37 protein-coding genes and 2 pseudogenes are annotated in these 51,024 nt (G+C 40.8%); 21 read left to right on the top strand and 18 right to left on the bottom strand.

The window, feature by feature from the left end:
• From RMX69_RS25425 to RMX69_RS25395, 7 genes and pseudogenes are all read left to right on the top strand, one after another.
• Window positions 1–86, top strand: a pseudogene (locus RMX69_RS25425) (photosystem II protein D2); the annotation flags it as partial.
• Between the two features lie 784 nt (window positions 87–870).
• Window positions 871–1,152 (top strand): 4a-hydroxytetrahydrobiopterin dehydratase, encoded by a 282-nt coding sequence (locus RMX69_RS25420; protein ID WP_322639096.1) that lies wholly within the window; start codon window positions 871–873, stop codon window positions 1,150–1,152.
• A gap of 490 nt (window positions 1,153–1,642) precedes the next feature.
• Window positions 1,643–3,385: an iron uptake porin gene (locus RMX69_RS25415; RefSeq protein ID WP_322639095.1), complete on the top strand. Its 1,743-nt coding sequence runs from the start codon at window positions 1,643–1,645 to the stop codon at window positions 3,383–3,385.
• A 414-nt stretch (window positions 3,386–3,799) separates the two neighbouring features.
• The gene (locus RMX69_RS25410) at window positions 3,800–4,237 is read left to right on the top strand and encodes an RrF2 family transcriptional regulator (RefSeq protein ID WP_094352153.1); all 438 of its coding nucleotides are present in this window, start codon (window positions 3,800–3,802) and stop codon (window positions 4,235–4,237) included.
• A 70-nt stretch (window positions 4,238–4,307) separates the two neighbouring features.
• Window positions 4,308–5,270 (top strand): cysteine synthase A, encoded by a 963-nt coding sequence (gene cysK, locus RMX69_RS25405; RefSeq protein ID WP_289798689.1) that lies wholly within the window; start codon window positions 4,308–4,310, stop codon window positions 5,268–5,270.
• A gap of 15 nt (window positions 5,271–5,285) precedes the next feature.
• Complete coding sequence (locus RMX69_RS25400) at window positions 5,286–5,987, top strand: J domain-containing protein (protein WP_322639094.1); 702 nt, start codon at window positions 5,286–5,288, stop codon at window positions 5,985–5,987.
• Window positions 5,988–6,136: 149 nt separating this feature from the next.
• A complete protein-coding gene (locus RMX69_RS25395; RefSeq protein ID WP_322639093.1) occupies window positions 6,137–7,009 on the top strand; it encodes a 6-carboxytetrahydropterin synthase in 873 nt (290 codons plus the stop codon).
• A 191-nt stretch (window positions 7,010–7,200) separates the two neighbouring features.
• Here the strand turns inward: RMX69_RS25395 and RMX69_RS25390 are convergent, their stop codons facing one another.
• From RMX69_RS25390 to RMX69_RS25375, 4 genes are all read right to left on the bottom strand, one after another.
• On the bottom strand, window positions 7,201–8,169 hold the full coding sequence (locus tag RMX69_RS25390; RefSeq protein WP_322639092.1) for a PrsW family intramembrane metalloprotease: 969 nt from the start codon (window positions 8,167–8,169) through the stop codon (window positions 7,201–7,203).
• The gene (locus RMX69_RS25385) at window positions 8,162–9,085 is read right to left on the bottom strand and encodes a class I SAM-dependent methyltransferase (RefSeq protein WP_289798685.1); all 924 of its coding nucleotides are present in this window, start codon (window positions 9,083–9,085) and stop codon (window positions 8,162–8,164) included. Before RMX69_RS25385 ends, RMX69_RS25390 begins: the two co-directional genes overlap by 8 nt.
• 514 nt (window positions 9,086–9,599) lie before the next feature.
• Complete coding sequence (locus RMX69_RS25380; RefSeq protein WP_322639091.1) at window positions 9,600–11,276, bottom strand: DUF3352 domain-containing protein; 1,677 nt, start codon at window positions 11,274–11,276, stop codon at window positions 9,600–9,602.
• A gap of 92 nt (window positions 11,277–11,368) precedes the next feature.
• Window positions 11,369–11,503 carry a hypothetical protein gene (locus tag RMX69_RS25375; RefSeq protein ID WP_289798684.1) on the bottom strand — a complete coding sequence of 45 codons (135 nt, stop codon included), beginning with the start codon at window positions 11,501–11,503 and terminating at the stop codon, window positions 11,369–11,371.
• 982 nt (window positions 11,504–12,485) lie between these two features.
• Here RMX69_RS25375 and RMX69_RS25370 point away from each other — a divergent pair.
• The 3 genes from RMX69_RS25370 to RMX69_RS25360 all read left to right on the top strand — a co-directional run bounded on the left by RMX69_RS25370 (window position 12,486) and on the right by RMX69_RS25360 (window position 17,734).
• The gene (locus RMX69_RS25370) at window positions 12,486–15,128 is read left to right on the top strand and encodes a M1 family metallopeptidase (RefSeq protein WP_322639090.1); all 2,643 of its coding nucleotides are present in this window, start codon (window positions 12,486–12,488) and stop codon (window positions 15,126–15,128) included.
• Window positions 15,129–15,605: 477 nt separating this feature from the next.
• Entirely contained in the window at window positions 15,606–17,330 is a 1,725-nt protein-coding gene (locus RMX69_RS25365; protein ID WP_322639089.1) for an AarF/ABC1/UbiB kinase family protein, read from the top strand.
• A 29-nt stretch (window positions 17,331–17,359) separates the two neighbouring features.
• On the top strand, window positions 17,360–17,734 hold the full coding sequence (locus tag RMX69_RS25360) for a hypothetical protein (protein ID WP_289798681.1): 375 nt from the start codon (window positions 17,360–17,362) through the stop codon (window positions 17,732–17,734).
• Between the two features lie 58 nt (window positions 17,735–17,792).
• Here the strand turns inward: RMX69_RS25360 and RMX69_RS25355 are convergent, their stop codons facing one another.
• The 8 genes from RMX69_RS25355 to RMX69_RS25320 all read right to left on the bottom strand — a co-directional run bounded on the left by RMX69_RS25355 (window position 17,793) and on the right by RMX69_RS25320 (window position 27,925).
• Window positions 17,793–18,821, bottom strand: a complete 1,029-nt coding sequence (locus RMX69_RS25355; protein WP_322639088.1) for an Npun_R2821/Npun_R2822 family protein — start codon at window positions 18,819–18,821, stop codon at window positions 17,793–17,795.
• A 16-nt stretch (window positions 18,822–18,837) separates the two neighbouring features.
• Entirely contained in the window at window positions 18,838–19,728 is an 891-nt protein-coding gene (locus RMX69_RS25350) for an Npun_R2821/Npun_R2822 family protein (protein WP_322639087.1), read from the bottom strand.
• A 3-nt stretch (window positions 19,729–19,731) separates the two neighbouring features.
• Window positions 19,732–20,712 (bottom strand): Npun_R2821/Npun_R2822 family protein, encoded by a 981-nt coding sequence (locus tag RMX69_RS25345; RefSeq protein WP_289798678.1) that lies wholly within the window; start codon window positions 20,710–20,712, stop codon window positions 19,732–19,734.
• Window positions 20,713–20,715: 3 nt separating this feature from the next.
• Window positions 20,716–21,675, bottom strand: coding sequence for a glycosyltransferase family 10 domain-containing protein (locus RMX69_RS25340; protein ID WP_289798677.1), 960 nt, complete (start codon window positions 21,673–21,675; stop codon window positions 20,716–20,718).
• A 31-nt stretch (window positions 21,676–21,706) separates the two neighbouring features.
• A complete protein-coding gene (locus tag RMX69_RS25335; protein WP_322639086.1) occupies window positions 21,707–22,924 on the bottom strand; it encodes a glycosyltransferase in 1,218 nt (405 codons plus the stop codon).
• A gap of 68 nt (window positions 22,925–22,992) precedes the next feature.
• The gene (locus RMX69_RS25330) at window positions 22,993–25,233 is read right to left on the bottom strand and encodes an ATP-binding cassette domain-containing protein (RefSeq protein WP_322639085.1); all 2,241 of its coding nucleotides are present in this window, start codon (window positions 25,231–25,233) and stop codon (window positions 22,993–22,995) included.
• 41 nt (window positions 25,234–25,274) lie between these two features.
• Complete coding sequence (locus RMX69_RS25325; RefSeq protein ID WP_289798674.1) at window positions 25,275–26,438, bottom strand: glycosyltransferase family 4 protein; 1,164 nt, start codon at window positions 26,436–26,438, stop codon at window positions 25,275–25,277.
• A 122-nt stretch (window positions 26,439–26,560) separates the two neighbouring features.
• The gene (locus RMX69_RS25320) at window positions 26,561–27,925 is read right to left on the bottom strand and encodes a glycosyltransferase (RefSeq protein ID WP_322639084.1); all 1,365 of its coding nucleotides are present in this window, start codon (window positions 27,923–27,925) and stop codon (window positions 26,561–26,563) included.
• A gap of 416 nt (window positions 27,926–28,341) precedes the next feature.
• Here RMX69_RS25320 and gloB point away from each other — a divergent pair, with 416 nt between their 5' ends.
• From gloB to RMX69_RS25305, 3 genes are all read left to right on the top strand, one after another.
• Window positions 28,342–29,115, top strand: coding sequence for a hydroxyacylglutathione hydrolase (gene gloB, locus RMX69_RS25315; RefSeq protein WP_322639083.1), 774 nt, complete (start codon window positions 28,342–28,344; stop codon window positions 29,113–29,115).
• A 420-nt stretch (window positions 29,116–29,535) separates the two neighbouring features.
• Window positions 29,536–29,994, top strand: coding sequence for a 50S ribosomal protein L9 (rplI, locus tag RMX69_RS25310; protein WP_094352304.1), 459 nt, complete (start codon window positions 29,536–29,538; stop codon window positions 29,992–29,994).
• Between the two features lie 115 nt (window positions 29,995–30,109).
• Window positions 30,110–33,994: a replicative DNA helicase gene (locus tag RMX69_RS25305; protein WP_322639082.1), complete on the top strand. Its 3,885-nt coding sequence runs from the start codon at window positions 30,110–30,112 to the stop codon at window positions 33,992–33,994.
• A 54-nt stretch (window positions 33,995–34,048) separates the two neighbouring features.
• Here the strand turns inward: RMX69_RS25305 and RMX69_RS25300 are convergent, their stop codons facing one another.
• The 3 genes from RMX69_RS25300 to RMX69_RS25290 form a co-directional block, all read right to left on the bottom strand.
• Window positions 34,049–34,570, bottom strand: coding sequence for an FKBP-type peptidyl-prolyl cis-trans isomerase (locus RMX69_RS25300; RefSeq protein ID WP_289798670.1), 522 nt, complete (start codon window positions 34,568–34,570; stop codon window positions 34,049–34,051).
• 78 nt (window positions 34,571–34,648) lie between these two features.
• Window positions 34,649–34,972, bottom strand: coding sequence for a phasin family protein (locus RMX69_RS25295; RefSeq protein ID WP_094352173.1), 324 nt, complete (start codon window positions 34,970–34,972; stop codon window positions 34,649–34,651).
• 340 nt (window positions 34,973–35,312) lie between these two features.
• Window positions 35,313–35,723 carry a 2TM domain-containing protein gene (locus tag RMX69_RS25290; protein WP_322639081.1) on the bottom strand — a complete coding sequence of 137 codons (411 nt, stop codon included), beginning with the start codon at window positions 35,721–35,723 and terminating at the stop codon, window positions 35,313–35,315.
• 515 nt (window positions 35,724–36,238) lie between these two features.
• On the opposite strand from RMX69_RS25290, the gene RMX69_RS25285 reads away from it, so the two are divergent.
• Window positions 36,239–37,123, top strand: a complete 885-nt coding sequence (locus RMX69_RS25285) for a ParA family protein (protein ID WP_322639080.1) — start codon at window positions 36,239–36,241, stop codon at window positions 37,121–37,123.
• 430 nt (window positions 37,124–37,553) lie between these two features.
• On the top strand, window positions 37,554–40,937 hold the full coding sequence (locus RMX69_RS25280; protein ID WP_322639079.1) for an EAL domain-containing protein: 3,384 nt from the start codon (window positions 37,554–37,556) through the stop codon (window positions 40,935–40,937).
• Between the two features lie 74 nt (window positions 40,938–41,011).
• On the opposite strand, the gene RMX69_RS25275 is transcribed toward RMX69_RS25280, so the two are convergent.
• Window positions 41,012–42,163 carry a histidine decarboxylase gene (locus tag RMX69_RS25275; protein WP_322639078.1) on the bottom strand — a complete coding sequence of 384 codons (1,152 nt, stop codon included), beginning with the start codon at window positions 42,161–42,163 and terminating at the stop codon, window positions 41,012–41,014.
• Window positions 42,164–42,609: 446 nt separating this feature from the next.
• Window positions 42,610–42,816: a hypothetical protein gene (locus tag RMX69_RS25270; RefSeq protein ID WP_322639077.1), complete on the bottom strand. Its 207-nt coding sequence runs from the start codon at window positions 42,814–42,816 to the stop codon at window positions 42,610–42,612.
• A gap of 548 nt (window positions 42,817–43,364) precedes the next feature.
• On the opposite strand from RMX69_RS25270, the gene fldA reads away from it, so the two are divergent.
• The 4 genes from fldA to cydB all read left to right on the top strand — a co-directional run bounded on the left by fldA (window position 43,365) and on the right by cydB (window position 47,476).
• Window positions 43,365–43,877 (top strand): flavodoxin FldA, encoded by a 513-nt coding sequence (gene fldA / locus RMX69_RS25265; RefSeq protein ID WP_322639076.1) that lies wholly within the window; start codon window positions 43,365–43,367, stop codon window positions 43,875–43,877.
• Window positions 43,878–43,944: 67 nt separating this feature from the next.
• Window positions 43,945–44,697, top strand: coding sequence for an alpha/beta fold hydrolase (locus RMX69_RS25260; RefSeq protein ID WP_289798665.1), 753 nt, complete (start codon window positions 43,945–43,947; stop codon window positions 44,695–44,697).
• 230 nt (window positions 44,698–44,927) lie between these two features.
• On the top strand, window positions 44,928–46,370 hold the full coding sequence (locus RMX69_RS25255; protein WP_322639075.1) for a cytochrome ubiquinol oxidase subunit I: 1,443 nt from the start codon (window positions 44,928–44,930) through the stop codon (window positions 46,368–46,370).
• Between the two features lie 92 nt (window positions 46,371–46,462).
• The gene (gene cydB / locus RMX69_RS25250) at window positions 46,463–47,476 is read left to right on the top strand and encodes a cytochrome d ubiquinol oxidase subunit II (RefSeq protein WP_322639074.1); all 1,014 of its coding nucleotides are present in this window, start codon (window positions 46,463–46,465) and stop codon (window positions 47,474–47,476) included.
• A gap of 43 nt (window positions 47,477–47,519) precedes the next feature.
• Here the strand turns inward: cydB and RMX69_RS25245 are convergent, their stop codons facing one another.
• Complete coding sequence (locus tag RMX69_RS25245) at window positions 47,520–48,854, bottom strand: ABC transporter ATP-binding protein (RefSeq protein ID WP_322639073.1); 1,335 nt, start codon at window positions 48,852–48,854, stop codon at window positions 47,520–47,522.
• Between the two features lie 248 nt (window positions 48,855–49,102).
• Between RMX69_RS25245 and RMX69_RS25240 the strand changes: the two are divergent.
• Together RMX69_RS25240 and RMX69_RS25235 are read left to right on the top strand one after the other, a co-directional pair.
• Window positions 49,103–49,686, top strand: a pseudogene (locus RMX69_RS25240) (FAD-dependent monooxygenase).
• A 418-nt stretch (window positions 49,687–50,104) separates the two neighbouring features.
• On the top strand, window positions 50,105–50,680 hold the full coding sequence (locus RMX69_RS25235; protein ID WP_289798662.1) for a single-stranded DNA-binding protein: 576 nt from the start codon (window positions 50,105–50,107) through the stop codon (window positions 50,678–50,680).
• The last annotated feature ends 344 nt before the right edge of the window (window positions 50,681–51,024 follow it).

Below are 51,024 nucleotides of genomic sequence, written 5' to 3'. Positions count from 1 at the left end.
TCCGCGCTTGGATGGCTCCTCAAGATCAACCCCACGAACAATTTGTATTCCCTGAAGAAGTTCTACCTCGCGGTAACGCTCTCTAAGAATTCAAATTTGACCATGACCTGAATTAGGGTTGTGGTTGGCGAAAATTGACAGACCTAGATAAAATAATCTCCTTTTAATCAGCCAATAAAGTGTCAATTTTCACTATTCTCCAGTAATCTCCCATCAAAGAGGTGGGAGATTTTTCTTCTATATATGGTTAATATCTCTAAATTTATATGTTATGTTAGGTGAAGGTTATGAACCCAGAGTAAATTCTCTGCCCTTTTGAAACTAAGACCGCTTAGGCAATAAGGAGGTGATGCCCATGATAGAAAGTAGTAAATGCATGGGTCATCAGGTTGCAGTTAGCCGGCTGCGCGCCGGGGCTGTTCTCTAAAAGTTAGCCTTAGTTATCTTTGAGATACTAAGTTAGCTCAAGTAGCTAGGCAAGCTCGGAGTTCCTTCCGGCAGTCTGGTTGCAACCTGAAGACCCGCTAGACCGCTCTGATTTAGATCGTCTGATCTAAATCAGGGCGGATAGTTTTTTAGGGGTGATTTTTGTTTTTTCAATGGTTGCTTTTAAAAAATAGATAGCGATGGCTGCCGTGAACAAAGGCAACCGATTTAAGTTTTCTTAAAAAGCATAAATATCTTGCCTTTAACCTTGGAGTATATGACCAAATGTGAGAAATAGCGTCTATCTACCAAGCCCTATTTAAATCTAGACACACGAATTGTGGCTTAATTTATCCTCCCATACTTTGTGTGTGGAGAATAAAAGCAGTTTGCTTTGTCAGATGCAAAATGTTGTAACAAATATATAAGTAGGAATTTCTTGATATGCCACAACTACTCACCGAAGCGGAAATTCAAGAACAGGCAAAGATTCTGTCAGATTGGACTGTTAAAGACTCCAAGTTGCAGATTACCCGCACATTCAAAGATTTTATTGCAGCAATTGAGTTTGTCAATAAGCTGGTTGAGCCGGCTGAATCAGCGGGACATCATCCAAATATAGAAATTTCCTACAATAAAGTGAAGATTACACTTACAACACATGATGCAGGCGGATTGACGCAGTCAGACTTTGATGTAGCACGGGTGATTTCCCAGATCAACTAACTGATTTCTTCTAACATCTTGCACCAGACTACAGAAAGTCACTGCGATATACGGTTTATATAGCCGAGCTAGTGTGTTCTAACTGGCATGAAATTTATACCATAGGTCAGTGGAAGAAGTGATTTTTGATGGCAAACTGCTAAATGTCTTAGGCTTTCAGCAATTTAGCCTGCATAGAGAGTGAATGACCCAAACCCTACTCCCTGCTTAGATATTTAGATAAGTCTGTGTGACAGTTATTAAGGCGATCGCTGCAATCTTGCCATCTAGATCAGATGTTTTATAATGTTATGATATAAAGATATGTTTTTGCATAAGTTAATCACATCAGTTTTTAACCCAAAGTTAATCGTTTATTAGCTTTGCAAAAACTAGAATTGTAGTAGTGACAACTATGCCTCATCCATAGGTTTCAATGAGATGTCGCATTTTCGAGAATTAGGTGTAACGAAACCAATTATCTAAACAAGGTGTGAGGAGTAAAGTGAAAATGTCTAATCTATTATGGAAATCCTTAGTGGTTAGCCCAGCAGTTTTGGGAGCAACATTGTTAGTTTCGGCAACAGCAATGGCGGCCCCAAACCCAACCACACAAGTATCAGCAGCCAAACAACTAGGTGTAACCGAAGTTGCCCAACAGCCAGAAATATTGGCTCAAACAACCATAGATCAAGTTAATCGCTACAGCAGTGAAGGCAACCAAGGTAATTCTCAGTCTCAAGTAACATCGGTTTCTCAATTTTCCGATGTACAACCTACTGACTGGGCATTCCAAGCATTGCAGTCCTTGGTTGAACGCTATGGTTGTATTGCAGGTTATCCAAATGCGACTTATCGCGGTAATCGTGCTTTGACCCGTTATGAATTTGCCGCTGGTTTAAATGCCTGTTTGGATCGGGTTAACGAATTGATTGCCACAGCAACCGCTGACTTGGTAACAAAACAAGATTTAGCCACCTTACAACGGTTGCAAGAAGAATTTTCCGCAGAATTGGCAACCCTACGTGGTCGTGTAGATTCCTTAGAAGCGCGGACTGCTGAATTGGAAGCGAATCAGTTCTCCACCACCACAAAACTAGTCGGTGAAGCCATTTTTGGTGTTACTGATGTGTTTGGAGGTAACACTGGTGACAACAACAATACTGTCTTCCAAAACAGAGTACGTTTAGACTTGCAAACCAGCTTCACTGGTAAAGACGTTTTACATACTCGTCTCGCAGCTGGTAATGCAACAGCCTTTACACAATTTGACAACGCTAATAATCCACTCAATACTGCTGAAGGCACACAAACATTTCAAGCTGGTATCGGCGATGGTAACAACAGTGTCAAGATAGACCGCTTGACTTATGAAGCTCCCGTAGGCCCAGCCCAAGTTTACCTCGCAGCTAGTGGTGGACGACACAGCCATTATGCTGCTGTCAACAATCCTTACTTTTTTGATAATACTGACGGTGGTAACGGTGCTTTATCTACCTTTGCTTCTGAAAGTCCCATCTATAGGATTGGTGGCGGTGCTGGTATAGCGCTCAATCTGCCCCTTGGTAAAGGTGGTGGTATTTTAGGAAATAGCTCAATCACTGCGGGTTACTTGGCATCACAAGCTAACGATCCTGCTCTTAGTTCAGGTCTGACCAACGGCGACTATGCCGCTTTAGGACAGTTGAACTTTAGTGTAGGCGATCGCGTAGCTTTAGCTGCTACCTACGTCCACGGATATAGTGCCAGTGGTGCTTTATTCGACTCTGGTACAGACGGAACAACTGGAGGTTTTGATGTAGGTACTGGACAAGCTAACTTTTTAGGTAATGCAGCCGGTCTAGCAGGAGGTGTAGCAACCCCAGCTAGCAGCAACTCCTACGGTGTGTCGGCTGCGTTTAGACCTAGCGACAAACTATCCATTAGTGGATTCGTCTCTTACCATGACGTTACAGGTGTCGGTGCAGGTGATGATTATCAAGCTTGGAGCTACGGTTTAGGGGTAGCCTTACCTGATTTCGGTAAAAAAGGTAACGTTTTAGGTGTTTTTGCTGGTGCAGAACCTTATTCCTTTAACCGCCCAGGTTTTGGTGGCAACAATGATATACCCTACCACTTTGAAGGCTTCTACAAGTATCGTGTGTCGGATAACATCTCTGTAACTCCTGGTGTAATCTGGTTGACCTCTCCTGGTCAAAACAGCGATAATGATGATGCTATTATCGGTACGCTCAGAACTACTTTCACCTTCTAGAGTGTTGATTATCTGCTGACAAATTTGAACTCTATTTCTCCCCGCCATTAGGTGGGGTTTTTTGTTTTCGATAATAATAATGGATAAACCCCAGTAGTTAACCGGAGTATAATAGAAAAGTTAGGAGTTAGAAGTTATGAGTTATGGCGGGTTTGAGATGAATAGACCAGAGTAATACCCACTCTACAAGTGACTTACGCCGCAAGCAGCTTTTTATGAGCGAGCTTTTTTAGTAGAAGTTGGCGGTATAAAGCTACATATTGCGTAGTATCTTAATTCTACCAATTTGAGATTTTGAATTTTGGATTTGAGATTGAAGGAAAAAGCGTTCGACTGAGCGCTCACGCCGAAATCTCAAATCCAAATTGAATGACTCCTAACTCCTAATTTCTACCCCTAACTTAATTGCTGCTTGTGGAACTATCCTGTAAATCAGAATACGCAATTCTCGCCTTATTAGAGATGGCTGCTCATTACGAAAGCGGCGAACCGCTGCAAATTCGACAAATTGCAGCACAACAAAACATACCCGATCGCTATCTGGAACAGCTACTAGCAACCTTGAGGCGTGGCGGTATAGTTAAAAGTCAGCGTGGATCAAAAGGTGGCTATCTATTAACGCGAGAACCTCGAAAAATCATCCTTTTTGAAATTTTAGAATGTTTAGAAGGGTTAGAAGCGCGGGCTGGTGAAGAAAACGTTAATTCCAAAAGCATAGACAGTTCAGTTATAGAAGAAATTTGGCAAGAAGCAAGTCGCGCGGCAAATTCAGTCTTGCAAAAATATACGCTCCAGGATCTTTGTGAAAAACGAGATTCGCGGCGCCAATTAGATATCATGTACTACATTTAGTCAAGAGTCATTTGTCATTTGCTGATGACTAATGACCAATAACAAATAATTAATAATTAAGGACCAATTTATGCGAATAGCTCGTAACATTACAGAACTTGTTGGTCGTACACCCCTAGTACAGTTGAACCGCATTCCTCAAACAGAAGGATGTGTTGCGGATATTGTGGTGAAACTGGAAAGTATGAACCCATCGGCATCAGTTAAAGACCGGATTGGGGTAAGTATGATTAACGCCGCAGAGGAGGAGGGGCTAATTACTCCTGGGAAGACAGTATTGGTAGAACCCACTTCTGGAAACACCGGTATTGCCCTAGCAATGGCAGCAGCCGCTAAGGGTTATCAATTAATTTTGACAATGCCAGAAACGATGAGTGGAGAGCGTCGGGCAATGTTGCGAGCTTATGGAGCAGAACTGGAACTAACACCAGGAATGGAAGGCATGAGTGGGGCAATTCAACGAGCGCAGCAAATAGTTAATACTACACCAAATACCTATATGTTGCAGCAGTTCCGCAATCCAGCTAATGCAAAAGTGCATCGGGAAACTACAGCGCTTGAAATCTGGGAAGATACCGATGGACAAGTTGATATCATTGTGGCGGGAGTGGGTACAGGTGGTACGATCACTGGTGTAGCAGAAGTGATTAAAGCACGCAAGCCTAATTCCAAGGCGATCGCAGTTGAACCAGCCAATAGCCCAGTTTTATCTGGGGGACGACCAGGACCCCACAAAATCCAGGGAATTGGTGCTGGGTTTATTCCCCAAGTATTAAAGATAAAATTGATTGATGAAGTGATTACTGTCACCGATGAAGATGCGATCGCTTATAGTCGGCGTTTGGCAAAAGAAGAAGGGCTATTATCTGGCATTTCCAGTGGAGCAGCTTTATGTGCAGCAATTCGCGTCGCCCAACGTCAAGAAAATAAGGGACGTTTAATTGTGATGATTCAGCCTAGCTTTGGTGAGAGGTATTTGAGTACACCGTTGTTCCAAGACCTGGACGCAAGGTTAGCCACTAGCGTCAGTTAACGATACATTGAATTAATGGTCAATTCTAAGCACGTTTCTAACCATTACGAAACTCTCAAAGTTAGTCCAAGTGCAAGCCTTGCGGAGATTAAGCAAGCTTATCGCCGCTTGGTTAAATTGTTTCATCCTGACAGTAATCAGGAAACAGCCGATCGCGAGCAAATTATCCGCATCAATGCAGCTTATGAAGTTTTAGGCGACAACCAAAATCGCCGCAATTATGACCAAGAACTGCAACATGACTCCCAAAAATTAAATAGCGATCGCCAACAACGTACAGCATCAGCCCAAAACCATTACCAGACAAGACGAAAAACTGGACGGGATGTTGACGAGCAAGTTGAAGAATGGCTGCGCCAAGTTTACCAACCAGTAAATCGCTTGCTTTGTACAATTCTTTATTCGTTAGAAGAACAAATGGAGCAATTAGCTGCCGATCCCTTTGATGATGAGTTGTTAGATGAATTTCAGGAATACTTAAAAACCTGTCGAGATGACCTCAAGCAGGCACAAACTACTTTTCGCTCCCTGCCAAATCCCCCTAGTCTCGCAAGAACGGCGGCTCACCTTTACTACAGCCTCGATCAAGTAGCAGATGGACTCGATGAATTAGGTTATTTTCCTTTGAACTACGATGAGCGTTATTTACACACAGGTCATGAACTATTCCGTATAGCTTCGAGATTGCACTGTGAAGCACAAGCGTCTGTTACATAGTTATTGGGCATTGGGCATTGGGCATGGGTCAATATCGCTTGATATCAAAGGATAAATGACCAAGGACAAACGACTAATGACGAAGAATTTAGTTTATGCTGGAAGCAGAAAAAGATTAAGAAAGTTTAAATTCTGCTCATAGTGTACTCATGCCATGTATTGTTAATCGCCGCGCCCAGTTTGCAGCAAGTCATCGTTATTGGTTACCAGAACTGAGTGAAGCCGAGAATATTGAGAAATTTGGTGCTGGTTCTAGATTTCCAGGACACGGGCATAACTATGTCTTATTCATCTCCCTAGCCGGGGAATTGGATGAATATGGTATGGTGCTGAACTTGTCTGATGTGAAACACGTAATTAAACGGGAAGTTACCAGTCAATTGGACTTCTCTTATCTCAATGATGTATGGGCAGAATTTCAACAAACTCTGCCTACCACTGAGAATATTGCACGGATTATCTGGCAACGGCTAGCACCTCATTTGCCTCTAGTCCGTGTGCAGTTATTTGAACATCCTGAACTTTGGGCAGATTATATGGGAAACGCAATGGAAGCTTACCTCACCATCAGTACTCACTTTAGCGCCGCCCATCGGCTAGCTCATCCTAAACTCAGTAACGAAGAAAACACTGAGATTTATGGTAAGTGCGCTCGTCCCAACGGTCACGGACACAACTACCATTTAGAAGTCACTGTCAAAGGAAAAATTGACCCGCGTACTGGCATGATTATTGATTTAGGTGCCCTGAATCAAGTGGTAGAAGATTATGTGTTAGATCCATTCGATCACACATTTTTAAACAAAGATATTCCCTACTTTGCCGAAGTTGTACCCACTGCTGAAAATATCGCACTTTACATTAGTAATTTACTGCGATCGCCCATTCAGGAATTGGGAGCTAAACTTTACAAAGTAAAATTGATTGAAAGTCCTAATAACTCCTGCGAAATCTACTGTACGGAGTCTGAATCAGATTCTGTCAGCGCATCCGTGAATCAGCCAGTATTAGCACAAGTTTAGCTAATTGCAAATTAGGCATAGGACATAGGGAATTTATCTCATCCCCATGCCCATGCCCAGCTAGAAAAGTTTACTTACTAAGCAATTAAAACTAGGTAGCAAAGGACTTGTCAGTCCATCTTGACTAAATAAGGTAGCTGCTAATTTTAATACAGCCTTAGAAACCCCCTAGCCTTTTCCTAAATCATATTTTAAAAATACCGACGGCGGGCGGAATGTCGTAAATAGCGATAAATGCCCCAAGCTAAAACTCCAAAAAAGAGATTTAGTAAAAAACGACTAAATATAAACCACAAAATATCAGTGTCAAAAAGCTTTGACGGACTCAAAGGACTAATTTTCCTGACTAAGAGAAACAGCCCGAAAATAGCATTTCCACCCAGCACGAGGGCAAACAACACTAAACTCCTCTGCCAGTAACAGCGCTGGGGTGTACGTTCTGAAATCAGGGTAATTAGAGGTTTACCTTGCACTTTTCGTAGTAATTGTTCTAGTCGCCAAAACATCCATAACAAAAACGGAAATAAACCGTAACTTAGAAAACGTATGGGTAATGAATAACCCCAAGTACTAGATAGGACATTCACTAAGGCATGACAGATTACAGAATTTAGCCAAGCCCTAAAAATAAACTTTTTGTCTCGATTTAAGCGATTTTTAGAAGAAATATAGGTTCCTAATGCATATCCCCAAGGCGCAGAGAACATCGCATGGACTGGCGTGCCGATAGTACGTTCAAAAACTGATGCTGTACCGTGGAAAAAGTAAATCCAGTTCTCTTCGGCAGTAAATCCAAGGGAAACGGCTATGGCGAAGAGAAAAACCGTAGAGTGAAGTAATCGATACTTGCGTTGCAGATAGTAAGTTGGGATAACAACCGCAGCCAACTTGCAGCCTTCTTCAATTGGGCCTATTTCTACAAGCTGCCGCAAGGCTGTACCAGGAAGCCAACGTTTCATCTGCTGCCAGTCTACAAACCAGTTGGCTACAGTTTCAAAATCCCATTCGAGTCTAAAGGCTAAAACACCAGATATTGCCCCAATGATAAAGAACATCAGTAACTTTAACAGAGGTGGGGCAAATGGTACTCGACAGTAGTAGTAGCATAGCAGCAGCAATGGTGGTATGGCTGCCCACAACACTAGAGATAAATCAACCACTCACCTGAGCAATTACTGTACGGTGACGGTGGGTATTGTTGGTGATAGTGGGAGCTTGGAAACCCGCCTCAACAATCGCTTGCTCAATGTCCAAAGCAAAATATTCATCTAAATATGGTTCGGTACTTTTGAGCAAAGTCAAAATATAGGCTGGCATTTTCTTGTAAACTTCAGATTTGGGATTCATATCCATGATTGCCAAGTAGCCACCCGGACGCAACACGCGCCGCATTTCAGCTAAAATCTGTCGGGTTGCTGATTGGGGTAATTCGTGGCACATGAGGAAAATGGAAACTAAATCAAAGGAGGCATCAGGTAGCCCGGTAGATTCAGCTTGGGCATGAAGCCAGTTAATTTTAGTTTGACGTTGCCCAGCGCGGTAATTGGCAACTGCTAAGAAGTAGGGAGATAAGTCTAAGCCTGTAATTTTGGTATGGGGATAAATTTCTTGTAGGGCAAAACTACTCAAGCCCACACTACATCCTACATCCAAGATGTCTTGCGGCTCATTAGGAATTTGACTTTTCAGGATATTGTGGTAACTTTGGCGCAACATCGGATCGCCCTGCGCTTCTTCAGAACCCTGCCAAATCTTAGCGTGGACAGCGTAAGCAGCAGGTTCTACTTCAAAAGCAGCTTGCCAACTGAGATTTCCGGTTTCGTAAGCATGGAATGAGGTGACGTAGTAATTGGGGTAGGAAAGCTGAGGATTTTGTACTTGAGCAAGATCGTCCTTCCAATCACGCGCTTGTAATGTTTCGACTTCTTGCGTCCAAGGCACACCAATTCTCTCAGCACGTTTAATCATCATTTGTCTAGCTTGATGCTTGGCTAGGTTAGCTAAAGGCTGGATTGCCAGTATGCCATTCACCAAGCGAGAAGCTAAACCAGGATTAGTGTTTACAGCAGCAGTCATAAATTAGTTTGCATTTAACAGCCTTTTCTACTTATGACATAGTTGCTGGAGGCCAGTCTAGATGCAAATTGAAAAACATTCTGGGGAATGGGGAGTGAAGAAGGGAATAGGTTACAGGTTATAGGGTAGAGAGTAAAGGTTATTCTCTATCATCTGTAACCTAAAACAGTTTCCCCATCTCGCATCCAAAAGGTTATTTCCTATCATATCATGTCCGCTTGATTGCTTATTAAACCCGAAGAACCCCACCCCGCCCCTCCCCGCAGGCGGGGAGGGGTTGGGGGTCTTTCTGGGGCAGGTTTTTTTGATTAGACAAATTTTTGGGATTTTAAAACCAAAACCATTGTCTGAGAACTTAAAACTACGTTCAATAATTGAGAACATTCTCAACTATTTATCGAAAGCCTAAAAGCCTGCCCTTGAAAGGGGTTGGGGGTGGGGTTATTTTATTATGGGTAATTTGGCGGACATGATATCACCTGTAACCTGTCACCTAATCTCCATGCTTCATACCCTATTTTGCACTAGGCTTAAGAGCTAATAACATCTCTAATTCACTGGTGGATTTATCTGGGCTAATAGCGGTAAAACCAAGACCACGAATGGAATTCAGGATGGTGATAGTATCGGCGTTAGATGATACAAAACTATTGATTAGGGGCACAGTTTTAGTTTTATCCATATCCAGGTAGAAATAGCCGCCATTGGGCTTTTGCAAAGAACCAGTCACGGCTTTGAAAGCGTCGCTAGTGTCAAGAGATGGATTTTTGCGATCGCTAACTGCGTCTGCAATTGGGCCACCAAGAGCTACAAATACAGTATCTTGATCTAGCCAACCATGTGCTAATAAAGCTCCTTGTCGGGGAATTTGCCATTCAGTTACGTTTTTACCACCGATATTTCTATTGGCAACGTTGATTTGTTGGGTTTTGGCAAGGGTATCCAATTTTGTCAAGGTGGCTTCGGCAGTTTTGCGATCGCTAGTATCAAATACTAAAGCACCTCCAAAACCAACACTCGCTAATACTCCTTGATTTGATGGAATCGCACCAAAGGCAAATTCCCCATTCATCCAGCCAAAAATATCCTTATCTAGGTCTATATTGGCGAATTTCAGTTGTCCTCGCGCTTGTTCCAGAGCTTGCTTCATTTCTGGATAATCTTTTGACTGCTCTACTAGCACTTCCCAACCACGGCTGATGCCATTTCCGCTAATCAGAGCAAAGGTCTCGGCAGGAAATTGCCCGACTATATTCCCAGGACTTGATTGATACTGAAATTTATTTAATTGCGGATCTAAATTAGCGATCGCTTTTACCCTCACTCCCGCATCATCAACTCCAACACCCGCTACCACAGATTTTATCTGCTTCAATTGCGTCAGGGTTTGTGGAGGTAACTGCTTTGCCTGCGGATTTCCAGCAGTTAATTGCTGTATCATTTCGGCATAGTCTGGTACATAAATTTGGGCGAGGCTGTTTTTAACATCCACTCCTTTAAGAATGCTGCTAGCACCTTCTTTACTGGCAAAAGAAGACTGCCCCTTAAACGTATCAATTGCTTTTTCTACAGCTTGCTTTTCAGGGGCTAATACCAACTGACTATCATTTAAAACTACGCTATAGGTCGGCTTGCCATTTTGTGTAGTTTCAACAATTTTTTGACCTTGATAGTCAGATTCCTGTAATTTCACCCCTTTTTGTGACTTCAATTTGTTAGCAAAATTCAAGGCGCTGAGTTTGTCCTTGATTCCCACTACTATCAGGATATTTGATTCCTGCTGTAAATTTGTTGGTACATTAGGTGTCCCAGAGGGTACGTTTAACTGTGCCGGTTTTACAGAATTTGGTGGCAATACAGCAATCATGACACCACCAGCCCAAGGCTTTATATCTTTTTCATAAGAAATGTTACTGTCACTGAACATTTGCTTATTGAAATCTTCCAGACCTTTTGCTACTAACTTTTGTGCTTCTGGAGTGCCAAACTGCTGTAATTTTGCCCAGGCTTCAGAGTCATTAGTAATATAAGTTGCCATCAGTGCTGTTGAAGGCACTACTTTCGCACTACCTAGAGCGTCTGATGTACCTACTGGTGAGCCTTTAAAGTACGTATAAGCCGCTATACTTCCTACGACAACGACGGCAGCACCAACAGCAGGAATGAGAAATTTTGATTTACTTTCAGGCATTGTGTTATCCTCTTTTGCTCAGATTGTCACCGAGATTTATACAAGTGTCACTGTAGAGTTTTCGGATTTATAATATTTCCGCTAATCCATCGCTAGACTAACCCATGACAAAAGGATTCAGCCGCACACTCGTTGGCAAGCTGCACGTCTACCCCCTCTTTGCTGAAAATTGTTGCTTTTGACATCCATAAGCTTTTGACATCCATAATTAATTGGATATTAATCATAAAAATTCTCAGTTAAATCTCATGTCTCAATTAGCAAACATGCAACTTAAAAGTGATTTTTCACCACAAATGGTGTTTCTGTAAATTAAATACATAGCAATCCTATCTGATTTGTAAAAATTGCAAGGGTAAGATTCTCGACTTCTCTAATAAGTTGAGAATCTCATTGTTTACGAATGATTTCAGATTGCTATAACACTTGGATCTCGCAGTCCATCTATACAGCAAACAAGCTAGCGATGTCTACGATGGTCACTGAGCCTGTCCTGAGCGTAGCCGTTGGCGCAGCCTCTCGTAGAGAAGGGCGCAGCCGTTCGCGCAGCGTCTCGTAAAGAAGTGCGGGCTACGCCTACGCCGATTTGTTAAAGAAGTGAAGAGGATTTGACAAGCGCAACGTCAATCTACAAGCATTACCTCTGAGGGACTTTTACATGCACTCGCCAGTATGGGAGTTTTTACGGAGACAGAAATCTGTTATTGTACTCTCACACAACTGGTATCCTGCATTTAGTTTCAACTCCAGTTGGTATTTACTGATAAAATTAGTAATCCCACAAATTAGCGGTCTAAAATTACTCTCAAAAATACTTCAACCAGATGAGGAGCGAATCTGCAAATGATATGCTGTTCATTTTAAACAAAATAGCGTGTTCAGCAGCAAGCTATCCTAAAGTTATAAAAATAATTAGGAGTATTTGTACTTAATGAGAATCTATAGAGGTGCAAGAGACTCTTGACTCAATACCAAAAAAGTGCAGAAGAACATCAGCAAAAGTAAATGCGGCAGGGATATGGAAAAAATCCCAAGATCAGTAGTCGATCTTTGGAAGTTCGGGTGAGATTAATTTCAATCTCCCAATCCCAAAGGTGAGAAGTCACCTTCATAATGCCCTGTTGAGGGAAATACATCAGATACCGCTATTTTACTTAACTACATCCAACCAAGCCAGACTTTTCAGGATTACAAGGTCAGTAAGCATCAATGTCGCAGTCTTATTTTGATACAGATAATAACGGACACAAACCTTTTGAGTTACCGGGAGCAAGACCACACTACAACCCCGATCGCCCCGGACAGGTAGAGCATATTTTTCTCGATCTCAGCTTGGATATCCCCAAGCAAAGCTATCAGGGCAGTTGTAGCATTCGCCTCTTGCCAATCCGTAATGGTATTGATCGTTTGACTTTGGATGCTGTCAACCTAAATATCGAGTCTGTGCAGGTGGACGAAGTGCCACAAAATTTTAACTATGACGGCGAACAGCTTTCCATCGAACTTTCTCAGCCAACCCAGATTGGTAAACGCTTGCTGATTGCGATCGCCTACTCGGTAGCAAAACCACAACGCGGTATTTATTTTATTCAACCAGATAAGCACTACCCAAACAAGCCTACTCAAGTTTGGACTCAAGGCGAAGACGAAGACTCTCGCTTTTGGTTCCCCTGCTTTGACTATCCAGGACAACTATCTACTTCGGAAATTCGTGTCCGCGTTCCCAACCCTCTCGTAGCAATTTCCAATGGTGAATTAATTGACACCACAGAAGATGGTGATTACAAAGTCTATCATTGGTTACAGCAACAAGTTCATCCTACCTACTTGATGACTTTAGCAGTAGGTGATTTTGCTGAAATTCGAGATGAGTGGAACGGGAAAGCTGTCACCTACTATGTCGAAAAGGGACGGGAGGAGGATGCTAAACGCAGCATGGGCAAAACTCCCAGGATGATCGAATTTTTGAGCCAAAAGTATGGCTATCCATATCCTTTTCCGAAATATGCCCAAGTTTGCGTTGATGACTTCATCTTTGGCGGCATGGAAAACACTTCCACAACACTGTTAACAGACAGATGTTTGCTGGATGAACGCGCCGCCTTAGATAACCGTAACACTGAAAGTTTGGTCGTCCACGAACTCGCGCACCAGTGGTTTGGTGATTTGGTAGTGATTAAGCATTGGTCTCATGCTTGGATTAAAGAAGGGATGGCTTCTTACTCTGAGGTCATGTGGACAGAACAGGAATATAGTCTAGAAGAAGCAGCTTACTATCGTTTATTGGAAGCTCGTCGTTACTTAAGTGAAGATAGCAGCCGTTATCGTCGTCCAATGGTAACGCACGTTTACCGAGAAGCTATTGAACTTTACGATCGCCACATCTACGAAAAAGGATCTTGTGTCTATCACATGATTCGGACTCAATTGGGAGATGAGTTATTTTGGCAGGCAATTCAAACATTTGTCCAAGATAATGCCCACAAAACCGTAGAAACAGTAGACTTACTCAGGGCGATTGAAAAGGCAACCGGACGTAATCTTTTGTTCCTGTTTGACCAATACGTTTATCGTGGTGGTCATCCCGATTTTAAAGTAGCTTACTCTTGGGATGGAGATGCTAATTTAGCAAAAATTACAGTCACTCAAATCCAAGCTGATGAAGGTATAAATGGCAGTAAGGATTTGTTTGATTTAAAAATACCTATTGGTTTTGGCTATACGCAACAAGAAAAAGTGAAAAGTGAGGAGTTAGGAGTTAAAAATAATTCTAAACTCATAACTCCTAACTCACAACTCAAAATTTTTACTGTCCGGGTGAATGAACGCGAACAAAGCTTCTACTTTCCCCTAGAAAATAAGCCCCAATTTATTAGCTTTGATGTTGGAAATAATTACCTAAAAACAGTAGCTTTGGAATATCCAATCGCGGAGTTAAAAGCACAGTTAGAATTCGATACCGACCCGATTTCGCGTAGTTATGCAGCAGCAGCTTTGGCGAAAAAAGGTGGGTTAGAAGCGATCGTTGCACTGTCTGCATCGCTAAAAAATGACCCATTGTGGGGTGTGCGTGTGGAAGCGGCGAAACAACTAGCCAAAATTAATTTAGATCAAGCCTTTGATGGCTTAGTTGCTGGCTTAAAAGATAAAAATGCTTACGTGCGACGATCTGTAGTGGAAGCACTTACTCAAATCAAAACTGCTGAAAGCTATAAAGTTGTGAAAGGGCTGTTGCAAAAAGGCGATCCCAGCTACTACGTGGAAGCAGCAGCTTCTCGTGTGATTGGAGCGATCGCATCGGCCAACTTGGAAGAAAAACCCAAGGAAGACAAAGTATTAAAGCTGCTGAAATCTGTTTTAGAAGAAAAGGCGGGTTGGAATGAAGTAGTGCGGAGTGGTGCGATCGCCGGTTTAGCTGAATTCAAAACTTCGGAAGCAGCTTTAAATCTGCTGTTAGAATACACCAAACTCGGTGTGCCACAACCTCTACGTTTAGCCACAATTCGCGCTTTAGGAAAGATTTCTGTCGGTCAAAGTCCGGCTAATTTGGAACGGATTTTAGACAAATTAACGGAACTAGCCAAAGAAAGCTTCTTTTTAACACAAGTAGCCGTAGCCGCAGCATTAGGACAAATGGAAACACCTAAAGCAGTGGGAATTTTGCGATCGCTAGCTGAACAAACAGCTGATGGGCGTGTACGTCGCTCTGCTGAAGAAGAAATTTCCAAGGTGCAAAAGAACATTGGTTCAGAAAAAACCCTGCGTCAACTGCGTGAAGATTTCGACCAACTCAAACAACAAAATCAGGAATTGAGAAGCCGTTTAGAAAACTTGGAGGCCAAATCTAAATAGCAATACATGACAATTAAAAGTAGGTAATTGGTAATTGTGGCAAAGCTATTACCAATTACCACGGTTTTAGTTGATGCTGTAATTTTATTTTCCACTTAAATTACAGGTATAAATAAACATAGTACGAAGATCCCCGGCTTCTATTAGAAGCCGGGGATCTTTATGTTGTAAGCGGTTACTGAGTTTCAATTTGCATATATAGGTACATATTTATATTTATATAAATTAAAGTTAAGAAAAGATAAAATCATCAAAAAGATGGATAAGTAGTTGTAGTTTTATAAAGTATAATTAAGAAAAAGATAAACAAATGTAGGCAGTAACAGATGCTAAAATCGCCTCGAACACTATCCCCAAAGGATAGAGTTCTAGTTGTTTTAGATAAAAGACTACCGCTATCCTGAACTTGCAACTAACTTGTGGGTTAGGAGAAAAACAATCATTGTAAATTTTTCAGTTGAAGAGGCAAAAAAAGGCGTGGGTCAGTATCAACCTGCTCAACTAAAACTCTATAATCCAGATGCGATCGCTCGCTACTATAGTTACCGTCCTTGGCTAGCTTGGGGGCGAGTGCTGAGAATTATCTCCTCCTTTGCAGGATTTATATTCGGTCTGAAGTGGGACGAGTGGCAAGATAAAGTTGAGCAGAACAAGGGTAAACGAGCTATCCAGTTGCGAGAACTGCTCACCCGCCTCGGCCCGACTTTTATTAAAGTTGGTCAAGCCCTCTCTACTAGGCCTGACCTGATACGCAAAGATTTCTTAGAAGAACTAATCAAGTTACAAGACCAGTTACCACCTTTCGATAATGCGATCGCTTACCAGATTATCGAAAGTGAACTAGGCCGTCCAATTCACGAAAGTTTTAGCGAACTGTCACCTCACCCAGTCGCTGCTGCTAGCTTGGGTCAAGTTTACCGCGGTCGTTTGGTTAGCGGTGAAGAAGTCGCCGTGAAGGTGCAACGCCCTAACTTACACCCGGTGATTACACGCGACCTATATCTGATGCGTTGGGCAGCAGGCTGGCTAGCTCCTTGGTTGCCTTTAAATCTCGGTCACGACCTAACTTTAATTGTGGACGAGTTTGGCACAAAGTTATTTGAAGAAATTGACTATATTAATGAAGGCCGCAACGCCGAGAAATTTGCTAGCAACTTCCACAATGACCCACAAGTAAAAGTTCCAAGTATTTACTGGCGTTATACCAATACCCACGTTTTAACCCTGGAATGGATTGACGGCTTCAAGCTAACGGATACTCAACGCATCCGCGAAGCAGGTTTAGACCCAGAAGCGATTATCCAAATTGGTGTAACATCAGGATTGCAACAGCTTTTAGAATATGGTTTCTTCCATGCTGACCCTCATCCTGGCAATTTGTTTGCTGTAGCCGATGGTCGTATGGCTTATATTGACTTCGGCATGATGGATCAGTTGGAAGAAAGCACCAAAGAAACGCTGGTAGATGCGCTAGTGCATTTGGTAAATAAAGACTATACCGACTTAGCCGAAGACTTTGTAAAATTAGGGTTTCTGACTCCAGATACGAATATTTGCCCGATAGTGCCAGCATTAGAAGCAGTGCTAGGAAACGCTATTGGCAAAAATGTCAAGGATTTTAACTTCAAAACTATTACCGATGAATTTTCGGAACTGATGTACGAATATCCTTTCCGAGTTCCGGCAAAGTTTGCTTTGATTATTCGTTCTCTAGTTACCCAAGAAGGTATTGCCCTTAGCCTTAACCCCGATTTCAAAATTGTTGAAGTGGGTTATCCCTACATAGCACGGCGGTTGCTGACAGGAGAATCGCCGGAATTAAGACGACGATTATTGAATGTGTTGTTCAAAGATGGTAAATTTCAGTGGCAGCGCTTAGAGAATTTGATTGCGATCGCTCGTACCGATAACAACTTTGATGTATTGCCCACAGCCCAGATGGGCTTCCAATACTTAATGTCGGAAGAAGGCAAGTTTCTTCGCCGACAGTTGGTGCTTGCTCTTACCGAAGATGACCGCTTGCACACCGAAGATGTCCAACGCCTGTGGAACCTGGTTAAAGATGACTTAAAACCGGATCGTTTATTAAATGTAGCGATCGAGATTTTAACAGAGTTATCCAGAGAAGGGGCAGCCGCTATCCTGCCAAAAACGACATTAATTGGGTCTTTTGCTGAGAACCAGTCAACAAATAAAAAGTAAAAAATCTTGAATATAAATTAGGAGTTTTCATGTATTATTTTCCTGAGCAACCGCCTTACTTTCTCTTACTTGTTGGCTTTTTGATAGCATTAACATCTGGTTTGGCATTATCTGGCACTTTGAAAGTAATTGTGCAGAACTGGCCAAACGAACGAGCAGAAAATACTCAGCCACGTTCCTCACTGAAACAATTACTTGTACCATTTATCGGCATAACAGGCGGTACTTGTCTATTTATGTCTTCAGGTTTAGAGATATTTGGCTTTCCCTCATCCTTGGCTTTAGGAGTCGGTCTACCAATTAGTCTGTTTACTTGCTTATTAGTTTGGTTGCAGCTGGGAAGTATGATGACCTTTATAGAACGTGAAGGTATGCAATCTTTAGATTTAGATTCTTTTTCTTAGAAAAGAGTAGGAAATTAATATTTTAAAATTAAAGAGAGTTTCAGACTCTCTTTAATTTTTAATGAGCAATTCTATGCTTGAAGTTGCGATACTTTAGCTTAATATTGTTTATTCTTTGCTGAATAAAGCTACTAGTGGACTTTTGCAGAAGTGTTAGCTTGCTTGGGCGCTTAAAGCTTTGAGGACGTTTTTCAGGTGATTTTAAATAGCGATAATATAAGAAAACATCGCGGTAAGCAATATCAACATCTTCACCCCCACAAAGCCTCGTAAAAGCTGAAGAAGATACACTCATATAGTGTAAGTATGTCAATTTCTGCCCTTGGTCGTAAAGAATATTATCTACAACATCAAATTTAGAAGTCCAATGGCAACCAGTCGCTTTACCGTGATAGGCGTAATTGTAGTAATAAATTCCACTACGTAAAACTAAATAGTTGAGAACTGTTTGATCGGAATCTGCCCATGCCAGTGCATCAGCTTCACCTGCTTCTAAGTTTGCTAGTAGATTTGCTAACTTAGCATCGTCAAAAACACCTTTTTTAGAAGCAAACCAACCAGAACAAAAAATTTGATTCCTAATATCTTCTATAGGAAAAATCTCTGCTAGCTTATCTTCTGTCCAGTTGAAAATATAATTCAAATCGGATCTATATTGAAAGTCATTTGTAATCCAATCATATTCATCCAACTTTTGATAAACATCATCGAGTGATTGCATCAACAAGGTATCTCCATCAAAAAAGATAAACTTGTCAAATGGGCCATCTAGACAGCAGAGCTTTCGATGTCTTTCTATGCGATAATTATCTGGCAAACCATATTCTCGCCATAGCTTTAACGCCCTTGGGTGAGCTTTCCAGATCCGAGAGCCAAAGTCCTCCCAATAGGCTATAGAATCAGAATTTTCAAACAAAGTAACATTATCTCTAGATGCAATTTCTGCCTTTACTTTCTCTAGCTGGTCATTATATGGAATTACACAAACAGGAATTTCTCTACCAGCATTAGCTTCTATGCTGTTGAGCAAAGCAACTAGTTGGTCATAGACAACATCATTCGCTAAGGTGTAAATACCATCAATCATTGTAATACTCCTAACATTAAGTACGCGCAGAAACAAAGGGAAATAAACGGCGAGTCAGTTTGGGGATGAAGGCAAATTTACCCTCATGAAGATAGCGATAGTGTTCCCACACTTGCCAATAGGGACTACCAGTTTTCATCCGCGTACCAGCCCAGTGGAGATATTTGAGTCGTTGTCCTCGGTCATAGAGGGCGTAATCTTGCTGTTGAAAATTTCGTGAACCTGCCCAACTACCAGGCCCTCCTCCAGGAATTTTAACGAGATTTCCACGTTTAGAAATTAGTTTGAGAACAAGATAATTTAAAATAGGTTGGTCTGTAACTCCTTCCGAAAAATCGAAATATTCGCGATGTGCTGCACACTCGCGTAAAGCTTCATCCATTTGTTGTTCGGTAATAGCTCCTTTCCTCGAAGCCCAAAAACCACTGTTGAAAACATCTTGAAGTTGGGCATCGGAAAAAATTTGCTGTTCTTTCACAAATGGGGAAAAAATATTTCGCAGCTTTTCATTAGCATGATGGTAATCACAGCAGAAGAAATCGACTTCTGCAAGTTTGTCCAAATTGTCGGCAATTTTTTCAAAAACGACAATATCCGTATCAATATAAATAAATTCATCTAAAGGCCCAAACCACGCCACCAGTTTTCGCATTTTGTTGGGTAAGGCGAGGAAATCTCGGTCAAAAATTTCTCCGATGCGTTTGGTAAAGGTATCAATAAGTTCTAAATCTGGGAAAACTTGGACGTTGTGTAAGGTAGCAAGCTGTTCTGCTACCTTGTGATAATTGTCATTAAAAGGTATGAGATAAATAGTAACTTCTGGGTCATAGTAACGAATGCTATTGAGTAGAGCAATAGCATTATCGATAACGCGGTCATTGGCAACTATATAAATGCCCCTACTCATAAATTATCCTTGGTTAATTAACTTAAGTTTTTGCAAAGCTCTGGTAAGCAAATTTGGTGCTGGAGCGTCATTATAATTTTTAGGAGGATTGGTAAATACTGGACGCTTTTCTGGTTCGTGTAAGTAACGATAATAGAGAAATAAATCTCGATAGGGAAACTGAATATTTTCTCCCGCACAGACTGCTTGATTGATATTAGGAGGAATCCCAATGTAATGGAGATAAGTTAGTTGATTACCGCGATCGTAAAGAATATGTTCTCGTTCCTCGAAGTGTTTAGAACTAGCAGAACATCCTGTTTTTTGATTATCTGGCAGTTGGCAAGCAAAGTTATAAATAGAAAGATTAGACCTCATTACCATATAGTTGATTAATGGTTGTTCGCCAGCACCGCCATACAAAATTTCTGACTCGCCATTTTGTAAATGTGATATTAACCAATCTCTTTTTTCTGAGTCAAATAGCCCTTTTTTTGCGCCATAAAAGCCTGAGCAAAATATTTCGGAATCAATGCGTTTTTGCTCAAAAACTTTTAGTAATTTGGGAGAATTAACATTATATATTTTACTAACGTCTGTAAATTGAAAATCGTAGACCACAAAATCATAACTATCTAGCTTTTCAAACACTCCTGCAAGTGACTTCATTACCAAAGTGTCTGCATCTAAATAGATAAACTTCTCGAATGGCCCATCAAAAGCGCAAAAACGACGGTGAGCGCCATAAAGACGAGATTTACTCCGATTCAATCGTTCTGGTGCTGCTGCCAACATAAATTGATCCCAGCGGTCGATTGATTCTTGGTCATCGTAAAGAAATACATTTGGGCGTTTAGCTATTTCGTCAGCAATCCGTTGTGTGCGGTCGTCAAAAGGATAGATACAAACAGGAGTTTCTGGACCTAAGATAATATCAATACTGTTGAGCAAAGCCACCAGTTGATCGAAAACATAATCATTGCCAAGGGTACAAATACCATTCATAATTTATGAGTGTTGATCGACAAAGTTTGATAACCAGTTCAGCAAGTTTAATTTGTGTAAAATGATTTGACGTGCTTCTGCGATCGCATCTTTGGCAGCATACCAAGCATCAGGTGTAGCTGTCACTTCTTGGATGTAGGCAATGCCTTTTTCATCTAAACTGGGCAACCGCAAAAAACTACCCGGTGGCAATAATTTATCAGCAGCCGGGCCACCATAGTAAATTGGTAAACACCAAGCAAGTAAACTATCCCAAAGTTTCTCACTCACATACCAATTATTATCAGCATAGTTTTCAATTGCCAAATTGTAATAGTATGGTGCCATGCCATACCATTTGTTACCTAGTTCTCCTGAACTGTTCGCCCATTCTGGTAAGTTACGCCCATACAAATCAAATTTCATGCCACTAGATTGCAAAGATTGTAAAAAATCTAAACGCTGGCGATGGTTGGCCGTGCGGCTAATTCCCGAAGTAATCCAACTACAAGGGGCAACTTTTGGGGGCGGTGGCATTTCATTTAAATCTTGAAATGAATTTGAGTGATACCAAATAGCAGGCATATAGTCAGGAATGGGAGCAAAATCATCAGGCCCAGAAACGTAGCCGCAATACTTCTGGGCTTCTTGATAATTATGATTAGTTATTTTTACAACCTCATCTAAAGGCGGTTCTCTGAGCAAATAAATAATTCGCTCTTTGTTGACACCACGCAGTAGAGATTCAACATTTACTACTGGTTTTTGCTGCTGTTTGCGAAAACTATCTAACCAAGATTTTTGCGGCGATGCTTGGGGAAAATCAAATTGATATAGCAACATAAAATCTGGCTTTTGTGCCATTTTCAACATTTGCATATTCTTCCAAACACCAAAGTAGTGCGGAGTTTGTTGCCATAACCAATCTTTATTTTTAGCAAGACCTGAATAGCTGCTAATCATGCCAACAGTTTTAATAGTCATAAATCGTATTTATTCGGTTATTTTTGTACCGTTATCCTAAAATTGGTGGACGTTGATCTTCTTCTACGTAGCTTAATATTTTGGTAATTCTATTCTCCCAAGAAAATTGCTGGGCAAAATCTATACTAGCTGCATAACCCTCTATTTGTCTGGGATACTTTTCTAAAGTATGTTGAATAGATTGGGCAAGTTTATGCGGGTTATCTGGTGTACACCAACTGGCAATCAAAGGTGATGTTTTGAATTCCATTAAAGGTGGAATCTCAGTTACAACTATAGGAGTGCCAGCAGCCATATACTGAAAAAACTTAACTGGATTCGTGAAATCTGCTGATTTTCCAGCGCAGTGAGGATGAACCAAAATATCAGCTGCTTGAAACAAGCTGACTAATCGTTCTCGTGGAAGTATCCAGCCTAAAAATTTAACGTTTTCGACATTTTTATCTCTGGCTATTTGTTGATATGCTTGTACTTGTGCTTCTGTTCCTCCTGTGATTACAAACTGAATTTCTGGCAATTCTTTAGCAGAATCAATTAAGAGATCGACTCCTTTGAAAGGATACAAAGCGCCTGAATAGACAACTAAATGCTTCCGTCCATTTATAAGTAATTCTTGCCGCCACCTTTCGGCTTCTTGGGGCTGTCTGATTGAAAATGATTGATTGAATCCGTTATGTAGCCAAACTACTTTTTCCGGTGGCATTCCATTTTCTATTAGGCTTTGCCGGATGGGTTCTGACTGAGTTATGGCTATTTTAAAATAGGGACTGTGGATGATATCTTGTTCAAATTTTCGGTCTTGAAAGTAGTGACGCTCATAGATTGTAGGAACTTTATTTTTGACTGCGGCTTTCACAAAGTTCCAATCTCGTGTATGGACAACTTTAGTATGAGGTAGAATATGAATTGGTAAATAATATTTCGTTACTACTGTACTAGAATTGGTAAATTTACCACCTATTTGATCGATAGGCCAAGGCATTGGCAATGCTGCGACTTTGAGCTTTTCTTGCACATCGTAAAATTCAATAAATTCTCTGCCGGGTTTTTTGGGTTGATAAGGATAAAATAACGATAATAGATTAACAGAAGAATTTTTTTTATCTTGATAAATTAAAACTGAGGAGTAGCCTAAGTTAGCTGCGGCGTTAGCACAAAGAACATCATGAATTTCGTGTGCTGTATCCGGCTTTAATGATAGCTCTCCGGTGTAAAAAATATATTGATTTTTCTTGGAAGAATTTATCATTTTTTTTGGGGATGATAGGTTTTTCAAGATTGTGGTATAAGTATTTTTGTTCCTGACATTAACTAAAATTAAATTTTATTTTCAAAAACTTTTAATATATCTAATAGGTAAATAGCAGATTGATAAGATTCTGCAATTAATAGATTTTGTTTTTGGGGTTCGGATTCTAATTTATCGGCTAGCAAGTGCAAAGAGCTAATCAGAGGATAGAGACGCGTGCGAAACTCATCTGAGATATGACTAAAGTTTTGATACTGGTTATGTTCATCTTGATTTTGGTCTATATCTGACGATAACTGCCAGTTAATTTTCAAGTTAACTACATCGCTGAAGAGATCGATGGCGTTGAGAACTCTTAAAGCTGAGTTGTATGATTGGTCAATTAATTCTTGGCGTTCTTGGGAATTGTCTACTAGATCGTCAACTAATAGTCCCAGGAAACCAATCATTGAATTAAGCCTTGTACGCAGTTCGTGAGAAATGCGGTTAAAGCTGGGATTAGTTTTGGTGGAAACTTCAGTCTGATCGGCAAATTGCATTGAGTAGAGGCGTGAGTAGTAACCACCTTTTTGTAAAAGTGCTTCATGGGTTCCCACTTCTACCACCTGTCCTTGATCTAATACGGCAATTTGATCGGCTTTTTGGACTGTGGAAAGGCGGTGAGCAATTACCAGGGTTGTACGATCGCGACTCAGATCGTCGAGTGCAGCTTGTACTAAGCGTTCGGAAACGGTATCTAAAGCGCTGGTGGCTTCATCTAAAATCAAAATTTCGGGATTTTGCAGCAGGGCGCGAGCGATCGCTAATCTTTGCCTTTGTCCACCAGACAACATGACGCCGCGATCGCCAATTTGGCTGTCTAATCCTTGAGGTAATTTATCAATAAATTCATAAGCATTTGCTCGTTTGGCTGCTGAGATAATTTCATCTTCTGTAGCTTCAGGTCTTCCATAAGCAATGTTATTTCGCACCGAGTCATTAAAGAGAAATGTATCTTGACTGACAATTCCCATGTGTGTTCTGAGAGATTTGATATCAAAATCACGCAGGTCTGTGCCATCGATAGAGATACTGCCAGATATCGGATCGTAAAATCTCGGTAAGAGGTCAGCCAAGGTGGATTTACCAGCACCAGAACCGCCTACCAAAGCGAGAGTTGTAGCACGGGGTAAAAATAAATTTACATCTTTGAGTACTAACTTTTCATGACTAGGGTAGGCAAAGGTAAGTGAATTAAAACGTATTCCTTCTTTTAATTCTTTGTATAGAATATTACCGTTTTTCATAAACGGCTTGCGATCGCGACTTAAAAACTCACTCACTATTTCTACGCTAGTAGAACTATTGGCAAAGCTACTACGAAGACTATTTAACTGAGATACCAAAGGCAGCAGTCGCAGTAATACTAATAAATATGTCAGTAGTACCGTTGAAAGGAAAGAAACCTGGTTGGCAAAGAAAGCTTTACTCAAGAATACAATTAGAAGTAAGGCTACTACTCCCATTACCTCACTTATCGGCCCGATCGCTTGGGAGTTTACCTGAGATTGAAAATCTGCTTTTTCGCGATCGCGGATTAATTTGGTAATCTTTTGATATTCTCTGTCTTCATTGGCAGTTGACTTTACCAGACGAATTCCATTCAATGTTTCTAAAACACTGATGGAATAAGATGTAGACATTTCTGATAGTTGTTGACCAAATTTTTTCGCTCTACTAATTGTGTATTGATTGATTAATGTTATAAAACCCAACAGAATTGTTGCTGCGATTGTTAGCTGCCAAGAAATTGCTAATAATAAACCAACGAAAACTAAAATTGTAATTATTAAAATAATTAAATTGATAATACTCCCGATAGCGCTAGACGTGCGGGCAGTTTCCGAACCAAGGCGATTAATAATATCGCCTACTTTCGTTTTTGAATAATAGTCTATATCAATATCTAGCAATAACTCTAAGCTAGCTTCCCGAATATCCGCATTTAATTTCCGAGTGAAAACACTCGATGTTAAAATACTAAAATAACTAGATAAATTTTTTAATAAAATTATAAATATAATTGTTCCAGCCATTCCCAAATTCCGATAATTTTCGGGAAGATTATCAAATGGGAACATCACAGCTTTCAGAATCGGAGGAAAACCAGTTAAATCTACTGGTTGTCCAACAATTCTCAAAATTACTGGCACAATCAAAGTCACACCGACACCATTAAATAAAGCACCAGAAAATCCCAACAGCATTGTTAGGAAAATTAAACCTGGATAGGGTTTGGCGAATCTTAGTATTAGTTTTCTGGTAGACATTGGGTATTTTTATGCCAATTTAACTTAATTATTAATATTATTCACAACTGAGCAATTACTGACTTGAGCGTAGAAGCCATAGCCTCTATGCTATAGTGTTCGACACATCTTTCTCTTGCCTTGATACCTTTCTGGCTTGCTGACTCTAAATTCTGAAAAATCAATTGAATTTGTTCAGCAATTTGCTCAGGACAACCAGGCTCGACTAAATAACCAGTATCACCTAAAAGTTGGGGAATATCTCCAACACGCGTTGATAATACAGGTTTAGCCATTGCCATCCCATCTGTCAACTTCAAGGGAAATTGAGCGCGAGTTTCTGGAGTATCTCGCTGGGGAACAACTACAATGTGAGCAGCTGCTACCAAGTCAGGCATAACGTCGGCTGGATACTTAGGTAATTTGATAATCCAACGTCCCCACTTTTGTTGAAGTTGTTTATCATAATCATCATAAGGACTACCACCTACAATTACTAGTCTCAAGTCTGGTTGATTAAGTTTATCGAGCGCGATGAGAACATCTTCTAAACCTTTATAAGGTCTTGGCGCACCGGGAAACATTAAAATCCGATATTCAGATAAACCATAACGATCCCTACTGGATTCAGCATCATATTGAGCGGGATCGAATAAAGAAACATCTTTACCATTCGGAACAAATGTACCACCAAAACGCTGCTGCAAAAATTTAGTATGCACTGTCACAGCATCAGCGTGACTTACCAAACCTTCCATCCATTTCACATATAAAGTATGATGAGGATTTTTGAGTGCGCCCTGTGGTTTCAATAAGTCCCTAGCTAATTCTTTGGGTGTAGGATGATAATGCCAGTTATCACCGCCATGCCAGCTGAGTTCCCAATCATCTATGTCTAAAATTAATGGCTTTCTAGTGAATATTTTCCTTAATAGTCCAACTCCAAAACTTGCTATTTGGGGTTTGACAGCATAAATTATATCGCCATTGATTTTTGGTAAAAACTTTTGAATTTCTCCAAAAAACTCTGGAAAATCTTTGCCTGGTAAGTTATAAACGTTGAATTCGGATGGTAAATTTAAATAGAAGTTCTTTCCAAATAAAAAACCCATAATTTCAACTTCATATCCTAACTGATTGAGAGCTTTTGCTATCAAGTATGCACGCAGAATCGCTGCACTTGATAAATCTGAAACCAACAAGGATATTTTAGAAAATTTTCTCACTATTTTTATACTTATTTTTATTTAGTTTTCCCAGGATTTGTCAGCTGTTGATAAATCTGCAAATAGTAATTTAATTTGTTTTGTCGGAGTTGGAGCAACTAAATAAATTAGTTGTCAATCCATCAAGATACAAAATTTTTCTGAGGAATTTTTAAGATTTCATGGTAAAGTGCCAACATCTCTGAGGCAACAGTATCCATTGTACGTACTGGTTGGATACCTTGACGTAATTTAGCTAGTAAATCGGCGTCTTTGGCTAAAGTTGCGATCGCTTGTGCCCATGCTTGGACATCTTTGGCTGGAACTAACCAACCATCGATGCCGTGGCGGACTAACTCAGCAATTCCTCCTAAATTTGAACCTAGTACGGGAATGCCCATAGCTTGTGCTTCTAAAGCAACTATGGGGCCAGTTTCTAACCACTGCGACGGTATTGCTAGTATATCGAAACCTGCTAATGCCTCTGGTACTGCTTCGCGTGAAAGTGGTTCAGCAATCCGAATCCGGCGATCGCGAGATGCGATCGCCATAACTTTTTCACGATTGGCAGCACCGTATTTTCCCGGATGAGTAGCATGAAGAATTAACTCTACAGGTACATCATTCGGTAGACTATGTACGGCTTCTACTAAAACTTGTACCCCTTTAGTTTCTTGCCAGCGGCCCAAAAAGCCAATTTTTAATGTAGAGTTTTGTAGTTTGTTTGGTGTTACTTCACGTTTAAAAGTGTTAGCAACACCTTGGCGAGAGACAGTAAGTTTTTCGGGAGGAACCTTGTTTGCAACAAAAGCATTGTATTGCCAATTACTCGTTACAACAATGCGATCGGCTAGTTTTGCTAGTTGCATCAAATTGCGTCTATGTTGAGACACTAGGGTAGGAATACCAAGAGTTTTACCAAGTAGACGCAGCTTGAAATTTTTAGAGGTAAGTAATTTTGTTTCTGCTGCGATGCCAACATCTAAGGGAACTTGACCTAAAGCCTTGAGCATCCAAGGCGATACTTGCTTTGCTACTCCCAAACATTGACTACAATTAACAGAGTCAATCAACCCATTGCAAGGTTCTTCACCCCAGCGCATCATCGTACCACGCAGACATATAGGCTCAGGTATGTGGACGGTGACTACAGTAGCCATCCCTAACTGGCGGGCGAGAGCAAGATGATGTAAACCGCAGTCAAATCGCCATGAGTGTTGATGGTAGACATCGGCTCGATTGTTTTCTAGCCAATTAGCAAAAGTTTCAAAGCCGCCGTGGGGTAGCTGCTTGTGTACCTGTATCTTGCTGGGGTTGGGAAAAACAGGATAACGATAAACTGAGATGCCATTGTATTCGTAGGTATCTTCTTCTGTACCCTGTTTAGGAGCAGCAACAATACTTTCTAGTCCATGTACTTGTAAGCCATGCAGTAGTGAATCTAAGTATACTTCAGCACCGGCTGATGTATCTGGAAAATACCAGCTAGTTGTATGGATTAGCTTCATTTATGAACCTGCAAAGAAAAAATTGGAAAGCTCATCTTTTTTTACCATGATTGATTGCTATATTTATCGTTATTAACATCTATCTTTTATAAAGAATACAAAGTGAATCTATAAGATTCCGTATTAATAATTAGTATGTACAAAAAAAAATCGATAGCTTATTTTGTGTTTTTGAGTAAAAAAGATAATTTAGGACAAAAAGAACAGAATAAATCTAACTTAGCTTTTACACTTCCTTCCAGAGAAATTTTACTGATATGCCCAGATTATAATTTATAGTTACTTAGTGTATTTTAAGTATTATTACGGTTGTATACTATCATAGTATTCATGGGCTTTCTCAACCTTTTCTCACTGAGATATTTAAGATTGCTGATAGATTCCAAAGTATTTACTGGAAACGGAGATATTAAGTAATGCAAGTAATCAGGCTTGAGGCACTCTCAGATAACTACATATTTTTGCTGGTGGATCGCCAGCAAGAAATTGCTGCTGTTGTCGATCCAGCAGAGGCTGAACCAGTACTAAAGCAACTTGCACAGTTAAAAGTTGAGTTGGTGGCAATTTTCAACACACACCACCACAATGACCATGTAGGTGGCAATCAGCAATTAATAGAACACTTCCCGCAACTAACAGTCTACGGTGGCGTCGAAGATCGCGGGCGAATTCCCGGACAGCAGGTGTTTTTGCAACAAGGCGATCGCGTCCAGTTTGCAGATCGCACAGCTGAAGTTATTTTTGTTCCCGGACATACCCGCGCTCACATCGCTTACTACTTTCCCCCCGAAAAATCTGGTGAGACAGGCGATTTATTTTGCGGTGATACCTTATTTTCTGGCGGTTGCGGTCGCTTATTTGAAGGAACACCAACCCAAATGGTAGATTCTTTAAGCAAATTACGCTCTTTACCAGATGATACGCGGATTTGGTGTGCCCACGAATACACTTTAGGAAATCTGCAATTTGCCCTAACTGTGGATGGCGACAATGCCGACTTACAAAGACGTTTCAACGAAGTGAAAACTTACCGTAGTCGAGGAGAAGCTACCATACCCTCGCTGCTGGGAATGGAAAAGCGAACTAATCCCTTTTTACGTTGGGATCAGCCATCATTACAATCAACCGTTAAAGGTAGTGATGGAGTGCAAACCTTTGCGCGAATACGAGAAATGAAAAATAACTTTTAGATATTGGGCATTGGGCATTGGGAATGGGGAAAGGAAAAGGGGTAAGGGGAAAAGGGGTAAGATTAAATTTATTCCTTTTCCCTTTTCCCTTTTCCCTTTAACCTTTTCCTCTGCCTCCCCTGCCTCCCCTGCCTCCAACTTTCTAGCGCGAATAGTTGCGATCGCACCCTTCCTTTCGCTAGGATCTGTAAGCTTTAGGGTATGGGCAAAGCTACTTGGGAAAATATACTCATTTCAGGAGTTCTAAGTTCTGAAAAAACACTAGTTATTCAGGACTCTTTACTCAGCACTGGCTACAACGCCCTGCTACTGCAACAGCACTGGCTCAAGGCCCCGCTACTGCTAACAGCACTGTTTTAGTGAGCAATGCTGCCCAAAACCACCCAAATTAATCAGATTTTACAGGAAAAACGAAAAACGATGGCGAAACGCGTGCAGTTAGTTTTAAATCAAGATATCAGCAAGCTGGGAAAATCTGGCGACTTAGTGGAAGTAGCTCCTGGCTACGCTCGTAACTATCTGATTCCCCAGAAATTGGCAACCAATGCCACTCCTGGTATTCTCAAGCAAGTAGAGCGTCGTCGCGAGCAAGAGCGTCAACGGCAATTAGAACTTAGACAACAAGCTCTTGAGCAAAAAGAATCTTTAGAAAAAGTTGGCAGCTTGACAATTGCCAAGCCAGTTGGTGAAAACGAAGCAATTTTCGGTACTATCACCACCCAAGATGTTGTAGATGCAATTAAGGCAGCCACCGGTCAGGAAATCGATCGGCGTGGAATTACCATCCCCGATATTAACCACCTTGGTACTTATCAAGCCGAAATTAAGCTGCATTCGGAAGTAGCGGCGCAAGTCGATATTCAAGTCGTTGCTAGCTAGGAGACAGCAGTGGGAGCATAGGAAGCAGGGAAAGTAAGGGTAAATACAAACTCCAAACTCCTGTACAGACGCGATTAATCGCGTCTCTAGCAAAATCTCAAAACTAAAATCGTTTATGGCTGAAGAATTGAGTTTTCAAGGCGATGGTAGCAATCGCCTCCCACCACAAAATATTGAGGCGGAAGAAGCGATTTTGGGTGGTATTTTGCTAGATCCAGAAGCGATTAGTCGAGTTAGCGATCGCCTTCTTCCTGAAGCTTTTTACATTAGCGCTCACAAAGATATTTATCAAGCAGCTGTGAGGCTCCATGCCCAAGGTAAACCCACAGATTTGCTCTCAGTCACAAGTTGGTTGACTGACCATGATTTGCTTGCCCGCATTGGTGGCAGAAATAAATTAGCAACTCTGGTAGACCGCACAGTGTCAGCGGTGAACATCGACGGGTTAGCCGGGTTGGTGATGGAAAAATACCTGCGGCGACAGTTAATTAAAGCTGGCAATGAAATTGTACATCTTGGTTACGAGACAGAAACCGAGTTACCACAGGTTTTAGATCAAGCAGAACAGAAAGTATTCGGCGTTACTCAAGAGCGTCCCCAATCGGGTTTAGTTCACATTTCTGATACTCTAATTAATAATTTTCAGGATATTGAAGATCGAAATCAAGGCATCGCCTTACCTGGAATTCCCTGCGGATTTTACGATTTAGATGCCATGACTAGCGGCTTTCAGCGTTCTGATTTGATTATTATCGCGGGCCGCCCATCAATGGGGAAATGTTTGCATGAAAATGTGGAAATACTTTTGAGTGACGGGAGTATCTCAACTATTAAAGAAATATATCATCGTCGGCAAGCTGAGTTAATAACTTTAGGAAATGATTGGAAGTTTCATTTAACTCAAGCTTCAGCCTTTGTTAATGACGGCATTAAACCAGTTTTTAGTGTTACTACTCGCTTAGGACGATATATTGAAAGTACTATCACCCATCCTTATTTAACCATCAATGGATGGCGACAACTTTCAGAATTAAGAGTAGGGGATAAAATTGCTGTAGCTCGTAAACTTAATGTATTTGGTACAGAAACTATCCGCGAGTGTGAAGTTAAATTATTGGCATATTTCATAGGTGATGGATGCTTAACAGATTCAACACCAGAATTTACTAATATTAACTCTCGCATCCAAAATGATTTCACAGACGCTGTTATCAGCTTTTCACCCAAGTTGAAAGTTAGGATAGAAATTAGGAGTGAACGCACCCCAATACTCTATGCAGCTATGTCTCAAGGGCAAAAGAATCCTTTAACAACATGGTTGGAAAACATAGGACTATGGGGCAAAAAAGCTGATGCCAAAATCATTCCGCAAGCTATTTTTAAATTGGAGCGATCGCAAGTTTCCTTATTCCTCAATCGTTTATTTGCAACCGATGGATGGGCTACAGTACTTACAAGCGGTCAATCGCAGTTAGGCTACTGTACTGTCAGCGAAAAATTAGCTAGACAAATACAACATTTGTTATTGCGATTTGGAATTATTGCCAGTCTGAAAAAACGCTCTGTGAAATATAAAGACACTCGCAGACAAGCTTGGCAATTAGATATTACTGATGCCCAGAGCATCAAAAATTTTATCTCAGAAATTGGTATTTTTGGCAAAGAAGAGGCATTAACTAAAGTCGCAGATGCAATAGCTAAAAAGAGATATCAAACAAATCGTGACCTCATTCCAATAGAAATTTGGGAACAGATAACAACAGCTAAAGGTAATGAACCTTGGACTTTTTTAGCTCAACGTGCCGGAATTCAAGGGTATTCAAATATCCATGTTGGGAAACGTGCTTTAACACGAGAAAGGCTTTGGATATTAGCAAGTACTTTAGAAAATTCGCCACTTCAACAGTTAGCAGCGAGTGATGTGTACTGGGATGAAATAGTTTCGATTGAATCGATGGGATGCAAACAAGTTTATGACTTAACAATCCCAGAAACACACAATTTTGTCGCCAATGATATCTGTGTTCACAATACCGCGTTCTGTCTGAATCTAGCTCATAATATCGCTGCTTCTTATAAATTACCAGTTGCTTTTTTTAGCTTGGAAATGTCCAAAGAGCAACTGACGCAACGTCTATTAGCTAGTGAAGCGCAAATTGAAAGTAGTTATTTGCGAACTGGTCGCCTGAGTCAAACGCAGTGGGAACCTTTAAGCCGCGCTATTGGTATCCTCTCCGAGATGCCAATTTATATTGATGACACGCCGAATATTACAGTTACACAAATGCGTAGTCAATCAAGAAGACTGCAAGCTGAAATTGGCACTGAATTAGGATTAATTGTAATAGATTACTTGCAATTGATGGAAGGAGCAGGTGATAATCGCGTACAAGAATTATCAAAAATTACGCGTCAACTCAAAGGTTTAGCGCGGGAATTATCTGTTCCAGTTATTGCCTTATCTCAGTTGAGTCGAGGAGTGGAAGCACGCACAAACAAGCGTCCAATGTTATCTGATTTGAGAGAATCCGGTTGTTTGGCAGGTGATACTTTGGTAACATTAGCTCCAGACGGACTGCAAGTACCAATTAAGGAATTAGCAGGTAAATCTGGTTTTGCAGTTTGGGCGTTGAACGAAGCTACAATGCAGCTAGAAAAAGCAATTGTTAGCAATGCTTTTTCTACTGGTGTAAAGCCTCTGTTTACTTTAACAACTCGATTGGGTCGAAAAATCCGTGCCACAGGTAATCACAAATTTTTAACAATTAATGGCTGGAAAAGACTTGATGAATTAACTCCTAAACAACATCTATGTTTACCAAGACATCTTCCTAGTTCTGGTAAACAAACCATGACTTATGCGGAAGTTGCATTATTAGGACATTTAATTGGCGACGGTTGTACATTACCACGTCATGCCATACAGTACACTACCAGAGAGATAGATTTAGCTCAGAATGTTGCTTTCTTGGCAACAGAAGTTTTTGGAGATTCAATTGTTCCTAGAATTTCACCTGAACGTGGGTGGTATCAAGTTTACTTATCCGCAGCACAGAATCTAACTCATCATGTAAGAAATCCAATAGCCAAATGGCTAGACTCTCTCGGTGTTTTTGGTTTAAGGTCTTATGAAAAATTTGTACCTCAAGAATTGTTCTCACAACCTCAAGAGTTAATAAGTTGCTTTTTAAGACACCTTTGGAGTACAGATGGCTGTATAAAATTGGTTGCAGGAAAAAACTTAAGACCTATTGCATATTATGCAACGAGTAGCCAGAGACTAGCTTTTGATATACAGACACTTTTATTAAGACTTGGCATTAACGCAACACTAAGGACAGTTCCTCAAGTTGGGAAAGGCAGAAATCAACATCATGTAATAATCACTGGTAAGCCCGATCTCCAGTTGTTTATTATTCATGTTGGAGCAGTTGGAGAATATAAGCTACGTTCACTCCAAGATATTTTCCAACACCTTGAAAACAGTATTCACAACCCTAATAGAGATATAATTCCGAAGGATGTTTGGAAAATAGAGGTTGTACCTGCAATGCAGGCTATTGGCTTCACCACACGGATATTGCAAGCCTCTATTGGAATTTCGTATTGTGGCTCTACTCTTTACAAAGTAAATTTAAGTCGGGAAAGAGCTTTAAAAGTCGGCAAAGTTGTTCAATCATCTAAACTCGTTACTCTTGCCAAAAGTGATGTTTATTGGGACGAAATAATTTCAATTGAATATAGCGGCGAGGAAGAAGTCTTTGATCTTACGGTTCCTGGTTTGCATAACTTTGTTGCGAATAACATCATAGTTCACAATTCGATCGAACAGGACGCGGATTTAGTAATAATGTTATACCGCGACGAGTACTACTCTCCCGATACTCCCGATCGCGGTATTGCAGAAGTTATTATAGCTAAACACCGCAACGGGCCTACGGGTACAGCGAAACTTTTGTTCAATCCACAGTTTACAAAGTTTCAAAATTTAAAAATTTAGCCATTGAATTGGGGACTGGGAACTGGGAGAAACCAATGCCCAATGCCCCAATCCCTATTTAACTCCCAGCAATTCCACTTCAAAGATTAGAGTTGCATTGGGTGGAATCACGCCACCAGCACCACGAGCGCCATAGCCTAAATCAGATGGGATGATTAACTTACGAAGACCGCCTACTTTCATGGTGCTAAGTCCTTCATCCCAACCTTTGATTACCTGTCCAGCACCGATTTTAAAGCTGAAGGGTTGACCGCGATCGCGTGAACTATCAAACTGAGTACCATTTTCTAAAGTGCCGACATAGTGAACTTCAACCGTTTGTCCAGGTTTAGGAGTTGCCCCAGTCCCCTCTTTTAACTCCACATACTTTAATCCAGAGGGAGTGGTTACGGCATTAGCATCAGACATAGTATTACTCGCAATTAAGATATTGTTTTCAGTTACAGTTGTGGATACTGGCGGCGTTTGGGTTAACTCGGCAGCAATGGCAGTATTCTGTTTACTTCCTACTTGCCCCACAACCAAAAGCACAACACACACCAGCATGAACGCCACGCTGAGGAAAATTGGTTTCAAAATCAGTTCTCCTTACTTAGGTATCCTGGCAAAAAGATTACCAACAGGACACATTTAGTTTAAATCACAAAGGACATTCTAACGCCAAAGCTTATTTTCTAAATCGCGCAATTGCCGCTCTAAACGGTCTATTCTACCCCTCAGCTCGTCCACTTCTGACTGGCGAGCCACCCCCAAATCCTGCATCATATTTCGCATTTGCCGTTGCATTTGCACATCGAAGTTTCCCTGTTCCGACTTTAACTGCTGGGCAATATCATCTATTACCGCCTTGGCTTGCTCAGGATTGAGCTTACCGTCTTTGACTAAATCATCGCTGACTTGCCGCAGTTTTTCTGCGACTATAGACGTTGTACCAAGACCCACCATCATTAGCTGTTGCAACCAGTTGTTATTGTCCATATTCCCTTCCTTTTATCTTATTAACCAGCCGACCCTTGCTCCTGAGTTTAGGCAATCAAGCTTTTTAAAGCGTAGTTATTCTAGCCTACAGCTTTATTTTGGCAAATTGGCAAGCACAAGGATAAGGATCAAAGGGCGTGATTACACAACTCCTTAAGTTTAAGGTTGCCCAAATTTACCTATTTTGCGATGTCAGAGGCAATTCCCTATAAATTACAAATCTCACACTCACCCCTGGCAGTGAATGTGAGTAGTTCATGAGAAGATTTTATCTAGAAGGAGGCACAAATTTAGACAACAGCGATCGCTGAATATCTAAGATTGATCGTTCAAGGAGAAGTTAAATTTGTGTACGCCATTCCTGAAAAGCGATTTCGTAATCCTCTGATTTACTCTGATAAACACTCCACCAATGAAAAAATAATCCTAACCCCCATCCTAATACTGGGAAAATAGCCCAAAAATAACTAGGACTAGTGATTAAATTTAAGAGAATGAGGAATAAATTCACTGCTAGGAAAGAAACAAAGTGTGTCCAAAAGGCTCTGCGTCGGAAAGTATTAAATCTGTGTCGTAAACGTTCCTCTTCTTGTTGAGCCAACCACTTTTGTTCAGTTGCTTCCAAAATATTAGAAGAAATACCTAACTCAGATGCCATTTCTAAAAGCTGTTCTCGTGAAAATTCACCTTTGTCTTTACGAGTGAGTGCTTTTTGCAGTATTTGTTCTACATCTTCTGAATCGTAAGTCATTTTAATTACCTTATAAGTTTGTGTGTAAATGCGCCTTTGATTTCACGAAATTATCGATCGGCTTCGTTCAATTCAATTAGCAAATGCATCCACATTTTGCACCCAATACTTAGTGATATTCACAACACTATTATTTTCTCACAATTGATTTAAGGCTACTGTATTTGTCAATACCTCTATAATTGCTTTAATGAGAGCGATCGCTCTTACGACATTAAGCCAAACATTATCATTATGGAGCAAAGGATTCTCCTAGAACAATTCCAGCTAAAAACCCAACTACATATTGCTGCCTCATCGAGTCAACATCGCTGAAATCAATATTTTGAATTTCCAAAAATATTAAATTTAATGGAAGATTTAAGATATTAGCAGGGGTGTACGCTACCTAGTAGTCTGTCAAGTTTGATTTGATCGGTTCGTAGTTTGTGCTTTAGCGTTAACTAGAAAACAATCCGCACCCCTCAATTATTTCTTGACAGACAGTGGGAATGCGTCAATAGAGGACTCAATCAATGGGATATGTAATTGCTACTGCCAATATGAAAGGTGGTGTTGGTAAAACCACCCTCACGGTCAACTTAGCTACCTGTTTAGCTAAAAATCATGGCAAGCGGGTGCTGGTTCTTGATTTAGACAGCCAAATTAGCGCCACACTCAGTTTGATGTCGCCTTTAGATTTTGCCAAGCTTCGTAAACAAAGTAAGACATTTAGGTATCTGATAGACGAAGTTATCAATCCAGATCCCCAAGCAAAATTCACAATTCAGGATATTGTTCAATCCCAGGTTTGTAATCTTCCTGGACTAGATTTATTACCCGGAGACATCGATTTATATGATGAATTTGTTGTTTCAGAAATGCTGCATCAGCAAGCAACTGCTTTAGGCGAACAGGACTTTGAAACGATTTGGAATCGCTTTGAAAGGGTCTTAATCAATAACATCTTAAAACCAGTACGTCAAGAATATGATTTTATCCTTCTCGATTGCGCCCCTGGCTATAATCTATTGACTCGTAGTGCTTTAGCCGCCAGCGATTTCTACATACTTCCTGCTAAACCCGAACCATTATCTGTAGTGGGTATTCAACTGCTAGAAAGACGAATTGCCCAATTAAAAGATAGTCACGGACATGAAACCAAGATAGATATAAAAATGTTGGGAATTGTATTTAGTATGTCCAGTGCTAACCTGCTCACTGGTAGATACTATAAACAAGTAATGCACCGCGTTGTCGAAGATTTTGGTGTCGATAAAATTTGTAAGGTACAAATACCGGTTGATGTCAATGTTGCTAAAGCTGTTGATAGTTTTATGCCAGCTGTTTTAAATGCTCCTCAATCAGCAGGTTCAAAAGCTTTCTTGCAATTAACTCAGGAGTTGTTGCAAAAGCTATAGCTCTAGTTAATCATTGATGAACAACATGATTTCTGATTTATGAAATTAGAGATATGAATGTAAAGACGTAGCAGTGCTACGTCTTCACAAGGGTTTCAGGCAATAAATAATTAATTTCTAGATGTCTATTAAATTAGGTTGGAAATCTGAACCTTTCGATTTTTACAAAGGTCTGAAGAAAGAGAATTTCTATTTACTCCTCGATAAACAAGCTACGTGGAACAAATCTCAAATTTCAAAGTTAAAATTCTTTCTTGAAGAAAAATACTTTAGGTATGGAGTAAATCTAAAATCTAAAATCTAAAATCTAAAATTACCAATTCAGTGACAAATGAGTTATCCTTTTCTAAAGTTCAGCAGTTATACGGAAGCTATAATCGGTGAGATTCAGCTATTGAGTGAAAAGGTCAGTAAATCTCACTAAGAAACAATGGTTAGTAACGATTCTGCACGGGCGGACAACAATCAGCACTTGCTAATGCGCCTACCACGGACTCTAAGTTATCTCGAAACCTGGGGCTTCGGGTTAACTGGTCATGTTGGATGGATTGGTACTGCCCCCATCATTCATGCAGCGTTAGGGCCGAAAGCTATCTTAGTTTGGTTTTTTGGCACGATTATTTCTTTCTTGCTTAACTTGCAGGTACAAAGTCTAGGTAAACATTGGTCAGATGTTGCCGGAGGAACACCAAACTATACCACAAGGCTATTAAAGAACTTCCCTGGCTTAGGCCGTTACGTAGCATTAGGATACTTTTTTAGCTGGGCAGCAGCACCAGCACTGTATGCAATTATTCTAACCAACCTAATTAAAGTCAATTTTGAAACATTAGGTATTTCTTGTCCAGAAACTTTCTTAAAAGTCTTATTTACAGCGATTCCATTTATTTTAGCCTTCAGTGGCACCCGTGCTTTGGCGCTTCTACATTTATTTTTTGTATTCCCAGCGATTTTATTACTGTTATTGTTTTGTGTTCAAGGTGTATTATGGTTAGCCTTTTCATCTCCTAGTTTTCAATTTTCCCCAACTAGCACACATAGCCTAAGCTTTGAAGAATGGACAAAGTGGTTTTTTCTAGCTAGCTATTCAATTTATGCTTGTGAAACCACTTCTTCTTTTATTGCTGATAGTCGCCATCCATATAAAACTTTAAAGTTTTTAACCGTAGCTGCTTGGTTAATTCCTCCGGTGTTTCTAGGTGGTTCTTGGGTATTAATGTGTTCGGCTCCCAATCCTAGAATAGGTGACGATGCGTTCTTAAATCTAGTAGCAGCTTCTAAGCCTTTTTGGGGTGAATTTGCCCCCTTTCTAGTAACACTTCTGATTACTATATCTTGCCTTCTAAGTTCTGCTACAGCAGTTTCTAACTCTCCTCGGATATTATACCAGCTTGCCTTAGACAGACAGCTTGCTCCGATATTTACATTAGTTTCCCGTCAAGGTGTCCTTGGTCCTGCTATTTTAGTTACCTTTCTCCTCAGTTTGCTTTGTCTAAATTTGGGAAATGTACCTCAACTTGTCACAGTAGCAGGCACCTGTTATCTCATGTCTATTATGGGTCTACATCTGGGATTATGGATGTGTCGTGGCAAAGCATACGTGTTATGGCCTTGGTGGTCACTTAGTTTTTTCTTGGTAGAGGCGGTAGTTTTAATAGTGGGAGGTTTAGCTTGGAACTGGAGAGATTTCTTAGCGGGATTATTATTACCCATTATTTTGATGAGCGGAGATTTAGTGCTACGTCGCTTAAGATTTGCGCCATTACATCCAAATTGGTGGACACAGCGTTACGATACTAAGTCTATTAGAAATAATCCAGATTTTGTAGTATTACAAGTGATTGTTTTAGTATCATTGATTTGTATTACTGCCACAATCAGTTGGGTTATTCGTGATTTTTTAGATAGACTTTCTAATAATCCTCAAAATTCTTTCCTTGCAATTTTATTAGTGACGCTTTCTTTTACGGGAGTTGCGATCGCTTGCTGGACAACTTTACCACAAATCATTGCTATTGATGAAGCGCGCAAACAAGCAAGAAACCTATTTATCACTACTCTAGATACGGTTCCAGATACTGTTTTAGTATTAGATGAAGACGGAAAAATTTCTCAGACAAATGCAGCTGCTGAAGAATTATTTCAAACAAGTATTCAGGAGTTACTTGGGCAAAACTTGAATCAACTTCTAATATGCTATCGCGGCAAACCGGAGCAATGGTCTACTAGAAGCGAGCAAAGCTTGAAAATTAACCAAGGTTTGCGAATTGTTGAATCGACGATTTCTCAGCCATTTAATTCTCTGCTACGGGAGTATATTGTTATTGTTCGTGACATCACTAAGCGGAAGCTAGCAGAGGAAGAATTAGTCCAGTATCGTTATCAGCTTGAGCAGTTGGTGCTAGAACGCACCATTGAACTTATTAGAGTTAATCAACAACTTCAACAAGACATTCTTAAACGTCAAGAAGCACAAGAACAATTACTGCACAATAGCCTTCATGATGGGCTAACTGGATTACCTAATCAACGATTATTTATGGAGCGGGTGCAACAGGCAATAGAACAAGCTCAACAGCAAAATAATTATTTATTTGCTGTACTCTTCTTAGACCTAGACCGCTTTAAAGTAGTTAATGACAGCCTTGGACATCTACTAGGAAACCAACTTTTGATTGCAATTTCTCATCGGCTAAAGTCAGTTCTGCGAGGTGGAGACATAGTTGCCCGTTTTGGCGGAGATGAGTTCACAATCTTAATTGAGGAAATTGAGGATGTCAACACCGCAATACAGGTTGCCGAGCGAATTAAAAAGGTGTTAGCTTTGCCATTTCAATTAAATGAGCATCGGGTGTTTACTAATGTTAGTATTGGCATTGCTTTAAGTAGAGCAGATTATGAGCAAGCAGCGCAGATTTTACGCGATGCTGATGTGGCAATGTATTGTGCAAAATCACTTGGTAAGGCACGTTATGAGGTTTTTGATCCAAAGATGCACGAGGGTGCAGCTTTGCTCTTAGAGTTAGAAACTGCTCTGCGAAATGCGCTGCTCAAGCAAGAAGAATTTCGCCTTGATTATCAACCAATTGTTTCACTAACAACAGGCAAAATTATTGGATTTGAGGCACTGATACGTTGGTATCATCCAGAACGAGGACTTATTTCCCCTCAAGATTTTATTCCTTTGGCTGAGGAAACTGGAATGATTATTAGTATTGGTCAATGGGTGCTTTATGAAGCCTGTTACCAAATGCACAAATGGCATCAACAATTTCCTACCTCACAACCTCTGACGATTAGCGTAAATTTTTCTGGTAAACAAATTACGCAACCTGATGTGTTTAAACAGGTTAAACATATTTTGCAGCAAACTGGGCTGGAGCCATGCTGTTTGAAATTGGAGATTACTGAAAGCTTGTTGATGGATAATTTTGAATTAGCTACCACTGTGCTTTCCCAGTTAACAGCGCTGAATGTTGAAATGCACATGGATGATTTTGGAACTGGCTATTCATCCTTGAGTTATCTACATCGCCTACCAATCAAAACCATTAAAATTGACCGCTCTTTTGTCACCAGTATAGGTAGTCGAGGAGAAAACTTAGAAATTATTCGAGCGATTGTGACATTAGCCCATAATTTAAATATGTCTGTAACAGCAGAAGGCATAGAAACTGTAGACCAATTAGCACAATTGAAGGCTTTACAATGTGATTATGGGCAAGGGTATTTTTTCTTACCACCTATGGAACAGGCAGAAGTAGAAATACTACTTGCTGCTAATTTGTGCGGAAAAAACTTTTTAAAAAGATAAAATTTTGGGAGCAAATTCTGTTTAGAGAAACACTTTGTCAAACTGGGCAATAAATTTCACTTGACAATCTCTTCTTAGTGTCGGGATGATTGTAGTTGGAAATTGTCTACCTTATCGAGCAACCCTTCTTCTAACAAAAGCTCGTTAACAAAAGTATCTATTTTGTGCCGATCGATATTTTGCATGACTACAATGTGTACCCAATTTTCATAAATTGCTAACTGCCACTTTTTAATTAACCTTTGAGAAGGTTTTTGAAACACTACGGTATTAGAAAATTTATTGAGCATACATGGATATTCTCTGATTTTAAGTTGTTGGAAAAGATATTGCGCATTATCTATACAAGTCTTTGCTTCTTTGGCTAATCCATCATAACCTCTGGTTTTTATTGCATACCAGAGAATCAGAGGGGTATGACCGTTTCTAGAACCGAGGATTGTTGTATCTGATGAACCAATATATTCAATTGCTGTTTCAACTTTTTCTACCCATTTTTTCTTAGTTAAAACTACACCGCAAGGCAAGGGAGAACCAATGAATTTAGCAGAAATAGCTATACTATCTATGGGTTTTTGAAAGTTAACTTGTGGAGCGCCATCTAGAAAGGGTAATATTAATCCTGAAAGGGCGGCATCACAATGAATGTAGTAATCTTTAATCTGATTGCGTTCTAAGATTTCGAGAACTTTGTCTAAGTTATCAATTGCGCCTTTGACAGTAGTCCCAATATTCAAATTGACGATCGCAGGATAATTGCGATTTTCGCTAATGAGTTGTTCAAAATGTTCATAATTCATCTCTCCATTAATTTGTGAGTTAACAACATTATGTTGAATGCGGAATAGTTTTGCTGCTTTTGGTATAGAGTAATGAGAGTCTTGTGATGAGTAAAGAATGCCATCGGGATAGATTTCTCTTGCTAAGAATATTCCATATAAATTACCTTCAGTTCCGCCAGCAGTAACATAACCCCAAAACTCATTTTCTGGAATTTTATAGAGTTGGGCAAAAAAAGATAATACTTCTTGCTCAAACTTACGAGAATGGAGACCAAAATCTGGTTCAATATATGGATCTCCAGCATTATTTAACAGAAGATTGAAAAATTTAGAGATCGCACTGTAATCACAACTTAAATTATATGGATAGCCTGCATGAAGCTGCGATCGCTGTTCTATTTGCAGCAGAAAATCAGCCAATTCCTTAGCGACTTTATTTGACATATCTTTGTATCTCTTAAATTTTGATTGAGTTAATGGATGTTTTAAACTACATTCTACGTATTAATCCATACCTTTAGACTTTCTTAATAATCTATTGGTTTGGCTCTTTAACTGAAGATAATACAGTGAAAATACTGATAAAGATTCAGTAATAATACCCAAATTTTTTCTGCGGAAGTATATTACACTTAGAACTTCTGCATAATACGAGATAACCATAATGCGTATTACGTAAAATATCTTTTCAGTCGTTGACTGCAACCTGATTTAATCACATATTTAACTTTGTGCCAGTTGCGTAATTTCTGGGAATGACTAGGCTATACAAGCGAAGTCCGCATAAGCGGACTTCATCAAGCTAAAAAGACATTTCCAGAAATTAAATATGCGTTATACAGAACCCTAATAGGGACTTAGTGCTGCTCGTCTCTATATTCTTTTTCACTTTAAGGTTGATACAAATAAGCAGCAGGGGAGTAGGCTTGCCGTGACTTGTGCCGATCATCTCTACTTACTTCGACTACGCTCAGTACAAGTCGCTCGATGGAACCGGAGCCGAGGTAGCCTACCCGAACGGGGTCAGAGGGGGAAAGAGTTAGAGATAAATCATTGGTATCAAGCATTTCGTGAAATGGTATTACAGCTGTTTTCAAGTAAATGAGGTACAGCAGGACTTGCCCATCAAGTTTCTACTTCCTTGCTCCTGCCTCAAAACCCGTAGCTTTGTACTTCATATAAAACAAAACTAAAACAAAACTGCTGTAAGCGATTAATCTACAAAGAACGTTAACGCAAAAATTAACGGGACCTTCCAAGATCAAGTCTCGGTTTATTCCGGGGGCTTTACGCATTACGACTCGTAAGTGCGAGGTTTCTGACCAATTAAGGTACGAGAATTCTTGCTGCCTCGTCTAGTTTTCGGTTTTTTTGCTGAAATACTTAACAAAACTTTACTGATATAAATGAAAAAAACTCTCAATAAGCCTGGTACTATATCTTCAGAGTTATTGAGATTAATACTCATTAAGGAAGTCATGTATTTCAGCTATTTGCAAACTGTCTAAAAAGATAACGCTTTTGACTTGCGTGGCTGTTCAAACACTTGAGTCGATGTCTTGATGGGCAGAGAACGCTGGATTAACCAACCTCTCAGGGCGACTTTTCAGCAGAACACACAACTATTTATTTATCAGGTGTCAATATGTCAAAAAAAATTGGTTTGTTTTACGGTACTCAAACTGGCAACACTGAATCTGATGCTGAAAAAATTCGGGATGAGTTTGGTGATGATATTGTGACATTGCATCCCATTTACGAAGCGGATAGCAGCACTTTTGATGAGTATGACTTGCTAATTATTGGCTCTCCTACTTGGGATATTGGTCAACTTCAGAGCGATTGGGAAGGCTTTTTCTCCGATCTAGATGAAATAGATTTTAGTGGTAAGCTGGTTGCCTATTTTGGTGATGGAGACCAATATGGCTATAGCGATAACTTCCAGGATGCAATTGGAATTCTGGAAGAAAAAATTTCCCAACGGGGTGGTAAAACCGTTGGTTACTGGCCAACTGAGGGGTATGAATTCGATCAATCTAGAGCTTTGAGAAATGGCAAGTTTGTCGGATTGGCACTTGATGAAGGTAGTCAATCTGATTTAACAGATGAGCGAATTAAAACTTGGGTTGCTCAGTTGAAGACAGAGTTTGGTTTGTAGAGATTTGGGGCGCACAGCTAGCTGTGCGCCTTTGTTGAAGTTGATAATTTAGAAGTTATAGGTATTTATGTCTGATTCATTTGATATTTTATGGTTAAGTGCCAGTCCTGTTTTGCAGCGTTTTGATAAACCATTACTTGAATATTTATCTAGGTATATAAATGTCGCCCAGTGGGAATACCAGCAAACCAAAGATGAAGCCAGTTCCATAGATCAAGCTGTGGAGTTGCTATATGAGTTTTTAGAATGGCGCGATCGCCCTGTGCATTTAGCAGGACATGCTATGGGTGGTGCGATCGCCTTAACCTTTGCGCGGCGATTTCCGCAAAAAGTGCGATCGCTAACTCTGCTGGCTGTAGCAGCTCAACCTGCAAACAATTGGCAAGCTCACTATTACTTTCAACGACAACTTTTTAGCATTAGCCGTGAGTTAGTTTTGGCAAGCAGCGTTCGCAGTCTATTTGGAAATCAACCAGCTCATACCACTAAAAAGTTAGTAGCTGCCTTAGATAAAGATTTAGAACAATCTCCATCATCACACTCTTTATTTAAGTTGGTTTATTTACCCAAGGGTGGAGTTTCTATGCCAATGATGGTATGTGGTAGCAAGAGCGATCCGGTAGTCAACCCAACTGCATTACATGACTGGTTGAATTGGTTCAAGCCAGAAGATAAGCTCTGGGAATGCCCACAAGGGTATCATTTTTTTCACTACTTCTATCCTCAACAGGTTGGCGAACAGATTTTGAGTTTTTGGGAACGCCACCATCCGCATCTACTGGAAGCATCTGCACTATCTTTTAGCACTTCTACAAGTTAATAACTTTCAGAGTGCAATGTCTGAGGACAAACCTTACGGCTACGCACTTGTGAAATTTAGTGCAGCGATCGCTAATTAAAGTCTCACAAAATGCTTGTGTAGGCAGACTGAGTTACAACGGAGAAAATTTTCGTACTCCTCTTGTGTTCCCAGTGGTATCTTTAATGCATTCGGCTATAACCCAAAGATGCTGTGCAAGTAAAGATTTAAACGAATTCAGAGGTTAGTTCATGGATTTTCTCTCGGATACCGTTGCCTTATCGCGGATGCAGTTTGCACTGACGGCGATCTTTCACATGCTATGGCCTGTTCTCACCACTGGGATGGGGATTTATCTAGTCATAGTCGAAGGAATGTGGCTCAAAACACGCAATCCCGATTACTATCACCATGCTCGTTTCTGGGCAAAGCTATATGTGTTGAACTTCGGTATTGGTGTAGCATCCGGTTTGCCGATGGAGTTTCAATTTGGCACGAACTGGGCACCGTTTTCCGAAGCGGTAGGCGACTTTTTTGGCAGCATTTTAGGCTTTGAGGCTTCGATGGCATTCATGCTAGAAGCTGGATTTCTGGGGATTATGCTGTTTGGCTGGGAACGAGTCAACCCAGTGATTCACTATTTCGCCACGATTATGGTTGCCTTTGGCGCAAACCTATCTACCTTCTGGATTTTAGCGGCCAACTCTTGGTTACAGACTCCTGCTGGCGGAGAAATGGTGAATGGGAAGTTTGTTGTGGATGATTACTTTCAGGCAATTTTAAATCCCTTCATGCTCAACAGTGTCTCGCACATGTTTTTGGCGACGCTGGAAACTTCGCTGTTTGTGATTGGGGGAATTAGCGCTTGGTATATTCTCAACAAACGTCATCAGGCTTTCTTTGCGCGATCGCTTAAAATTGTCTTAGCAACTGCGATCGCAGTCACCCCATTACAAATCTATGTCGGACACCTCAGCGCCGAACAAGTAGCTGATTATCAACCTACCAAACTCGCGGCGATGGAGGCCAAGTGGGAAACCTCTCCAGCCGGACAGCCCGCGCCTTGGAGTGTGGTGGCATTACCCAATAATCAGACTGAGCAAAATGATTGGGAAATCTCAATTCCCAACGGCTTAGGCTATATTTTGGAATTTAAAAAGAACCTCTCTAAACCCGTTCTTGGACTGAAACATTGGAAGCCTGAAGATCGCCCCCGGATGGTGGGTTTGATTTATTATTCTTTCCGTATTATGAGCGGCATTGGCTTCTTCTTGGCTGGATTGATGGGACTCAGTGTGATTCAGTGGTTGCGGGGAAAACTCTCACCAGAAGCGATCGCCTCGCAGAAATGGCTACTGCGAATCTGGATTTTGGCGGCTCCATTGGGCTACATCGCCGTCGAATCAGGCTGGATTGTGCGTTGTGTTGGGCGGCAACCTTGGGTGCTTTATGGGCAAATTCGCACCGCAGACGGAGTTTCTCACCTACCTGCTAGTGAGGTGTTAACATCCTTGATCATTTTTACTGGAATTTATACAACCCTGTTTATTTGTGCTTTATTCTTTGGTAGTCGCATCATTCGTCAAGGCCCGAATCTGGAACTTCCGCTTCCAGGCGTTGACACCGAACCTGTCGCAGAAACTACTCCGGCTGAATTTGTTCCAGATCAACGTCCTGTAGAAGCAGAGCAATGAAATCAATTCGCAATTCGTAATTCGTAATTCGTAATTCGCAATTCGTAATTCGTAATGAAGAGTGCTGAGTATGGTAAATCATAGGTAACTGTATGGAGAATCTGGAACACTTTTTAGCGCAGGTTTGGTTTGTCATTTTAGCTCTGTTTTTATTTCTCTACGTCATGTTAGACGGGTTTGATCTAGGCGTAGGCATCCTATCACTAACAAGTTCCAATGACGACCGACGCGACATCTTAATGACGAGTTTGGGTAATGTTTGGGATGCCAATGAAACCTGGTTGGTGTTGATGGGGGGTGCGTTGTTTGGGGCATTTCCTCTGGCTTATGGCACTATTTTAAATGCGCTCTACATTCCTATTTTTGGGATGATCTTTGGCTTGATTTTTCGGGCTGTGGCCTTTGAATTTCGAGAGCATTCTACAAACAAAGTGTTTTGGAATGTAGCGTTTGGAGTCGGTAGTTTCATGGCGGCGCTATTTCAAGGATTCGCCTTGGGCACGATTTTGGAAGGCATCAAGGTGGATGCAGCGGGTCACTTTATCGGCGGTATGTGGGATTGGTTCGATTGGCGATCGCTCCTGGTTGCCTTGACATTAATCCAGGGTTATGTATTGATTGGCTCCACCTATCTCATCTTAAAAACTGAGGGAGAACTACAAGCGTCCCATTACCGCACAGCCAAACTCGCTGCCTGGACAACGCTTTTAGGTGCAATCTTGATCACGATCGCTACCCCTGTTGTGTATGAAAATGCCAGAGCAAAGTTATTTCATCAGCCAGAAGTGTATCTATTTTCAATCATTCCAGTGTTAGGTGTGCTGCTGATTTGGTTATTGATTCAAAGCCTGAACCGCAAAGCAGAAACTACTCCCCTCGTTTGGACAGTGCTGCTTTTTCTACTTACCTTTGTTGGGTTAGGATTAGTTGTTTTTCCCTATATTATTCCCCCAGGTATCACAATTTATCAGGCAGCCGCAGCACCTAGCGCGTTAGTGTTTATGATTATCTTCATTGGATTTCTGATTCCCATTATGTTGTTCTACAACATCTACAATTACATTGTGTTTCGAGGGAAAGTTGCAGACACACATTATGGGGAATAGGTGACACAATTTTGGATTTTAGATTTTAGATTTTAGATTGATTCTAGGGAAATATCGCTAACTCAGTTTCCGGGTCAAAAAAGTGAATTTTCTCTGGAGTTAGAGATAACCAAAGTTGCTCGCCAGGTTGTACAAATCGGTCTGGTGGTATTCGCACTTGTAGGGAATTGGCTGTAGTAGCAGGTTGAGATCCTGGTTCGGCAATCTTAACAGCGAGAAAAGAATCGTTGCCGAGATTCTCTACCAAATCCACTTGCACTGGTAGATTTTTGGTAGCAGGCATACTCAAGTTTAAGTGTTCTGGACGAATACCTAAAATTAGAGTTTTCCGATCATATTTTTGTAAAGCTTTTCCCCAAATTTCTGGCAGAGTGAAACGCAACTGGGAATGAGTAATCAACTGCGGGGCATGAAATTCTACAGGAATAAAATTCATCGGTGGTGAACCAATGAATTCTGCTACAAAAAGATTAGCAGGACGGTTGTAAAGTTCTAAGGGAGAAGCAACTTGCTGAATTTTACCCTCAGACATAATTGCAATGCGATCGCCCATTGTCATCGCTTCTGTTTGATCGTGGGTAACGTAAATTGTCGTTGTCCCCAATTGGCGCTGCAATTTCACAATTTGGGCGCGGGTTTCCGCCCGCAGTTTGGCATCTAAGTTAGAAAGCGGTTCATCCATTAAGAATACTTGGGGGTCACGTGCGATCGCTCGTCCCAATGCAACCCGTTGTCTTTGTCCCCCAGATAGCTGTTTGGGTAAGCGATTCAGCAAGGTTTCGATTTGCAACAGTTGGGCAACACTACGCACCTGCTGATCCACCGCCCGTTCTTTGTCAGAAGTGTAGCGCAATCCTTTAGGTAACTTTCTTGTCGCCCCCCCAAAAAGATTTTCCGCCCACGTCCGAAGATAGGGAGTATTTTCTCCTCTGCTCCTCTGGTTACTGAGCGCAGTCGAAGTATGCTCCTCTGCTCCCCTGCTTCCCCTACGCCGCAGCCCAAAAGCGATGTTGTCATACACCGTCATGTGAGGATAGAGGGCGTAATTTTGAAACACCATTGCGATGTCGCGTTCCTTGGGTGGTAAGTCATTGATTAAGCGATCGCCTATCCAGATATTACCGCCAGTCATCACTTCTAAGCCGGCGATTAGTCGCAGTAGAGTGCTTTTACCACAACCAGAAGGGCCTACCAGCACCATAAACTCACCATCTGCGATCGTCAGGTTAATCCGCCGCAAGACATTGACACTTCCCGCACGTTCCTGCGCTGCATCATTCTCCCCAGATGTGAGGGGAGATTGCGTTTGTGAGGTAACACTTTCCCCTTTACGCGGGGAAAAACTTTTATAAACGTTTTCTAAAACAACTTGAGACACAACTAATTATTGTCATTGGGGATTGGGCATTGGGCATGGGGGAGCCACTGCGGTCTTGGGGTTTCCCCAAGTGGAGCAAGTGGCGTCATTGGGCATTGGATTTGGACTAATGACTAATGACTAATGACCAATGACAGTTTAGCGCCCATCATAATACACCTTCAGGGTAAATACGAAAAGTTAAAAAAACAGCTTGCACTATCAAAAGCAAACTATCCTGAATTTTAGGGCTATCAGGAGGTGTTGTTATGACTACCGATGTACCTAAAAATCTTTCTCAAGACCCAAGCGTTAATCCTGTCCATGACATTGTAGACCGACAAACCACAGATTGTTGCATTGTGGGTGGAGGCCCGGCAGGAGCAGTATTGGCGCTGTTGTTAGCGCGTCAAGGGATTTCGGTGATGCTGCTGGAAGCACACAAAGACTTCGATCGCGATTTTCGCGGCGATACGATTCATCCGTCGGTGATGGAAATTATGGAGGAATTGGGACTTAGCGATCGCTTGCTAAAACTCCCCCATACCAAAATGCGCCAAATTAGTATTCAAACTCCTCAAGATACTGTCACATTCGCAGATTTTAGTCATCTGAAAACCCATTATCCCTACAAGTACAACTTAGCGACTTAGCAAAAGTACAACGTCAACGCGAGTTGCCTACACGCATCATTCAGGCGTTTCAAACTTTGATCCAAAAGCGGGTATTGGCCCCGGTTATCACCTCAAATCGCACCTTTGTACCACCTGCGTTTTTGCGCTTACCCGTCTTGCGCGGCCTTCCAGCCAGGTTGATCGCCTTGGGTGTTTTTCCAGTTCACGTCAAGGCTTAATTTTTGGCAAGAATTTTTTCTATTTAATCAATGAGTGGTACAATTATACTACTCTATGCAGAATTGAATGCTCAATTTAGTCAAGCGAGGGTGGCGAACGGTATATTCAATGCTGTTCAAAGCAATCGCTTGGCTTTTATGCTAGAAATAACTAAAAAGAATTCAGCACCCAGGTGGTCGCCGAGCGTAGCCGAGGTGAGTCAAAAGTCAGAATTGATAAGCAGTTTAGTATGATTGGTATATTCATTCATCAAGTGTTCTTCTGACTCCTGAATTCTGACTCCTGAATTCTGTTAGAAAATTTGTTCAAACATTATTAAAAAATGCAAACAATTAAACCTATCTAGATATTAATTGGCACTACATAGAAAAACCCCTCTTTTTCAATCAGTACTTTTTGCAGTCAGGAGTAATTTTAATGAACAGCTGCGTCTTAATGGCGGAAATTATTAACGAGCCGCAACTCCGTTATACAGCGGATAATTTGGGAGTCACGGAAATGCTAGTGCAGTTTCCCAATTCCCAGAAACCAGAAGATCCGCCAGCCACGCTGAAAGTTGTCGGCTGGGGGAATTTAGCGACAGAAATTCAGCAAAACTACCACCAAGGCGATCGCGTCATCTTGGTAGGACGTTTAACTATGAATACTGTTGAGCGTCAAGAAGGTTTTAAAGAAAAACGCGCTGAATTGACGGTGCAACAAATTCAATCTGTTGGAGGTAGTTTTAATACCGATCCATCGCCCTCAGCAACCGTAACTCCATCATTCACTGAAACTGCTCCACGACAACCATCTCCAGCATCTCGTCCTGCCCAAAAAGACGTTCCCAGTTATGAGTCAACACTTCCAGCGCCTACCCCAGCTACAAATCCTGTTGGCGTTGCTCCCCAAGCGAAAACTTACGAACCCGTACCCCAACCCACAAATTATGAGCGAACCACTTATCCAGCAGTGAAAGAGCAAGAACCAGATCCAGATGATATCCCCTTCTAAAGTTGGTAGTTGAGCGTGTATTCAATTTAATAACTAACATTACAGTTAGACAATTTCTGCAAATAGCCATCCTTGAGGATGTGCTATTTTTTTATCTGCGTTGACGCTTTGCATCTAGTTATGAGACATCACTTAGTTTAACTATCGAGCAGTTAGGGATAAAGAATTTTAATTTCTAAATCCCAAGCTTCAGCCTCTATCTTACAATTTAATAAACTTCATCATGGCTGCCAATATCAATCAATAAAATAACCATTTCTAACAACTTATCATCCTCAGAGAAATTAAAGATAAGTAGGTCAACCTAATTAAACATAAAACGTTCAACTTGGTACTGACCTTGC

This window comes from Nostoc sp. EspVER01, from assembly GCF_034530635.1.
Lineage (GTDB): Bacteria > Cyanobacteriota > Cyanobacteriia > Cyanobacteriales > Nostocaceae > Nostoc.
The sequence above is the reverse complement of the archived record's forward strand: the minus strand, read 5'-3'. Positions and strand labels throughout refer to the sequence as shown.

Bases quoted from the DNA above. Each gene is read 5' to 3' on its own strand.
- RMX69_RS25420 (WP_322639096.1), top strand. From the start codon at position 871: ATGCCACAACTACTCACCGAAGCGGAAATTCAAGAACAGGCAAAGATT.
- RMX69_RS25415 (WP_322639095.1), top strand. From the start codon at position 1,643: ATGTCTAATCTATTATGGAAATCCTTAGTGGTTAGCCCAGCAGTTTTG.
- cysK (WP_289798689.1), top strand. From the start codon at position 4,308: ATGCGAATAGCTCGTAACATTACAGAACTTGTTGGTCGTACACCCCTA.
- RMX69_RS25400 (WP_322639094.1), top strand. From the start codon at position 5,286: ATGGTCAATTCTAAGCACGTTTCTAACCATTACGAAACTCTCAAAGTT.
- RMX69_RS25395 (WP_322639093.1), top strand. From the start codon at position 6,137: ATGCCATGTATTGTTAATCGCCGCGCCCAGTTTGCAGCAAGTCATCGT.
- RMX69_RS25385 (WP_289798685.1), bottom strand. From the start codon at position 9,085: ATGACTGCTGCTGTAAACACTAATCCTGGTTTAGCTTCTCGCTTGGTG.
- RMX69_RS25380 (WP_322639091.1), bottom strand. From the start codon at position 11,276: ATGCCTGAAAGTAAATCAAAATTTCTCATTCCTGCTGTTGGTGCTGCC.
- RMX69_RS25375 (WP_289798684.1), bottom strand. From the start codon at position 11,503: ATGATTAATATCCAATTAATTATGGATGTCAAAAGCTTATGGATGTCA.
- RMX69_RS25370 (WP_322639090.1), top strand. From the start codon at position 12,486: ATGTCGCAGTCTTATTTTGATACAGATAATAACGGACACAAACCTTTT.
- RMX69_RS25360 (WP_289798681.1), top strand. From the start codon at position 17,360: ATGTATTATTTTCCTGAGCAACCGCCTTACTTTCTCTTACTTGTTGGC.
- RMX69_RS25355 (WP_322639088.1), bottom strand. From the start codon at position 18,821: ATGATTGATGGTATTTACACCTTAGCGAATGATGTTGTCTATGACCAA.
- RMX69_RS25350 (WP_322639087.1), bottom strand. From the start codon at position 19,728: ATGAGTAGGGGCATTTATATAGTTGCCAATGACCGCGTTATCGATAAT.
- RMX69_RS25345 (WP_289798678.1), bottom strand. From the start codon at position 20,712: ATGAATGGTATTTGTACCCTTGGCAATGATTATGTTTTCGATCAACTG.
- RMX69_RS25340 (WP_289798677.1), bottom strand. From the start codon at position 21,675: ATGACTATTAAAACTGTTGGCATGATTAGCAGCTATTCAGGTCTTGCT.
- RMX69_RS25335 (WP_322639086.1), bottom strand. From the start codon at position 22,924: ATGATAAATTCTTCCAAGAAAAATCAATATATTTTTTACACCGGAGAG.
- RMX69_RS25330 (WP_322639085.1), bottom strand. From the start codon at position 25,233: ATGTCTACCAGAAAACTAATACTAAGATTCGCCAAACCCTATCCAGGT.
- RMX69_RS25320 (WP_322639084.1), bottom strand. From the start codon at position 27,925: ATGAAGCTAATCCATACAACTAGCTGGTATTTTCCAGATACATCAGCC.
- gloB (WP_322639083.1), top strand. From the start codon at position 28,342: ATGCAAGTAATCAGGCTTGAGGCACTCTCAGATAACTACATATTTTTG.
- rplI (WP_094352304.1), top strand. From the start codon at position 29,536: ATGGCGAAACGCGTGCAGTTAGTTTTAAATCAAGATATCAGCAAGCTG.
- RMX69_RS25305 (WP_322639082.1), top strand. From the start codon at position 30,110: ATGGCTGAAGAATTGAGTTTTCAAGGCGATGGTAGCAATCGCCTCCCA.
- RMX69_RS25295 (WP_094352173.1), bottom strand. From the start codon at position 34,972: ATGGACAATAACAACTGGTTGCAACAGCTAATGATGGTGGGTCTTGGT.
- RMX69_RS25290 (WP_322639081.1), bottom strand. From the start codon at position 35,723: ATGACTTACGATTCAGAAGATGTAGAACAAATACTGCAAAAAGCACTC.
- RMX69_RS25285 (WP_322639080.1), top strand. From the start codon at position 36,239: ATGGGATATGTAATTGCTACTGCCAATATGAAAGGTGGTGTTGGTAAA.
- RMX69_RS25280 (WP_322639079.1), top strand. From the start codon at position 37,554: ATGGTTAGTAACGATTCTGCACGGGCGGACAACAATCAGCACTTGCTA.
- RMX69_RS25275 (WP_322639078.1), bottom strand. From the start codon at position 42,163: ATGTCAAATAAAGTCGCTAAGGAATTGGCTGATTTTCTGCTGCAAATA.
- fldA (WP_322639076.1), top strand. From the start codon at position 43,365: ATGTCAAAAAAAATTGGTTTGTTTTACGGTACTCAAACTGGCAACACT.
- RMX69_RS25260 (WP_289798665.1), top strand. From the start codon at position 43,945: ATGTCTGATTCATTTGATATTTTATGGTTAAGTGCCAGTCCTGTTTTG.
- RMX69_RS25255 (WP_322639075.1), top strand. From the start codon at position 44,928: ATGGATTTTCTCTCGGATACCGTTGCCTTATCGCGGATGCAGTTTGCA.
- cydB (WP_322639074.1), top strand. From the start codon at position 46,463: ATGGAGAATCTGGAACACTTTTTAGCGCAGGTTTGGTTTGTCATTTTA.
- RMX69_RS25235 (WP_289798662.1), top strand. From the start codon at position 50,105: ATGAACAGCTGCGTCTTAATGGCGGAAATTATTAACGAGCCGCAACTC.